Origin of the sequence: Leptospira bandrabouensis (assembly GCF_004770905.1) — a bacterium.
Taxonomy (GTDB): Bacteria; Spirochaetota; Leptospiria; order Leptospirales; family Leptospiraceae; genus Leptospira_A; species Leptospira_A bandrabouensis.
The window spans coordinates 1-42595 of record NZ_RQHT01000011.1 but is presented as its reverse complement, the minus strand read 5'-3'; the positions used below and the strand labels follow the sequence as shown (position 1 = coordinate 42595).

Here is a 42595-nt window from a genome sequence, read left to right as displayed (position 1 = left end):
CTGAATCTCAAGCAAGCTCTACGGAGCAACTTGAGGCTACGGCCCCAACTTCAAACACAAACTACCATACGTTAGGAAGTGCGGAGCCAGTTTCCAAGGAATCTAAGAAGGCAATTCACTCCCTATAAACATAGGAGAGCTATATGGCTTACGAACTAGGTTGCAACAAAGATGCAACTAGAGAGATTTGGACAGCACCAAACGCTGCTAAAACCCCTGGACAGGCTGAAACAGTCGCATCCAAGGTAGGCTTTTGGATCGCAGGTGCTGTCGCAGATACATTGGCCGTTTTTATCTTTAAGGCAAAACGAGTGTTTGCTGATGCAGAAGGTGCGACAACATACGCTGCAGGAGATGCAGTTTACGATTCAGGCGCTTCGCCTACAGGGATTGTAAACAAGACATCTGGAGCAGGTCGAACAATTGTAGGATACGCATTAAAAAGTTATCCTGCTGGAACAACAAGAATCGAAATCGAAGATTTTGATGGAACAAGGGCGGTGGCATAATGGGTTTAGCAAAGGAACTTTGGCTATTCTCTAGCCAAGCACAAGACGCGATGAAGGATCTTTCCTTGAATGGCATTAATACCGAGAAAGGTAGGCGTGCAGGGAAATTCCTTCAAGCTTCCATCCAAGCATTCTTCGATGCTCCGAAAATGTACAAGCCAGGGAACAAAGAAGCTTCCATCCAGGCGTTTACAACTACCAAAGACATTCCGGATCCTCAATTTGCTTTTGATACCTTTCAAAAGATTTCAAATTGGGATAACCGATACGAGAATGCTTTCAAGGTTCGGACATTCGATGCAAACAAGGGAACATTTTCCATTGTTGATATTTCGAATGCATTCACTTTCGATAAACTTCCAGAAGGTGGTTCTGCCACAATCAAGAAGATCAAAGGTGAAAGTATCGATGTAAAGGCAGTGACTTACGCTGATGCAGTCGGTTGGACTTGGGAAATGCTCGAAGACAGAATGTTTTCGGAAATGGCAGATATGCTCCAGATGATGACTCAGGAATTCTATGCGTCAAAGTCTCGAAACTACTACCGTCTTCTCACAGATGCATCCTACGATACCGTAAATGGTAACGCAAGTGTTGCGTGGCAAGGTGCAGGAACTGATACGGTTCTGACTCGTGACAGACTTACTTTGATGAAGACAGTCAACGATATTGCGAAGGCATGTAAGGATCTTGGACTTGTTTCTGATGTTGCAAGCGCAAGATACGATGTTTACGCAGAGCCTACGAATGCACTTCGTCTCAGCAATGCGATGAATGGAGCTTTAGGTGTAGCAAATGGTATTGGTGGAGTTCCTCCCTACAACATCGTTGTGAATCCTACTTTCAATCTTCGCAGAACGAGTGGATCCGTTGGAGCAACTGACTTCATCGTTGTAATGTCCGGTGGTAAGGTTCAAAGGGGAGATAAACTTCCTCCGCAAACAAAACAGTCCGAAGATGCTTTGGCATTTGCGAGTGTTCTTACTGTTCGAGCAAGATATGCCGGTGTTGTAGCGCAGGCTAAACAAACTATCAAGGGCCAACTATCTTAAGTTATGTCTTGGGTTACTCTTACAGAAGCAGTCGAGATTTTGTCCTCCGAGTTGGGTTTCGATAAATTTATCGAACGATCAGTATTCGAAATCAAATCTGATATGAAACTCAGCACTTCGGGATTATCGGCTACTTTAACGAAGAGTGGGACTGGAAATCTCCAAGATGAATTAGAGGTAGATGGATATCTCCTTATCGACTTGGTCAAATATGTGATCAAGTCGGTAACGGAGACTACAGTTGAGATTGATACCGCAATTGATTTACCAGGAGAAACCGGATTTGCATATGTCAAAGCAGCAAATACGGCCGCATGGGATCAGTTTTACAAAAAGAAAGAACAAGCACTGCAATCTGCATACAAGAGCATCTATCGTTATGTTCAGGATTTCGGAAACGATATCCCTGATGTGGTGAAAGAGGCCCAATCAAAGCTTGGTGCATTTTATTATTCAAATTTAAAAAATCTTCCATACGGAAAGGATAAGTCTCGGATTACTTCTGAGAAGATTGGTGATATTTCCACCAATTACGACACATCCAAAGCACAAGAGAAGCTTCCTGGATGGGTTATTGATATCCTCGGAAATTACTACAGGTCTCCATTCGAGCCTATGTTTTTTGACCGATGAGTCCAGTTCAAGCTTCCAATTTTATTCTTAACGCGACCAGAGAAAAGAGAGATCAGCTAGATGCTTTGATTAAGAACTCGGTATCTCTACAAAATTATTCTGATCTCCGATTGAATCAGATCCTTCTCCTTTTGGATGAATTGGCAAAAACGCAATCTGATATTCTCAATGTTCTCGTCATGCAAGCTTACCGGGAAGGATGGAATGAGACCTACAAAGATGTAACAAAGACCTTGGGACCTGCATTTGATTTCGGAGTGGTAAATGTTTTAGTGAAAGACACGTTGAACGATTACCGGTTAGCGATTGATCAATCCAAAACTTTCCTTAAAAGTGTTTTCAAACTTGCAAAACAAGATATTCTTTCCGAAGTCAGAATCTCGGAGATCACACTTGAGCAAATCATGGCTCAAGGAACTTTCAAAGATATCACCAAACAGACAGTATCTGAAATCATGAAAGCAGGATCTACTTCAAACACGGTATTAAAGTCGTTGAATGATAGAGAGATACAGGAAAGATTCAACAGAGCAAAAAGAGCACTCATTAAAGAAAGGAAAATTCCTGCCTACCTTAAGACAAAGGTTTTGGATAAAGTGGAAGCAAAACTTCACGAAGGAAAATTCATTACCATTCTTTCCAACCGATTGGATAAATTCGGGAAACGAATTCCAATGACTTTTTCATTGGATTACTACTCTTCCCTTGTTGCACGTACCAGATTTGCAGATTCTCAAGTCCAGGGCACTTTGGATGCAGGGGAGCGATTGAATGTTCAATTGTATTTGGTGACAGAACACGGTACGACGACTAAGACTTGCAAAATATACGAGGGCAATTATCTTACTAGAGATCCAAAGCTTGTAGGAAAAACATTCGAAGGCAGAAAGATATTCCTTCTTACAGAAGAATCAAAACCTGTTTATCATCCAAACTGCAAACATAGATTGATTCCTGTTCCAATTACTGATGAAGAATATGCGTCTATCGTGAGGCTGAAAAATGCTGCATAGAGTAAGGTATGTTCTCAATCCAGACGGATCCGTAAAAACAAGGGATTCTGTGGCTCTGGAATACATAAGGATCCAACCTTACTTTCGAGCGAGGCAGAATGGTCAGGGCGCACAGTTTTTTTCCAAATGGAAAGTGTTCTTCGATCCAGATACAGATATTGAATTCACAGACCTTTTAGAATTAGAAGGAAAAGAGTATGCAGTTTTAGAAATCTATCGTGTGAGAGATCGCGATGATAATATCAATCATTTGGAGGTTCTCGTATGAGTCTCAAGATCAAACTAAATGATACTGCTTTCAAAAACAGTGTGAAGGTATATGCAAAAGAACTGAATCCCGTTTTGAAGGACGCCTTAGAACTCACAGGAATGCGAGTGGTGAAAGATATTATCACACTTCCTCCGAAAGCTCCTATCTACGATGGATTTCTTACAGGTGCTTTCACAGTTCAGGTGACAGATCGAGATACCGTTTATCCAGAAGTAGGTGGATCAACTCCTCCAAAAGGTGGTGAAACTGGTAAGAATTCAAAGAAAACTTTGGATCCCGATCAAATTGCCGATGTTGATAAATCCGGAATGGAAAAGTATGAACTTCGCATTGGAAACTATATGAAGTATGCAGCAAGACTTCATGAGAATCCTTTCACTCCGGGAGAATGGTCGGAGAGAAGAGGGAATGTAGGCTATAAATTTATCACAGTAAAGCTTTATGGATATGGAGAAAAATATCTCCAACTATTTGCCGAGTTCGTTAAACAAAGATTAAGAGGGAGGATGTTCAAATGATTTTCCTTCACGAATATTTCTGTGAGCATCTAAAAGCGGCAGAGATTTCACTCTCCGTGGAACCAATTCTGTATCCTATCCGAGGGGATGTTACTACTTTTATTATGGTAATGCCAATTCAGGGAAATAGGTCCCGGTATTACCCAACATCACAAGTGAATCTAAGTATCGTGATTCAGGATACTCAAGATCGAAGAGCATTGGAAAATGCAATGCGGATCTATGAGTTTTACCGAGATACTTTCAATGTTTCGGTATCGCTTCCTCATGATTACAAACCGGAAGAAAAAGAACGTTCTATTATTGCTAAGTATATTCAAGCCGTAGATCATCCAGTCCCTCTTGGCGATCAAGGCAATGGTAGATTTCAATATAGTTTGAACTTTTTAGTTCAGCTAAAGGAGACCACATGAAGCTCGTTAAGAGTAAGAATGGATTTTCTATCTATGGTCGTGACGGAGGACTTATCCGTGCGGCGGCCATTTTTATTAATCCAGAACAAAAACCGAATCTTGTTGGAACTGTTTCCGCAGGATCTGCAGGGCCACCTGCAGTTCCTAGCGCAACGCTGTCAGGAACAGGAACGGCTTTCGACACTGCCTTGAAAGTGGGGGACTATCTGGAATTTGATTTGGGAACACCCATCATTGCGATGGTGAAGGCTATTGCGGGTGCAAATAGCTTGACGCTAGGTGATCCTGCAAATCCAGGTGAGAACCTAGAGGTCTACATCCCTGCACTTACTACCTTCCGAAAGTTTGACAGCTTTTGGTTGGGAAAAACTTCCTCTGCAGGTATATCAATTACCACTGAAGAAGGGGTTTTGGAAACAAAGTCATCTGACCGAGGTGAGACAGCAGAGAACGTATTTTCAGGATCCGTAAAGCCTATGCTTAAATTAAACTTGATGGAAGCATCAGTTGAGACTTTGAGCTATGTCTTAAAGGGAATGGTGAACTTTACTCGAGATGTGAACGGGAAGATCGTAGCCTCTAGCTTTGGTCCAAGAACAGGTTTCGACTTCAAGAAGAATGCAGTTCGCATTGCTATCATCGAGTATGATGGTGATGGAGCAGTATCGTCTGATCCTGCTGCTCGGATGGATATCTTTAAGGTTGGTTTTAAAGGAAATCTTAATCTAACGAAGAATTCTTCTGATCAGGTTGGTGCGGATTTGGAAGGTTACATCTTCGAAGATGATACCAAAGTCGTGAACGGTAAACCTCAGTATTGGGCAACCAATGAAGCTGAGATGGTTTACGATTAAGAGAGGAATGTATGGACGAAACTAAAGTACAAACTCCTCCTGCTCCAAAACCAAAAGCAGTTATACCGGATAAAGCGATTCGACAAATCAAAAATGACCAATTTTCCGTCTTCGTTCAAGTCGGGAATTCCTGGTGCTTTTTGGGAAGAGCTCAAACTCGGGATCAAGCAGAAACGTTGTATTGGACTCAGGCAAAGAAATGAATTTCCTAGCAAATCCTTACGAAGTAGAAATTTGGGAGGGTGGGAAAAAAACCCACTCTCTAAAAATCAATGATGCAACTTCTACTTTCAGAGCAATCAAACTGGACAACTTAGAAGAAGAAGTAATAGGGGTCTTCGACCAAATCAAAGACCTAAACAAAAACTTAAAAGAAATCCAGGATAAAAAGAAAGATACGGAGATTTCCGATTTAACAACAGAAGAACAAGATACTCTTATAGAGTTAGAAAAACTCAATAAGAAACTTCGCCGATTAAATGCTAGGTTTATTGAAATTCTGGTCGTAGATTGGGAAAAAAACGAATCGATCATTGATTCAGTTCGTGGCGATTATCTACGTTTCTTTTGCGCTGCAATTAGACGAGCCGCTTTTGGAATTACAGACAATCGTATACTAGAAAAAAAAAAGAAGAAGAGCAAATCGTCCGTTATTACGAAACAAACGAAAAATTCAAAAAGTGGGGTTATGAAGAAAAAGATATAAATTCGTGGAATGAATTTAAGAGAGCATGGAAGTACAATTTGAATATGATCTTTGAACTACAAAAGAAAAGAGATCATATTGAAACCTTAATTCATACAACTCAGTCCACTAACAATTTCGAGATTCTAAAAAATCGCATGAATGATATCGATGAAGAGATCCGCAAACTTCGATGTGAAGAAGAGATGAAAATGGAAGATGTATTGGTTACTGCAGAAAAAGTATCTCCGGTTTCCTATCTTAAAGTATTGCGAGGAGGGAAAACTTAATGGCAGCAGGTGCAAGTGTAGGATCAATCTATGGCCAAATGATTCTCGATACTTCCCAATATGAGGCAGCACTTCGGGAAATCGTCGGGCTTACCTCGAAAGGAGGAAAAAACATAGAAAAATCGATCGATGGAATCAATGAAAGACTCGATACGATGGAAGGGAAAACTGATAAGAACAAAAAATCTATCGGAGCCCTCACTCAATCACTTACTGCGTTAGGTGGTGTTCTCGGTGCTTCTGCAATTGTAGGTGGAATCAAAGGTATTATCGACGAAGGATCCAAATTCGAAACTCTCCGGACTTCATTCAATGTAATGATGGGAGATGTGAAGAAAGGTGAAAAAGTACTTCAAGATTTAAAGAATTATTCAGATATAACTCCTTTCACTCCAGATCAAGTGATGAGAGCCGGGAAGACTCTTCTAGCTTTTAATATTGATGCAAAGAAACTCATGCCTACCTTAGAAATGCTAGGCGATGTTTCGGCAGGAACAGGAAAAGATTTCTCAGAACTCGCAAGAATCTTCGGACAGATTTCCTCTGCAGGAAGACTCCAGGGTGAGGATCTAAATCAGCTTATCGATGGCGGTTTTAATCCACTCACAATCATTGCCGAGAAAACAGGTAAATCAATGGTCCAGCTGAAAAAGGAAATGGAGCAGGGAAAGATTTCCATTAATGATGTTGAGGAAGCATTTAAAATCGCGACTTCCGAAGGTGGCAAATTCTATGAGATGACAAAGAAGCAATCCGAAACCGCTGCAGGAATGTTCTCCACATTACAAGGTGAAATAGCATCTATCAAAGTAAATATGTCAGAAGGACTTTTAGAGGTATTTAAACCTTTGGTTGGTGTTCTGATTGAAGCTGCGAAAGGAATCAATAATTTTGCAAAGGAGTCACCTAATACGTTTAGAGCAATGGTTTTTCTGACTACTGGAACTGCAGCGTTGGTAGCTGTTTTAATAGGAAGTGCAGGCTTAAAAAGTGCTATAGGTTTAGTAATACCAGTTATTCAAAAATTAGGAATAACTCTGAACGCATCACTTGGAACTATTGGACTTGTTGCAGCTGGTATTTCTGGATTAATTCTTCTATATGCTCAACTCAGTGATTCAGTTAACAAAGCCATGAATACTATCAAGACTATGTCTGATGAAGCGGCAAAGAAAAACGGAGCGGTCTCAAAATCGACAAAAGAGCAATTAGTAAAATGGAAAGAAATTTTGGAAAATTCTATGGATGGAGATGAAATAAATAGAATTGTTTCTGAACGAAATGCGATAAGCGCAATTCAGAACATGAAAGACCTCAATGCAGAAATGAAAGGTCTCCTCACTCAACAAGTTGGATCAGTGAGAGGTGGTGGAATAAAAGCACTTGAAGCTTTAGGTGTTATGATAGATTCCCTTACCGTAAAAACTAAAGAGTTAAAGAACGGAGTATCAGGTAAAACTGGCTTAAAGGATACCGTACTCACATTAGAAGAATTTATCGCAGCTTATACAAAGATGGATTCCATATCGAATCGGCCGATTGAATTCACAATTGATTATTCGGACATTGAAGATGCAAAAAAAGCAATCGATGAGCTTTCTAAAAAGGGAGTTCAATCCGAAATGAATTTTGTTGCTGATAAGAATTCTAGTTCTGTTGTAACGAGAGTAAAATTTACCGCTCCTGATGGAAGTAACCTAAATGATAGTACAATTCGAAACATTGCAACAAATGGAAAAAACTACGCTGGACCGATTGATGTAAAGATTGAACCAAAAATTAAAAACATAGACACTGGAATGTTTGAAGGTTTAAAGCAAACCCTTATGGATTCTTTTCCGGATCTGAAAAAATTTCTCGAAAATGAAGTAGTAGGCAAAACCATCCAAGGGGTTCTCGCGACTGCATCCAAAGGAATCGAAATTGTATCTGCTCATATGTCTGCAGCAGCACAACTAGCTGGTGCAAAACTGCAAACAATGACGAATCAATTGAGCTTTTGGACTGCTCTTGGAACCAAACAATTAGAAGACGGGCTCCGCTCGAAACAAGAAGCATGGGATGCAGAGATCAAAGGACTTCAGGCCCAAAAAGAAGAACTCTTACGAATCGAGGAAGAATATCGAAGGAAACGGGATGAGCAGCAAAGCGAAGAAATCCAAAGGATCAAACAAAGAATCCAAGAAGAGTATAATGAGAAGGCCGCCGCACTGCAAGCTGAGACAATGGCTAATATTGCCCACCAAGAGGAGAATCTATCCAATTCTCAAATAGCAGAATTAAATAAGGAGCTTCTTTCAGAAGAACATCTTGCACACCTGCTTGATTTGAAACAGCAATACGCTGACAAAGAGGCTGCCGAAATCGAAGCTATAAATGCAAGAATGTCGGAAGAAGATAAGTTAAAGGCAAAGGAAAAAATTGCTCAGGAAACTTCTCTAGCCGATCAAATTGCCGCAGTAGAAAAACGAAAAGCTGAAGAGCAAAAAGCTACAGAAACAAGGAAGGCAGAACTTGCAAGAGATTCGGCACGATTGCAATGGATGATGGGATTCAATGCCTTTCAACTCCAAAAGCAAGCTTCTATCATGCAGGCTAAAATTCAAACAGCTATGATGGTTATTGATATTATGAGGGCCGCTTTTTCGATGGTTCCTTTTACCTTACCAATTTTAGGCTTTCTTCCTATGGCATATAACGCAGGAACAATGGCGGTAGCTGCAGCTTCTGCTCAACAATACCCTCCTCCTCCTGCGACTGCTTTTGCCCGTGGTGGTATGGCCGAAGGTGGAATTCCTAACAAAGATTCTATTCCGGCAATGTTGATGCCTGGTGAATTGATCGTACCTAATAAAAATTTCGAGGAAGTAGTTGGCGCAGTTAGAACTTCTAGAGAATCGAGGATGGCTTCAAATTATACCTTTCAATTCGAAGCCATGCACTTCTATGGAATCGTGAATGCCGAAGCAGTTGCCGATGAAATAGAGCCTATTTTAGTAAAACGAATGAGATCTGCAGTTGAGGCTATGATATGATAACGTATCAAATTGAGAATAGATTTGGGGAATTCCTTACTTTCAGTCCTGATAGGAATGTTCGTAGAGGGCCACTTCAATTCACTGCAGAAAAACAACTATATTCCAAGCAAAATCAATTCGGTGTTTTATCACGTGGATCTGGAAAGGAAGCATCAAAAAAAATCAAATTGGATTTCGATATCGTAGTTGAGACTGCGGCTGAATACTATTTTGAACTGAACCGAATCGCTGCCTTCCTCACGAATAATTTTTACAAACCTTTCTATCTTCATTCAATCGAGAGAGGAGTAAGGGCAAAGATATCCATTGCCTCGATGAAAGAAAATTTTCCAGAAGGATTGGAAACAAAAATCTCTTTGAAAAACTCGATCGAATTAGATATGGAAGATGCTCTTTGGGAAGCTGTGGATTTTGAAATCGAAGGAAAAGATGGTCTCAACAGTGGAAGTTCAATTTCAATTGAACTAACTCAGGATACAATTGAATCTGCTCCGATAATCGAGATCGTTAATCCGAATGTTGATCCAATTACAGAATTTGCAATCTCGATAAAAAACGGAGATTTTACTGCCAATTTTATCATAGCCAATAACGGATTTACTGAAGGAAGAAAATTCACCATCGACTGTGCCAATGCTATCATCCAACTGGGAGATACATTTTCAAATCCATCTCTCATTGCAGGGAACGTTTTTTCTTTGTATGCTGGCACAAACCAACTAACGTATGAGAGTCCAAATGCTCTCCCTGTAAACATAAAAGTTAAGTACAGGAAAAGGGTGATCTTTTGAGTATATACCAACAAACGTATGGGAATGGATTCGGAAATGCTGTCTTCGGTCAGTTGGTATATTCATCCAAAAAACCAAGGATTGAATTCTCTGGCGGAAGGCAACCAGGTGCAACTGATGATGATCTTGTTTCCTTTGGTTTTTCAAACGGATCATTTTCTGAATATTTTCCAGTAAATATTCAGAATACTCTATTTAGTAATTTTCGTTTCAAATTGAATCGAGGCGGGAATTGTCTTTCCTTTGAGTTTGAATTGAATCAACTTCCCGATTCTCCAATCGTTCGTTATACTACTGTTCAAATCAAATTAGCGAATGAACAAACCTTTTATGGATACATCACAAAAAGACCTATCCCCGGTGAAGACGAAACTCTCAAATTTTCTGGGTACGGATTTGAAAAGAGAATCGAAAAAGTTAGAATCAAAAATCCAAACAAATTCTACATCCAATCGATATCTAAAGATGGTGACTATCTCACTCTCAGTGTTCTCCCGGGTACAATGACCCCGTCAGAATTCGTTGGATTTCAATCCATCATTTCAGATAACATCGAAGACAAAAACAATGGAATCTTCGAAGTATTATCCAATACAAACGATGAAATTACCGTTTTTAATCCTGCAGGAATTGCCAATACTTCAATATCTGGGGGAATCAGGATTCTTCCTATCGAATGGACTGAATCTGTCCGTTTTGATATTCTTTTCAAACAGATTTGCGGAACTTCTCTTCGGCCATCTAACCAAGTAATATATGATCCATTGGAAATTGAAGAAACCACAGGAATCCTAACTGCTGGAATGGTAGATTGGGAAGGAATGGAGTGGAATAAATTCCAAAAGATTGCAAACAACTTTCTTCAAGGTTTGTATTATGTGGGAGTCAATGGTAGCGGTCGAATTTTCCTTAAAAAGAAACCTTTGGAGCTCATCGACAAATACTTTGCTGGCTTCCAATTTCCAAAGGCCGATCTCAATACTGATGAAGAGGTAGCGGGGAACATCATTTCAATTTATCGCGCAGATGGAAAATCAGGATCTCGTAAAGGTGCAAAGGTAGCAGCTATCGCAGAGGATCAGACATCCATCGCAAAGTATGGAGATTCCCCTTATTCCGAAGATATTCCAGCATGGCTCTCCAATGGCTTTGCCCAAAGCTATGCGAATGCGATTCTTACAATGTTAAAAGATCCTAAAGTAAACGGATCCGCCAAGAACATGCCTTTCCGAAGATACCAATTCGGTAGCTATGGATATGTTACACAATCTGGTTATTACCCTTTCATCTTAAATGAATTTGATAACTTCACTGGTTGGACCACTTCCGAAACTATCACGAGAACACTATCCAATACAACTCTAATGAGTGGATCGCATACCCATAGACTCACAGTGAACAGTGGATCTTTGAATGGTATTCATGTGAAAGAGCTTCGATTTAGAATTTCGTCTCCTCAAAACATAATCTTTTTTATGCAGAATACTGAGCCTGTAAAAGTCAAATTCGGAATCGGTATTGATGCTTGGGATGAATATACATGGGAAATTGAATCATTTGGAAATGATCGATTTTTCCCTTACAAATTAAATTGCATCGATAAAGAAATTCCAAATTCAGAAATTCATTTTTTGGGATTTGAAATATTGAGTGAAACGGATTCAGATATTTATCTAGATTTTTTACATTGTTACCAATACGGAGCACTGCACTACGAATTAGATCTTGATGAAGTTGAATATGTTTATGAAAAGCATGCTCGCTATTGTAATTTAAAGTTTGGCGATCAAAGAAGAAACCCAGGACCAGCAGAATTCATAGCAGGAGTAAGAGCACAAGTTGAAATAGCAAAGGAGATGATCAGAGAAACATGAGTATTTCAGAAGGTAGTATTTTTACTGATTTAAGGTACGATCCAATTGATCGGGAACTTATCATCGAAGAAGTGGTTGGTTCCGATGGACCAGGCAATGGAGAAGTTCACACAGTGGAAGCCATTCCTGGTCTTCCAGGGAAATATGGATTTTCCCCGAATGAGATGCCATTTAAAGATTTAGATCTTTCAAATAATGGAATTTCAATAATGGAAGTGGATGATGAAAATATGTCCACAGATGGACCAGCGATGACATTAGTCCAACCACCTGTTGGAAGTGATCCTGGTGAAAATGAGTTCTTTGTGGATTTCAATAACCCTGAACCATATCTAAATACAGGACGATTCCTTTTTAATCCAACTAAAGCCGGAACCAAATACCGTATCAATTATAAATGTATCGGTGGACTCAATAGTGCTAGGAATGTTGAGAGAATTCAAAAAGAAATCATTTCTTCTGCTTTCGAAGAAATGTTCAATCAGGAAATCGTAACAGCATTTGAAACACATGGCGCAATCCAAAACAAATTAAAAAATCTAAACACCAAAGATGTTTCATGGAATGGAGTGACTGTTCATTTAAATGCAGGTGTCTACCAAATCAGAAATTTACTTGTTCAAGGTGCAGTCCAGCTTCGATCTACGGATACAAATTCTGAAGCAATCATCGAAGTCCTTGGAACGACAACATTTGCACCTGGTGCCTCACTCGAAGTCTTTAAGGTAAAATTAATTTTCCTTGGAGCTGTTACTGGTGACCCAACTACCCCCGGTGTCATTAGATCACCCAATGGAGCAAATGGAGGCGCTGGCGGTTCTGGTATTTACTCTGGCGGTGGCGGTGGCGGTGGAGGCGCTGGCGGTGGCGGTGGAGGTGGTAGAGGTAGTCATGAACTTGGATTTGGCACAGGAGGCGCGGGTGGAACTGCTTCGCTAGGTGGCGGTGGCGGCGGTGCTGGCTATGGCAGTGGTTCTAGTGGTAGTGCTGGCGCAGGTGGATCTAATGGCATAACCGAGTTAGGAGGTGGCTTATCCGGTACTAATGGAGGTAATGGTGATGCTGCTACTGGCGGTGGAGGTGGTAACGGAGGAATTGGTGCTGGCGGTGGTGGAGGTGGTTATAGTGGTTCTGGAACATCCTCCCCAGGTGGGACAGGTGGATCTGCTTCTGAGCAATTATGGGTTTCTGCAGGTGGTGCAGGTGGTGCAGGTGGTTTTAATGCGGGAAGTAACTCTGGCGGTGGCGGTGGCGGTGGTGGCGGAATTTGGATTAAAATTTTATTCCTATCTTCTGTATCAAACTTAATTATTCGAACAGGTAAAGGTGGCACTGGTGGGAATGGGGTCGATGATACCAGGAGAGGTGCAGGAGGTCAAACAGGATCTGTAAAAATTTTCCTTCGAAAAGATATGATTACAAATCTCACTGTTGATGTCTCTGCAGGAACTTCAACAGGAAATACCAAAAGAGATGGAACAGCAGGAGATATTCATGTGCATGATATCGTAACCGGCCACAAAACTACTGTATGGCCTGCAACTTGGTCTCTTACACAAGATAGAAGAGCTAACCTTTTAGGATTCCTAAATGAATCAGGCTATCACACCAAACATGCGGTAAATTCGTTATGATTAAAGCAGTCTACTACAATCGATCTTCAAATGAACTTTACTTTGAAGAAAATCCAAACCTTGAAGATCCAAACTATTTAACAATGATGGATGTATCGCAAGATCAAATGGAATTCGGCGAAATTCGATTTTCTCCAACATTGCATATTACTTTGGAAACACAAAAGTTTCTAATCCACAAAGCTACCAATATTGAATACAATAGGAAAAGAGTCCTTGATTTAATAGATAGTATTAGAATTGAAAAACTTGGGGAAAGGAAAGATGTCTTTTTTATTTTTGCAGATCGCCAATTTGACGGGGATCTTAAAGCAAAGGGAAACATTAGAGATTGTTACCAGGCTCTATGTATCATCCAATCGGAATCAGGCGTATTCCCTATCCGCTGGAAAGCTTTCGATAACGAATACTTTTCATTCACGTCCTTTGAGCAATTCGAAAGCTTTTACCACACTTTCTTAGCTTTCAGGTTTCAATTCGAAAACAAAGTAAATCAGGATACTTTTGATCTAAAAGACAATATTAATTTAGCACAATCATTGTCTGAAATATTTGGAATCGAATCTAAATGTTTGAATATTGGTGAAATTCCTGAAGGACCCGAATGAACGCCTGGGAATTCCTTAATGCTAATATTTGGAAAATGATTTTTGTCGCTTTGCCTATGGTGTTCAGTCTTCTGTATCTAACAATCTTGGGGACCTTTCTTCTTATCAAATCTCAAAAGTTATTTGTTTCTACAAAATGGATCCAAGTTAAACCGGAAGATCCTAAACTTCCGCTACTAGATTATATCGTAAGAGACAAACTCGTATATGGACAACTGCATCTACTCAGGGAACATTTTTCTGCACATGTTGCTTGTGTGATTTCCCTTCACAACGGAGGAAAATTTAACAACGGACTATCGGTTCAAAAGTGGACCTTAACTCATGACTGTGCTGCAGATGGCCACATCACCTTTTACAATAAGGGTCTTAAGTTCAAAGAGCAGCTTGTTTCACAATCCGAATGGATAGTTGAGTGTATATCAAAGGATGAGTTCTTTTTCTCCGTTGATACTATGGACGAATCTTCTGCATGGAGAAGGGAATTTGTTAGGAACGCGATACAACACGGATTCCTTCGACTCGTAGAAACAGACGATAATCCTGAGTTAGTCATTGGACTCTTCTTTCGAAACGAAAAGACAGAGAGTGATCTTAGACTCAACAAACACATCATCCGGGAATACTCGGATCGCATTTCTTCAATACTTAAAACAGGAGCAGAACCGTCATGGCAGCTGAACTAAAAGAAAATGAAATTAGACCGGACATACCTTCATATGTTTCGATTACACCTTGGATCACTTATGATTCCCAAATGGACAATGCTAAGTTTGTGGTCGCAAAGAAAAATGTAGTTCCTTCAAATCAGTGCCAAGGAACGACGTATCTAAACGCGGTAAAATGGACAGATTACAAGCTAGGCATAAACAAGTATCTAGATTGGACGGAAGAAAGGTATTACAAGGAACTGGCTCGTTTTGCAAAAACAAAGAGTCATGTAACTGAATACGAATACCACAACAAACTCTTCGATGATTTATTCGCAGGTAAAGCGACAATCAAAAGCAGGAAGTTCACACTGAAGAACATCAAAGATCATATTGAAGATACAAAGGCACCGGTCATTTTTTCGATCGATGTTCGAGAAGCATTCAATCCAAAAGCGAAGGCAGAAATGGGACATGTGGTGATGGCTGTTGGAAAGGATAATAACGGGATTTCAGCCCACGACCCAAGAGGAAAGTTTTTTACCAACTACAAGGATCTGGATGGGAATCAGTCCTTCTTCCCAGACAAGACGATTGATCGAGTCGGCCGGAAGTCCGTTGGAATCTATTGCGTAACCATTTTAAAGGAGAAAAATTAACATGGGAGAATTATTTACAATGCTTCTGGAATACGGAAGAAGTGAGGTGCTCCCACTTTGGGACCCACTTTTCTTTTTTGTCGTGATCCTCGGAGCAACTTTTGTCCTAAAGATCATCGAAAAGAACGGATTCAGTTTAACTGGTAAAGAGAAATTTTGGGTTGTTTTTACATTCGCAACAGTTGCTTCATTCCTTTACCTTTTACTTGGACAATATTCTGGGAAAATAACAGATCCTCAGTATGTTCTATTTAGGAACTTCCTTAATTATGTGGCTGCAATCCTCTTCTACCACGCAATCATTAAAACGTCGCTGAAACTATTGCGTTTTGGATGGGAATGGGGAAGCAATACGCTAGACAAGCAACTTGCCAAAAGCGCAGAAAAGAAAGCTAGGAGAGATCGTCATGGCTGAAGCTATCAAGTCATTTCTCGGAACCTGGAAACTGCAGTTAATCGTAATACTCGTCATTGCTATCTTAGTAGCTGGGTATTTCACCTTCAGAAGCATTAATAAAAAAATTGGAGATCACCAAAATGAAACCATTCCTCTCAATAAAACCAATACTCCTGGTCCTGATGTCTTTGATGACCTCTGCTTGTACCTCACCGATCAACCATGCCCGTAGCATGGTGAATGCGAAGTGTGCTGATTTAGGAATCCCGGATTCTATCCGGGCCACGAAACAAGAACGAATTCTGTTCGAAGGGAAGGACTACATCCCTCTATTTAGATACACGAATTCCATTTCGTATTCAAAGAAGTTGGCCGGATGCATATCAGCCTTTGAATGTTCCCAAAGGCAATCCGACCGGCTCCACGAATGTGATCGGCAGAGGTCGTTTTTTCGGGAATTTTTTCTAGGCCGGGACCACTGCAGAATCCCGGAAGTAGACTGCTGATCAAAAAATAAGTTTATCTTTTGAATTCGGTTAACAACCGTTAGCCGTTTTTATTCTTCTTTACCCAATCTTTTATTCCGCGAATTTCTTGCAGGGCTTTGAATTCGGGACGTTTCGAGTTAATGAAAGTCGCGATGTATTTTTCTGGCCCACCTGCAATCGGGAATCCTTTTGAGTAAGTAGACATTTCTGCAGAAATTTTTTGAATCTTATCTTTGTATCCTTGCTTGACCTCTTCTAGTTCTTCTTCTAATTTCAGGATCTTACTTTTCCTTTCCCACCAACTACGAATTTGGCGGTTCAAATTTGCAATTTTGTCTTCAGATAGTTCGGGATATTTTTCTTCTGACTCCGCTTTCAATAGTTTCCTAAGTATAATCAAATCGTATTTGATAGTCGCCAAAGGCCAGCTTGGAATTGCTTCATGGATGATTTCAAACAGCGGTTTTTTAACTATTATTTCACCTTTTCTGGATCCGCCGGAATTGATTTCAAGAATTGCAGCTGTTCCCCAACGCTCTTTGATGATTCGATATCTATCTTCTGGTCTGTATTTGAATGGAGTATCATTGTCTCCATAGATTGCTTCGTATAGTGAATTTTCATCCGAGAGTAGGTATACCGCAGGGATGGTATAGTTCGAAGGTAATTTTTCTTTTTTAATCCCTTCGCTGATTGCCTTCCATCTACGACGGCCACGGAGAATATAATGCTTTCCAGTTGATGGACTTTTCTCTTTTGAAATTAAGATTGGTTTGTCTGCCCATACACCATCTCTCCAAATTGATTCTTTGAAATTAATCCATTCATCTTTTTCTTCTTTTGTTACTGGTGTTCTTTCAAAGTTCCAAGGGTGGGGTTCTAACTTATCCGGCCTTACCCGGATCATTTCATCAGATATTTTTATTTTGCTTTCCATTTATGGAGAACAGTCCAGACAAAGAGTGGGATTGATTCAAGTAGAAAGGGGATTAATAAAGAGACATAATCAGCTTCCTATAATAGTTATTATGTCAATTTTTTACTAAGACAGCAACACTGGCAGCATAGGAGATGAGGAAATCTGAAACGGATGCGATAAAGATATTAAAAGTTTTAGTCATAGTTTTTACCCCTTTGTTTGTCTTACTTTGTGACATTTTTTTTGCCAAGACCCCGAAAAGAAATACGAACACAACCAATACCAAAAGTCTTACGAACTGTTGCCCCTCTGCTGCCAGTCTAGTTGAAGTATCTGCAATAGACCGTTATGATTATTTATTAGACGAATTAAAATTGAAATAGCTCAGAAGTTTCAAAATAAAGTTGGTTCAGGTTCCTTTTCTGGACCAGCGAGGATTTCTTTGCTTTCGTAAAAGGATGCGATTTTCACCACTTCGGTTTCAGAAATCAAACTTCCATTTAACCAGGCTTCTACATTCTCTGGCCTTACGATGACAGGCTGTCTACCCGGATTGTCTCCACCATTGTGGACTTCCTTCATTGTTTCATTGGCCGCTTGTGTTACCACTGAAAACCAATTGTTTTCACTATCCTTACTGTATATACCACCGAGGAAAAAAATTGGTGCATTTTTCCAGTGAATCTTCCAAGGACTCTTTCCATACTGATCATAATGAAATTCAACGAAGTATTTTACCGGAATGATACATCGGCTAGTTTGTATCATTTTACGCCAAAATGGCTTCTCGAATGCTGTTTCAATTCTTGTGCAAAAAATCAATTCCTTGGACCAATCCGGTTTGTAACCCCACCTAGCAGGAGTCACACCATTCCCCACAAAAATACTTTCAACTTTTCCAAATGGTTTCAATAAATAATCTCGATAGGTAGGTCCTTCACTTGCGTCCACTCTGCTGTCGTTTCTAATGAGCCTTCGCAAACCGTCCCTTCCTTCAACGAAAGTGTAACCCATTTGACCGCACATTTCCCTACTCCTTGAGTTCCTCGACTCTAGCTAAGAATCCTTCTATAAAATGGAACCTTAATATATTCCCATGACATGCGAACTCTACTCTTTGGGAATCCCATTCATGATATGAGACTGTTCGTTTACAGACCAAGCATTGCGGAATCTTAGTAGGATCTTCATAATATATCTCTGCTTTTGAAGTTGAAATAAATTGGTTTTTGCCTGATTGAGGGAAAAGTTCTATCAAATATAGAACATCCCGCATGTATTTTCCAGCGAATTTAAGAGATCAGAAAACGAATAACGACAACTAAGAGTAAACCAATCTATCATTTTCTTGGGATTCTCTCATTTTTATAGCATCGGAAATAGACCGAATATTATCGTTACTAGTCGCACTCTTATCTACTAAAAAAGTAATACGCTCTTTAAAATCAGAACGAACACTAAGATATAAAATTGCAAAAAGTTCGTCTGCATAAGAGGCAGAAATTGATTTAACATTCGTTAAATCAAAAATTATGTCACTTCCTTCCTCAAGATAACTCAACACTACCACTCTTTTGTGAGCTGCATTTTCCCGTGAGGACAAGTATTGATTTTCGAATGTTATTGTTTGAACTTTATTTTTCATAACTCATTCCCCCTTATAACAATAGACTCATGAATTGAGTCCAAAACTTGTCTATTTTGCACTATACTCCTTACGTCGGACAAATTGAAAGAAATACTGACAGAAACACCAGCAATTTTTTCTCCCAAATCAGTGTAGCACTCGAGTCCGTCATTTGCTAATTGATAATAACAGCTGCCGGAAGCGATTTCGAGAATTCCTCCAAATTTTAATGCAAGTTCATGCAATAAAAATAAACCAAAACCTTGGTGGTGATTTCCATCATTTCTCCAGGAATGTTTAACACCTGTCATTGGAGATTGTCCAACAAAATCAACTGGCAAGTATTGATCGAACTCATCCGATCTTTTTGTTGTGTTTCCTTTCTGAAGGCACCATTTAATGGCATCCGAATCCATAGTAATTTGTAGTCCTGGCATATTTTGCTTTAATTCTGCTAGAAACCCTTTGCCGAAATCTGATATAGAAAATTCAAATTTATCGTTACAAATTTGAGCAATTGAATATCCCGATGATCCTGAATGCGATGAAACATTGTCATGTAGTTCTCCAATAGTTTTGAACACTTGCGATCTATAGCCAGATTCTTGGTAAACATTCCCAGAGAAAAAACTTTCGAAACACTCCGCAATATTCCCTGTGGCAGTGTCAGTGAAATCTTTATTTATGATCTCTTGAATCATTGAATAGTTCTTTCCCATTTTTGGTCGTTCTACATTTTGCGGAAGAACGTTGGTACCAATAATCCTGTTGAATCCTATCGTATTTGCAAAACTTTGAACATTTTTGTTTTCTATTTGTACGTAGTTTAGATTCTGTCTTTTCGCTTGAGAGAGAAGATAAACCCAATGGGAAGTTGGGTAAAATGAACATTCCAGTAAATATCCATTTTGTATTCTTTCTTGTTTTGCAATTTGAATTGATTCGTAAAGAGACAAACTTATAACCTAACTTGCATATTGGATTTCTAACTACTAGTTAGCAAGGATTATTATGTATTCGGTCGCTGAATTGCCATTTTTCCCATATTTGGAATGCTTGCCCTTTTAATTCTTCAGGTTTTGTTACTTTTGAAATGAGGTCCCATGTAGTGGGTGTTACTCTTCCATTACTCCATTCCAAAAATTCATCCCAACTCTTTTGTACATTATTCTTTAATTGTACTATATTAATAGGAGGTTGCGAAATTGCAATGGCAGCTTCGGCACTCTCCCCTACTCTGCTTTTGGATGTTACCATCTTCTGCTTTGACTGTAATGCCTGGTTCTTTCCTACTATTTGGGTTTGCTCAAATGCAATATTCAACGGAATCAATACCCGTCTTCGGCCATCAAAACTCTTCTGTTTCAAGTATCCCATTTTTTTGAGTTTGGAAATTATTCTCGAAATGGAATCTGCTCTTACTCCTAGGATTTGTGCAAAATGTGCATTCGAGGCAAAGCACTCCCCTGCCCTATCGAGTGAAACCACTTCTGAAAGTAATACTTTTTCTGTGAGATTTAAAGGCAAAACCTCTATCTCTACAGGTATCCATAGTCCTGTCCGCATCTGATCCTCTTAGGTGGGTATGCCTACGGCCACGTAACATTTGTTTTTTTTGCGGATCATTTTGGTTGATCCAGTAAAGCTAAATCGTGCTGAGACACGAGCCTAGGGCATCTAGACGGGTACACGTTTAAGTAATGAGACATATTTCGTCAAGGACTTAATGTGACATAAACAGGATTGGTTTGGAGGGTTGTGATGCCGGGCTTCTCAGTTCCCGACATCGGGTTCGGTAGCTTTACTGAACATGTACTAAGTAGCACGAATTCGAATTCGGTACAAGAAAAATTTTATGGAATTAGAAATATTTATTCAGATTAGGAATTCATTTTCAAAGAGACGCGATATCTTCTTCAATAGCCATTATTTTTTTCTTAGCTATTTCCAGTATTTTTTGTTTCTCATTCCCGAGAAATTCTTTTAATGCAAATTTGTCTTTTGGGCTTAATCGATCACCGTTCCTAAATTTTTTATAGAGTATCTTTGGGTCCTGGTTTTCTTTCGGATTAATTTCTTTTTCGTCTTGTGATCCTTCTGAAAGAAATTTTATCGCAGATTTCAAATCGGCAACCGGTTGCCGATTTAGCAATTCTTTGTTTTTGTAAATGTTGATATAGTTTCTAGCTGACCTTTCTGAAAACGGAACGTTTTGCTCTATCCAGGGTAACCAATTCCCGTGCCCAAGCTTTTCTTTAATAATTGAAAGCTCTTCTCCAAGCACCATTGCATTTTGTAGAACATTTCGCATTCCGCCAATAATCGATTCATGCAGCTCAATTATTCTTTTTACGGTTTGGTCTGATTTATTAGTAGGTAAATTTTCTTTCTGTGAACCAGGTCTTTTGGCCCCCAGTGAATCAAATCGTCCCATCTATTTTATCTCCTTCGCAAGCTGTTCAAAGAAGATTGAATTCTTTTCTGTTAAAGGCTTACCTTGGTCGACCGCACTTGCTATTGATTCACTTTTCGGAATAAATGTTTTTGCAAAGGTAATTTGGAGTTCTTCAAGTTTGTCAGATTTTTTTTCTGATACCATTGTTCTTACTGGGAGAATTTTGATTTTTCCATTCTCTAGGGATTCGTTTGAATTAATAACAACATCTTCAATCTCTTGGAAGCCTTGTATGTTCCATCTGGAAAATCCAATTGGGCTTAAAACAATATCTGAAGCATGAATTCCTAAATTTAATTCTAAGCAAAGCGCAGGTGGAGTATCTATGATGATGTAATCAAAATTTAGGTTTCTTAAATGCTTTCTGAAGCGCGTAATTAAACCGGCATCCCATGAGAGGCCGACTGCAGTTTTTGAAAGTTTAGGTGTCGCAGGGATAATGAAAATATTTTTGAATGCAGTAGAAGTAATGATTGAATCAATATCTTTTACACCAGTTAGATATTTCGCAATTGAGTTACCTTCGATGAGATCTACTGGTTCGTCTCGTAAGTAATAATCTGTCAGGTTGTTATTATGATCCAAATCTATTTGAAGTATTTTAGATTTTGGGTAGAGTTTTGATAATGCCTGTCCCAAATAAATAGAGAGAGTTGTTTTCCCGACGCCACCCTTAAGAGAAGAGACAGTGATGATTTTCATTTATACTGTAATTTTCTCTTTTGGCTTTTGCCTACAATCAATTTCTTCTTCGCTTCCTCAATTGTTCGACGATAAGGATGTATTTCGCCAGCCACCAAAACATAAGGGAGTTTACCAGTTTTCATTAGGCGGTAGGCATCCTGTCTCGAATTATGAAGAATTTTTGTAACTTCTCTAACATGGACCACTTCGCTAACATGGACTTTGCTTGATTCAATTTCGGCTTTAAGTCTCATGTGCGCTTCCTCAATCTTATTGGCTGAAGTTCGGTTAAAAAAACCGTCTTTGCAGACTTTGCAAAAGTATCCAGTTAATCCGGTAACTTTAATTTTTCCAAGATCCTTAATATTGGATTCGAATGTTTTATTTGTTTCCAATACCATTGATCCTGCAGAACCACAAACCGGGCAATCTACCCATTTCTTGTCCTTTGCCATTTTGAACTCCTACTTTTTTTTGAACGAAATTATGATCGCATCTTTATTAATTTGTAATTTAATATAAGCTTCGATGCCTTTAACTTGCATTCTGTAAACATCCTGCCAAAGACCAGAAGCTTTTTGAGCTTCCATCGTTTTGTAGAAAAACGTTGAATCTAGCTTAGCAACTTCCGAAACGATTTCGCTTTCAAGAAGACCGAAATCATCTTTTGCAGATTGAATTGCAGAAAAAGTGATTCGGTAATCTCCCTTAGCAAGAAGTTCTTTAATTTTTGCTAAGGAGTAAGTCGCGTTCATACATTTATTTTTATTTTAAAATGTTTCCGTGTCAACAAAATAAATAACTTAAAATCACTTTTTTGTAAATGAATAGGGTAGGGGAGTTTCAATTTCGGCCATACATCTACTAGTTGAAAATCCCCCTATTTTTCCATTACAAGATTTTATGTAGTGGAAAAATTCAATTTCTGTAATTTAAGAAAGGCTGAAAATTAAATGTCTGTAATTGAAATATCCAGGGTTTTTCGGAACCATATTAAGAACTATTTAAGAATCATTATAAGAACATTAGAATCTGTGATTGAATAAATGATTTAAATTCGGATACAAGAAAGATTTAAGTTATGTCACATATATACTATATTTATGTATAGTATATTGTCCCACCTCCATGATATGGTGTTTTTTGTGTTGGTTGAGAAACAGATAGAAAAAATACTTTTAGACCTTCTAAGAGAGGTTATCCTACAAGGGGAAGAGCCGGATAAATCGGTTAATGAAAAAATTTACGAAATCCAAATTTTATTTCAAAACAATGCAATAAAAACGGAAGAAGTTCAAAATATGAGTTCAGGAATTTTACATAATTAATATGGAGATCATTTCTTTTTTGTCCAATTTGGAGGTTAGTTGGCGATAATATAACCAGTAACAAGTGGCATCTAATGACAGATTCAATTACCCTGAAGACCAATTATTCAATTAATTACACGACCAAAGGTCCAGTTCCTTTGGATGAAATTTTAGAGTCCTTAAGAGGCCTCAAAGATATTCTAGAAAGAACGCCTTCATTTATAGAGCATCAATATCAAGATATCAAAGTAAACGAAATCAATATTTTTATTCAATCAATTCAGTCCGGGAGCCTGAAAGAAGAAATTTTAATTGAATTGATTTGCGGGGGAAGGGAAAATTATGAAAGTGCAAAAGAAACTTTGCAAAAAATCTTCAAAGATAGTAAACCAGTGAAATCAATAATCGCCATAGGGGTAGGTGCTTTAATTGGTGGAGGGATTGTGTATTCGCTTGTAGGGAAAAACGAACCTACTACGAATGTTCAGGCATATAACAATAATATAGTAAACATAGGTTCGGGAGTAAATTTTACAGGCGATGATATTGCAAAAATTATAGATTCGATTGGAGATCGTGATAAAAAGAAATTAGCTCAAAGTGCGATCAGTGTTGTGAAACCAGCCAAAAATGATGAAAATGCAACAATTGAATTTGAGAATGATCCTAGATTAACTATTTCGAATGAATTCGTAAAAGAAACCCCGGTTGATTACACTGCACCTGTTCCAGATTTAAAAACTGAAACTTTTCTAAACCAACCTATTGAAATATTTGCAAGCGATCGTGATCGAACTGATTCAGTATGGGCAGGTATAGTTCCGGGTATTATCGATAAACGGATTCGCTTTGTTTTGGAAGAAAAAGTTGATGCTAAAAAACTTCATGCAGGGAAGAGAAATTTGAATGCAGACATCACAATTGTTAGCAGGCATAACCGAGCTAAAAAGAAATATGAAGTTTCGAGTGTTCAAATTCAAAAAGTATACTAGAACGTTTGTTCTTATCCTCGGCCAGACTCTCACTCGGTAGTGTGGGTGAGAGGGCTTGTTATTCCTCAAACCATCCTAGTGCTTTGTTCTATTTTTCCTGTCATAATTGTAGAAAATATCACTTTCTCGAGTTAGTTGGCATAAAATAACTGGAAGTTAGGCTAAGGTGTCGATATTTCAATCAAACGGCCATTTGGTTGTTTGGAAGAAAAATGAACAAAGAAAATCTAGGGTTTGAATTAGATGAAATTGGATATTGGTCTGAACTTAAGATCGAAATTCTAAAAAAACAGCTGATAAAATAGTGAGCGATATATTTAATAAATATAGGGATTACCAATGGCAATAAACTCAAAAATTGAATGGACTGAATCAACCTGGAACCCCGTCACGGGGTGCACGAAGATAAGTGCTGGATGTAAACATTGTTATGCGGAAACACTGACAAACCGGTTTGAGAGTATTTGGGGCGCATTCTCTGAAGTGAAGCTACATCCAAACAGACTGGAATTGCCTATTAAAAAGAAAACTCCGACCTTATATTTTGTGAATTCGATGAGTGATATTTTTCATAAGGATATCCCGGATGATTTTATATTAAAAATTTTCAAAGTGATGAATAACAGTCCGAGACATACTTTTCAAGTTCTTACGAAACGACCTGAAAGATTAAAGGAATTAAATAAAAAAATCAACTGGACTTCTAACATCTGGATGGGAGTAACGATTGAAAATAAATTAGCATACAAACGATTACTTCCTCTTATTCAATCAGATGCTAAGACAAAGTTTTTATCAATCGAGCCACTCCTTGAGAGTGTTTCTGATATAAATTTAGATGGAATTGATTGGGTGATTTTGGGTGGAGAATCTGGCCCAAATGCCCGGCCGATGAAAGAGGAATGGGCGATCGAAATTAGAAAACTATGCTCTTTGAAAAAAATACCGTTCTTCTTTAAACAATGGGGTGGCGTTAGGAAAAAGAATACTGGGCGATTACTTCGTGGAAAAGAATATAACCAGATGCCTAAAACTTATAAAAGTTCTGAATTTCGCCAGAACGTGGCATAAGAGAATCCATCATAAATCCGGCAAACAACCACGTGGTTGTTTGGCAGACTTTTTCGGTAGGGTAGGGGTGTGCACTGGACCACCGGAATAAAGTCATAAAATGGTTTATTAAATTCTTCTAATTCGCCAGATTTGTCCCATGAGATATATCACCATACTCGCGCTACTCTTTAACTGTGCTGTTTCCTCTTCCGATATAAAGAAAACCGAGGCCAAAAAAGAAAAAGTTCGAAACTCGGCTGTCTGGGGGACGGAAGAAGATGCGGCTTCATTGTCGCTTGAAGAATCAATTGTTTTCGTTAGTAGCAATTTTAGTACTATTAATCCATATGAAAAAATACAAACTAGTCTAAGTTACTACATTCATAATGGAGAAGTGCATTTAACTACTTTTCTACTTTATAATGCTACAGTTTTTTCCATTAGTTTTGACGACAATTCCAGAAATGAACTTTATAATTGCTTAAACAAATTTGATGAATGGGCAATTAAGGCAAAAAAGAATAATGATGAGTTCCGAAAGGAAGTTTGTCAAATTCCTATGAGTATGGATTTTTCCTTTTGTAAAGGAAATGGAAATATCAAGTTTTCATTCGATAATACAATTAATTCCGATGTAGTTTTAATTTTTGGGATTTCAAAAACTCCGTTAAACGGTGACAAATGTAATAAAGAAGAATTTTCCGGGGAAGATTTCAGATATTCATGGAACACTTGGAAGCCTTTAGTAAAACACTTTTCCGATGAATTAATTAAGAAATCTGTCGGAGCAGTTTACTTAAAGAAAAAGAAAATCAACGCAACTTATAAGTAATTATTTCTTCCCTAGAAACCTTCTAATCGTCGTTACAAGTACATTGTAATCTTCTTCTTTCAGTTTTTTAATATCTGGAAGAAGATCTCTAATTTCAGGAATAGAATCTAAATCTCTTCCCTGTTTTGCGATCCTGGCGACCTCGGCGAGTTGGTTTTTCGAATCTACTTTCTTCGGAAGTTCGCCGTTTAAAATCCAATCTTTCCTGTAACCGTAATTAGCCTCAAATAACATCGCGACAGGAATCGAAACGTCATGCTCGCCTCTAGAATAACTACTCACAGAGGCTTGAGTTATGCCTAAACTTTCTGCAATTTGCGTTTGGCGATGTCCCTCCGCTTTTAATTCAGCTAAGACTTCTTTAATTCTATGGCGAACATTGGTCATAAAAAATATAGCTCACCTGTAAAAAAGTAATTTGACAAAATATAAGCTACCTGTATTCTGATTTCGTTACCTAAATCAATTAGGTTCAGGGTGTAATCACATATGATGAGTGAAACAAAGCAATCGAATTTAGTAGAGATCCTTACTATGTCGCCTGTGAGGCCGTTCCCGGACGATCCGACGGCAATCAATAGGATTCTTGCCTATCTGGGCAAGGACCAGGCTTCAATTGCTTATGAATGCGGTGTGAGCCGTCCGGTTGTTTCTGAATTCATCACAGGAAAATGCCATTCTCCTAAAGTTGCACTCTGGTTTGAGAAGCACGACATCTATTTGGACCGGGATTATCCAGATCCGACTAAAGCCATCAGAACTTTGGAAAGGATGTCTGCATGATCGCAAGAGCAAAATTAATCATTTCTAGATTCGAACAACAATACGGATACAAACTAAAGTTAGGTGAAATCAAAAGTATTCTTAGAAGCGAGGGATTTTATGAGTGTTGAGACAAACGAAGTAGAAGAGAAACAAGTTCTGAATTTTCGAAATGAAATTGGAATCCTTTTGAAGGAATACGCCTTTCAATCGAACACAGGTCACCAATCACTTTGGAACCAACTATACAGTTTAGCAAAACTAACAATGCACCGTGACTACAAGCTTCTATCGAAAATCGAAAAGAAGGCAGCGATTCAAATTGTAGAAGAAGAAGGTCGTTTGGAAGAGCTCTATGACCTAGCGAAAGTTATCTTTGATCCTTCGAACATCACAACGAGGGAAGATTTCTTACAATCTTTGGAGGAAATGAAAAAAGGTGGATGATTCCTTTCATAAAATCCTAACGGAGCAACTCGAAGCAAACAAGAAATCTGAAATATTTCAGAATGGAAAGTCTCGAGAAGAACTTCATCAGGATTTTAAGAAAGTGCGATATTTTATGGATTCGACTTCTAAGAATCGATATGCGAAAACTTCGACCAACATGAATCCGCTAGGAGGACTTTGGTCTTAAAACAACAAACCCCCGATTGACTATGCTTGGCGGCTAACAATCGAGGGCCACATCAGGAGATGATAGGAACACCATAGACCTACCATCTCTTCTTTGCAAGTACTTTAGAAAAGGAGAGAACCAATGAATTCAGAAGATGAGACAATCACAGTAACGATTCCAGATAGATCCGACCACGGTGGATTTCCAGAACACCTTAAGAAATATACTATTTCCAACAAATGTCCGAAATGCGGTGCTAAACGAGCGCTCAAACGCTGGAAAGATTATTCCTACGATGGAAGCCGAAAACTTTTTTGCGACCGTTGGGATAACGCATGTAACCATTTCGATTTATATGAGGATGTTCGGATCGAAGCTGCAAAGGATGATTTTGATAAGCTCACAAAACTAGTAGACCAATCAAGATTTGAACTTTCGAGAGACTTGGGTAGAGAGCCACTTCTAAGCGAAATAACAGAACATCTTGAATCCCAAGGACTAATCCCACCAGTATACTGTGAGGTGAAAACATAATGGAATTCTCACTCGATGTCGATCAGGGAATATTTTCAGTGAGAAATGTTTATCAGATCCTAATTGATCTGAAATACCATCACTCCGAAGCAATCACAATCCTCCAGGGATACGGTTATGATACCTACGAACTGGAAATGGAATTTAACGGAAAAATAGAAAAGGAGCTACAACATGGCTGAATCAACAACACAAGAAAATTCGATCTTGCTTTCGAACGGAGAGATCAATCCCAGTGCGTATGCAAAGGACCCAATCGAGAAACTCAAAAACCTTAAGACATTGTTCCCAACAGAGAAATACAATATCGTAATGTTTTCGCAGTTTCTAATGAACTCCCTCCCGGAAGGAATCTCACTAAAACCACAGTTTGTAACAGTAAATGATGATGATTTGTGGGATGAAAAGAATGCCTCTGAGGTAAATCTAAAACCAGGTCACGTGATGTTGAAATCTGAAAAGGTGATCAATATTGCCCAAGCAATGGGAATCCGACTTGAGAAAGTTACAGAAGATGAAACCAAGCTCAATGGTATACCTCATTTGCGTATCGAGTATGTTGCCTCTCTACGATTGCCAGATGGAACAATTGTTAAATCATCTCCAGTAGGAAAAAGCCTTCCAATTACGACGTCTTCTGGAAAAAACCAAGCTCACATTTATGAGAGTGTTGATCGAAAAGCGAAACGAAATGCGATCAAAGAGATGCTTGCGATCCCTACTCAAATGAAGAGAGAGGAGGCTCAAAAGATGTGGGTTTGTGTCCGGGCCATAGTTGGCGATGGATCTATCGAATCGCTCGAGCAAGGAAAAACCATTGAGGCATCGGCAACTGTAGCAAAAGAAAGCCTTTATGGAGATACTGCACCTGCGATCGAAAAACCATACACAGCTGATGAATTCAAGAATTGGATCAAAGAATGTTCCACTAAGCAACGATGGGAAGAGCTACGGGATACTCTTTCGCAAGATATCATCGAAGACGAGTTAGTTTTCCTTGGTCTGAAAACTTTACTCGGGAACAAATATCGGGAATTGAATCCTAAGGAGGCAAAGCTATGATTAAGATTGGTAACATTGCAGACATCCATCTCCAAGGTGGATTCGAATCCAAGGAAGCAATCGCACTTCTCAAGGCAGGCGAAATCTTTCGGGAACGGAATGTGGACCTCGTATGCGTTGGTGGAGACATCTTTGAGGATGTTTCCACTGAAGAACAAAGGTTAGTTTTCAAACAGTTCATTGATGGATTTGCGGCAAATACTCCGATTCTTGTCATTCGAGGGAACCACGATAAACCGAAAGAACTCCTATGCTATCAGAGTCGAGTTTTTGGGAATGTTTATGTTTCGGAAACTCCTGAAATCTTTGATTTCTATCTAGGTCAGGAAAAAGAGCGTATCCAATTCCTTACGATTCCACATTTCTCTGCAGGTGCCCTGGCTCTCCAATCAAAGAGTGTCGAGCAGTTAGCGGAGAAAGGAACCAATGCATTTATGGATCTTTTGGATTCTTATTACCAAAAAATTCAGAATGCTGATTTTCCTTCTTTTGTTCCCTTTCACGGAACAATCTCGGATGCAAAATTGGATAACGACCGCATCCCTCGGATGAACGGAATTCACTTACCGCTCGGCCTACTCGAATCTTTTGGATGCCCGGTTGTTGGTGGCCACTACCACAAAGTACAAAATGTCGGTGGCAAGGTTTGGTATCCTGGATCGATCACTCGCCAAACATGGGGAGAGGCGAAAGACGATAAAGGAATTTTGATTTGGACTTGGAATGGAGGATTATGGGATGAAATGCCTGAATTCATTTCACTGAATCCAGAGCCGATGATTTCTATTTCTGCAAAGTGGAACGGAACCGAATTTATTGGGGAATCTGGTGAAACGATCGATCTGACAAAGATTTCGGAATCAAATGCAAAACTTCGATTTCGTTACACGGTAGATAAAGAACTCACTCACACAATTCCCACCAATCTGAAAGAGATTCTATCTGCAGTAGATCCAACGGTAAAAATCGAGAAAACTACAGTCACAAAAATTGCAGTTCGAAACGAGGAGATAGCAAAGACAAACGATATCGAAGAATCCCTTCGAATCTATTTCAAAAGCAAAGGGATGGAAGATTTTGATATCGAAATCCATCTCGCAGAACGTCGAGCTATCATTCAAGCTCAGGAAGTAAAAGAAGAGGTTGCGGCATGAAAATCTTGGAAATAAAAAACAAAGGATCTATCCCATTTCCAGACGGGATCACATGGACTCCCGGAGATGATTCAAAGATTGCCATCGTTGGCGATAACGGATCCGGGAAAACAACACTTTTAGACACTCTTTCGATGGCATTCTATGGAGTGACACCAAACAGACGTTCGGAATCAGGAAGAGAAGAGGGTGCGATTTACGGATGTTTCAAAGACAAAACATCCTCCATCGAAGTGAAAGCCGAATTCAATGGAAAGCTGATTCACGTAAAAAGACTCATCGATCCAATTGCGAAAACTCAAAAGCCTTATCTCTATGTCGATGGGAAAGCAGTCACAGAAGGGAAGCTCAAAGAATTCCAAGAAAAGTTTTTGGAACACACTGATCTTCCGGAGGAACTTTTCCTATCGGCTCTGTACCACAGCCAAAAAGGGAAGGGTCACATCGTGTCCCTGGACCAAGCAGGATCCAGAGAGCTTCTCGGAAACCTTTTGGGATTCCAAGAATACGATTCGGAATTCGAGCTTCTTGAAAGTGAAAGAAAGGCTCTTGAGAGTAGCATTGCTGCAGATGATGTATTGTTTAAAAATTTAAACTTTATCATCGAAGGCGAATCGAATGCTCAGAATAGTTTGAGTGATGATCTGAAAGAAAAAACCAAAGTGGAAGGCGAACTTCTATCTTTGGAAAAAGTTCTATCAGAAATCCAACAAAGGTTAGCGGATTACAAAGCAGGATCTACAGAAGTTCGAGAATTGATTGAATCTAAAAAAACTCTTTCAGCTGACAAAGAGGTTTTGGAAAAGGAAATCGAGGATCTATCCGAGAGACTCAGAAACAACGAGGCTTTAAAAGAAAAAGAACCTGAGATCAGAACTGCAGTCGAAAAGAAAAATTGTTTGGAAAAAGAGATTTCGGAATTGGATAAATCAATCCTAGAAATCAAAACCAAAATCGATATCGAAACGAAGGCAATTGAAAATTCAAATAAAGAGGTGACTCTTGAACTTGAAAAACTCGAAAACCAGAAGACATCGACTCGCAATGAATTTGATACTGCGAACACACTCCTTTCCGAGTATCGATCGAAGCTCGCAAAGTTGACTTCGGAAGTGACCGAATGCCAAAAGAAAGCAAGCCTTCTCGAAAGAGTTCCCTGCAATGGAGTTGAAGTATCAGGCAAGCAACTAACAGAAGCCTGCGAACTCCTGGCCGATGCTGTAAAATCGAAAGGTCGAATCGAAGAGCTACAGAAAGAATTTGATTCGATTACTCTACAAGTGGAATCGCAGGTTAAAAAAATTGATTCTTCTAAGTTGGAAATGCAAAGAATCGATTCCGAAAAATTGCTCACATCCGAAAAACTGAAAACTTTCGATTCAGTTAAGGAGCTAAGAAACAAAGAAGATGAAATCAGAAAACAAATTTCAGAAAAGAAAACTGAAATCTCTACTTTCGATGAAACTCTAAAACATCTTGCTCATTTAGATTTAATAGATGAACGGATCCGTGATTATCAGGCTAAAATCGATATCTCAACGAACAAGAAAAAGGATTTGGAATCGAAGCTTTCCGAAATCGAATCTTTGATCACCGCAAAACAATCCGATGTTGATGGACAACTTTTAATTGAGAAGGAACTGAGCGAAGCCCGATCCAAAAAGACAATTTTGAATCAGAGAAGAGATGAGCTTGTATCTAATATTTCCAAATTTGAATCAAAACTTTTACAGGTAAAAGAAGCAAAAGAGAAACTGGAATCACTTGGTACCAAGACTAAATTGGAAAGGCTTGGACGGATCAAAAATCTTTGCGAGGCCCTTTCTCCAAAAGGTGTTCGGGCCCTAAAGCTGGATGCGAGTGGTCCAGAGATTTCAGCAACCATCAATGATGTTCTTTCGGAATGCTACGGATCCCGATTTCAAGTATCCTTTAAAACAACAAAGGAAACTGGGAAAGGAACGATCAAAGAGGACTTCTCCATTGCAGTATACGATGAAGAGACCGGTGAGGAAACCTTCGTAGATAATAAATCCGGGGGACAGGAGGCCATCATCAAAGAAGGAATCTCATTAGGTGTGGCCGTATACAAGATTCAAAAAACAGGAAAGGCCATTGAAACTCTGATCCGAGATGAAGCGGATGGAGGACTTACACAAAAAAACGCCTACCTTTACCAAAAGATGTTGGATAAGGCGATGACGTTAGGTGGATTCAAACAGGTCATTTTCGTTTCACATAAACCGGAAATTCAGGATCTCGCTGACTGTGTTTTTCGAGTCGCGGATGGAAAAATAGAAAAAACACAACGTGAGGTAATTTCTCTATGAACGAAGCAATGTTTGAACTAGGTATCACGCTGATGTATCATTCGATTGTGTTAGGAAGTGTTGCTTGGGGGAGGCCATTCCTCCGAGCAATGAGTCAGCAGGTATTGAGGATCAATTTGAAACCAAAGCGTTCAGTTGAAGTAGTTCGTTACCTTCCATTAGGCGGTAAACTATGAATGATTTTTGGTCTAAAATGCCACTTGATGCACCATTGCGAATTCGTAGTGGTAGGAGACTTTTCATTCTCGGGCTGATCTACTTTCGAATAGGATCGAAAGAGTCATGGCAGGGTAGGATTAAACATATCGTTGATCTAGCGAACGAGAACACCCCTTTGGGAATGCCTCGGTGGACTTACGCAATGGTAGACTACGATTTAAGATGGCTTCGAAAGGAAGGTTGGGTTCACGCTTCTCGGCCGGCTCGGAACAAGGCCCTCGTTTATTCTAGAACACGGCCAACAGATATTCTTCCTTTCCCTGATATACAGGAGCCAAAAGTTGAAGTTGTAAAAGTTCAACCGATGGAATTGGTTTCAGATGTTTCATTCGATGAATGGATGAAGGAGATCAAAGTATATGAGTGCACCTAATTCTCTTAACCCAAGCGTTTCCTTTCGGGAACACCCGGAGAAGTTCATTCTCGAACATTGCGAGAACAAACAAGGTGATTTAGAACAGAACATTCTAGAGTTCCTTCGCAGGCTAACAACTGTATACAAGGTTAAAATGCCAACGTTGAAACTGGAAAACTTTCCTGTTTCATTACATACGGTTCAAATGAAGAGAGCGATGGAATATTTCGAGAAAAACAAAAACAAGGCAGCTTAATAATTATGACTCAGGCAACACTTACACAAAAAACAGAAGATCAAATCGATCGTGAAGTTGCAGAAAAAACATATACTGTAGTTTCAGCCGATATCAAAACATCTCTCAAATTAAAAGCACAAGTTCTTCAAAACTATGAAATTACTGTGGATACCGGAGAGAAAACCAATACAAACATCTGGAAAATCGTTGGATCTATGAAAAAGTTGATCAACGAAATCCAAGGGTGGGATTTGCCAACATCGAAAGATCTCGAAAGGGATCTAAATTCCCATCTTGCAAATCTCGCTCTTCAATTTGAAGCAACAGAATTGTCCCTTAGAGAAAATCGAATTAAAGATAAATACAGCCGGTTACCTTCTATCGAGAAAATTCAAATAAATTTTATAAAACAAAAGGATTTCAAATTAGCAGGTAGAGCTAGGCCAATATTCGAATTACAATTCCAATCTAATGATCCAGAAACGCTTTTGCCAATATCTCATAACATGATCATAACTCGTGCATGCTTAGATGAAATATTGCAATCAGTAGAGTCGAAGGAATTTAAAAAATTACGTTCGCTTTGTGAAAAGTTTTTCTCCGAAGCGGATCTACATCTAAGTAATTTCAATAAGGAAGTTGAAAAGAAGCAAAAAGAAATCAAGGAATCTACTCGAAAGGAAAATTCACAACTAAACCTTTCAATCGTTTCAGATACAGAAGATAACTCCGACGGAGAATTTGAAGATGAAGACTAGAACAAGATCAAGAACCAAGAAATCAATTCTTGGTGTCCCTTCTGAAGCACAAGAGCAAGCATCCCTCATTCACTTACTTGGCGTAACGTATCCAACGCTTAAGTTTAGGACTGGGATGGAAGCAGGTAAAAGGAATCCTCTTTTTGCAAAGAAACAAGGTGTTACTTCTGGTTGGTCCGACTTACATTTTCCGTACGCAAGAAAAGGGAAAATCGGTCTTTGGATTGAGATGAAAAAGAAGGATGAAAAACTATTCAAGAAGGATGGTAAAACACCAAAGGACGAACGAGTAAAAAACCAGATTGAGACTGGCCGTTTCCTAGTAGCACAAAATCACGAATTCCATTTTGCATTTAGCGCCTTACAAGCGTTCGAGATCATAAAAAACTATTTTTCGGAGGAAAAACCGTGAAGTCAGAACAGGAAGTCAGACAAAAAATATTCCTTTGGTTTTTGGAGAAAACGGCCTCAAAGGAAATAGCTGAAGGTGAAAGAGATTCACTAGATGATGGTGAATTGCTAGATTCCTTATGTTGTAATACCTGGGCTGATGTAACGGATCAAGATATAGAAGATCATTGTAGTGAGGCACTATCCTACTATGCAGAATAGCATTGTGATTAATATCACCCCTCTATCGATCGTTGAAAATTACAATGAGTATGCGAGATTAATGGGCCTTCCTGAATCCCTTTTCCTTTATCCAAATGGGAAACGTTTCTTTGGTGAATGGGATTACGGCCAGAACTTCAAAAACATTTCTGGATACAAAGGAGCCTACGCAGTTCAGGATATGGTCAGGTTAAATGCGGCCATTCCAGATATGGGGAACCTCCTTCACCTCTTTTCCGGTTCGATACCAGCTGGACCATATTGTCGTTTAGACAGTAATTTTGCAGTGATCGGAACCCAAGTTCCCGTCCGTGATGTAGTAGGGGATGCAACTGAAGTTCACCTTCGCTTTCCAAAGGAATATTTTGACGTTGTGATGGCAGATCCTCCTTGGAGTAAGTATCATAGTGAAGAAATATATAACTGTAGTTTGGTGGATAAAGCAAAGGTATTGAAATCAGTCCACAAAGTCCTGAAACCAGGTGGAATCCTGATTTGGAAGGACTATTCAAAACCTGTTTGGTCTGGAAATGAATATGACTACCTCGGAAGGATCTCTATTGATCCTTCTTCCGGCCATGATGATCGAAGTTTCAAGTTTTACAAGAAGAAGGGGGTTTTATGATTATAGGCTTCAATGAACGTTTCGTACCCAAGATTCTCTCAGGAGAAAAAATCCACACTATCAGAGAAGATGCACATAATCGTTGGAGTCCTGGACGAATTATGAACATGGCCACTGGCGTCAGAACAAAAAAATATCATGAGTTTGCTACTTCAATATGCACCCTTACAGTTCCAATAATCATCAATCCAGAAAAGGAAAGAGTTCTTATCGAAAACGGGAGTGGTCTGGTTTATCGATATGATGGTGTCTTAGCCTTTGCCAAGAACGATGGCTTTGATACTTTGGAAGATTTTTGGAAATGGTTTCATGAATACCAAGAAAGGAAGCTGATTTACTGGGCTCCACTTTCAACGATCGGGAGGGCTAAATTATGACACTTGATCCTCGCTCAACTCAAAGAGAATATGAAGCCTACTTCTACAGAGAAAAGAATAAAGGCAAAACACCGATGCCAAAGGAAGACTATGACCAGGAAAGGCTGGAAAGGGGTAAGTTCAGAAGTGATGGAACTTATGTCGGAATCGAATGGACCCAACGTCTCGGCCTTCCAAAATATCTGAAGGAATTTTATAACCCGGAAACAGGTAGGCTTGATCTGGAAGCGATTCAAATACGGATCTCAACAGTTCAAAAGATCATTGATACGTTCCCGATGAAGAGGAACAAGCGATTTAGTCTTAGGAAAAGAATTCGCGAGATTAAAAACTATATTGAGAACGAAGTAGATCACATTGGTAGATTGAAAACGTTCATTGGATGAGGATTGTATGAGTGAGAAAAATCACGAATTCGAAAAAGGTTATCTTTGCGCAACTGCCGAAATTATAAGAACGCATGGTGAAGATACAATTGCCTTAGACGTTTTCAAGGGGTGTCCGATGACAATAAACGAGATGAGAAAAGCTGGGATAGAAGAGTTCGATATAGAGGCGTTGAAACCAATAGTTAAAGAATGGCGAAGAAAGGAAAAATTGAAGAAATGAACCAACTAAATAAACTCATAGAGCAATATCACGGCGATAAAGTTATGTTATCATTAGTCTTAGAGGAAATTTTACAATCTAAATCCCCGAAGTTAATGATTGTATCTGATTGGATTAAGCAGCTCGCTTCCCGTCCTACTTGCGGAGTAGAACAAAGGAAGTTTTTGGATGAGGTGGAGAAGATACAGCTAAGATCCACCTCATATAACGATCCAGGCAATCCAGTTCAATACCGTGATTTAATAGATTTATGTAAATCCTTTGGTGTAAGCACACAAAAAGTAATTAAAGGAATGTGATATGTTTAGCACAAAAGAAAAACAATTAACTATAGCGAAGTTTCGTTTGAATTTTTGCACTATGATTTTAAAAAATCCATTTTTTGCATTATGGTATTTAGGAAGTGGAAAATATGAAGAGGATCTATATGTAATAAGGTCATCTATATTTCCTCCACCACCTGAATATTTCGAGAAAGGTGGAGTTGGGAAAAATTAAAATGCTATACACTACACAAAGGTTTAGCATCTCTGACAATGTGAATGTTCAACTTTATAACGACGACTGCTTTAATGTTTTCCCAAAGATCAAAGACCATTCCATTGATTTGATCCTTACCGACCTTCCGTACGGAACAACAGACTGTGAGTGGGATAAGGTTTTACCATTCAGTGAACTTTGGAATCAATATCACCGAGTAATAAAACCGAATGGCGCCATTGTTCTTACAGCCTCACAACCATTTACAACAGATTTGATAAACAGCAACCGGAAAGAGTTCCGATACGAGTTGATTTGGTATAAAACAAAGTCCAGTGGATTCCTTAACGCAAGGAAGATGCCAAACAAATCGCATGAAAACATTTGTATTTTTTACCAAAAGCTTCCTACTTACAATCCTCAGAAGTATGAAGTATCAAAGAACTTCGCTAAGAAAGGAAAACTTGTAGGAAACGCTGGGAGCCAACTCTTCAAAATCCGCGGCCCAAAATCTCAGGACTATCAATACATCGATGATGGATCTCGTTTCCCGGATTCCGTATTGTGTTTCCCATCGGAAAGCGAGAAGGGGATGCACCCAACACAGAAACCTCTTTCCCTTATGCGGTTCCTTCTCCTGTCTTATTCCAATGAAGGAGACTTAGTCTTGGACAACTGTATGGGCTCCGGGACCACCGGTGTTGCATGTGCTGAACTAAACAGATCCTTTATCGGCATTGAAAAGGACAAAGAAATTTTTCTAAAAGCGAGAAGAAGGATTCTTATGCCGGAAAACAATCATTGGAATTAAAAACAACCAGGAGTATCTCAGATGCAAATAACTAAACGGCCGACAATCTCTATCGAAGTTTCACTCAATGATCGACTATTTCGCGGAGTCATGCGAATGAACTCAGGGAACCCTTCCCGAATTCTATTCATCGTTTGGGGAAAAGAATGTGATGCACCTATGGCACGTGTTTGGATAAAAAAATCAGGTGCTTTTGTTTATCATGCGGCTACTCCATATTTAAATTATGAAGAATCGCAGGCCCTTCTTTATAAATTGTATAGATTCGCAGAAAAGCACATGGAAATTCTTTAGTTAGAAGAAATACACGCACTGACTACTAACGTTCCCGATCAAAAGATAAATTTATCTTTTGATCCAGTTCTAATTATATCCAAAACTGGAAAAAGCTTGAAAGCAATGCTATATGTATTTTTAAGCTGTATTGATGAGTAAGACACCTGCTAACAGGAAAAAAACAGGAGGAACAGCAAAGAATTCCAAGACGACTTTTAGGAAAGGTCAATCAGGGAATCCATCAGGCAGGCCTCCATTGCCAAAAGATATTCTAGAAATGAGAACAGCTTCCAAAGAGAATTTGATTCGAGCCTACTATAAATACTCTACAGCAGATCCAGATAACCTCCCTCTTCCTGAAAACCTACTAGAACAAGGTGTAATGTCTGCTTTCAAGGAATTTGGGAAAAAGAAAGGAGGAGGCCGAAACAAAAATATGGATTTGTTGTGGGATCGAATCATGGGAAAACCAGAAGCTAAATTGGAGTTGAATGGGAGTCTACCGTTGCCAACTGTCACACCAATCCTCGTCGTTCCAGACAGAATGGATTTTGATGAATGGAACAAACGATTCAACCAACAATCCTAAAACCTCAATTCAAACAGGCCCAGCTGATTGCTTGTCCTGCGAATGAAATACTTTTCGGAGGAGCACGAGGAGGAGGCAAGACAGCTGCTTTACTTTTAGATTTCCTTTCCCAATACAAAATTCTCAAAGGAAAAACTAGGGGTGTTATTTTCCGAAGAACTTATGCTGAACTAGATGATATCGTTTCAAAATGCCGTGAATTTTTGGAACCGTGGGGTTTCGTACGAAATAAAGGGGACAATGTATATACACATCCAAGTGGAGCATTCCTAAAACTTCGCTATTTAGAATCACCGGACGACGCAGATAACTATCAGGGCCATGAATACAGCTGGCTGGGCTTTGATGAAGTTGGGAATTTCAAATCTTTTCTTGGAATTGATAAGCTCAAGTCTACCATTCGTGGATCTGGACTTCCTCCTCGAATTGTCGTTACTGCCAATCCAGGTGGAAGAGGACACACATTAATTAAAGAAAGGTATTCAGTAAACAATCCTTATAAGATCGATACGTCTCCAATGGGTTGGTCCCGATGTTATATTCCTTCTTTGTTTTCCGACAATCTCATTTTAATGGAAAAAGATCCTGCCTATTTAGCTCGAGCAACAGAAGACCTTCCTGAATATTTGAGAAGAGCTTGGGAGTATGGAGATTGGAATATCTCATCGGAAGCAGGAATGTTTTTTTCCAGAGAAGATTTCGAAATCATCGAACCACACCAGGTTCCTGGTATCATCCAATCTGTACGATGTTGGGATAGAGCAGCATCGGAACCATCCGAATCATATCCAGATCCAGACTGGACAGTTGGTGTAAAAATAGGTGTGGATCATGCAAAAAATTTTTATATTCTCGATGTAATTCGTTTTCGAAAAAGAGCATCTGATGTGAAATCCAAAATCCTCCAAACTGCGCAGCTTGATGGTATGGGAAATAGAATATTACTTTTCCAAGATCCAGGCCAAGCAGGGAAGGACCAATCAGAAGATATGGCAAGATCTCTCTCTGGATTCTATGTGACAATTCAATCTGAGACAGGAGCAAAGCATGTTCGTTGGTCACCGTTCTCCGCTTCGGTACAAAACAAAATCACTAAACTTGTTCGTGCTCCTTGGAACGCTGCTTTCATCGATGAGTTAGTTATGTTAACAGATAATGATAAAGACTATGCTCATGATGACCAAGCAGACGGCGCAGCCGGCGCGTATAACTTACTAAACAAAAATTTGCTTGATGTTAGTCCCCTAGTATTCGCTAAATCGTAAAAGTGTCAATATTACGTCGCATTACAGCTTCGATCCAGGCATGGAGATACCCGAAGGAACCGGACTCCACCTCTGCTGCAGTCTTTTCGAAAGAGAAAGAGGAAAGGGAGCAATCGCTTAAATATGAGAAAGCTGTAAAAGCTATTCGTGAGAAGTATCATTTCATAGATGAATTAGGTGCTCTCGCAGTAAGGGCAATTGTGGACTTCCGAGCATCAGCCATTGCAGGTGGAGAAATTTCTCTATCAGGAGAGAAGAAGACAACTGATATTCTGAAGGATTGGTTCCAAAGAGCGAACGTTTACAAAAAGACTGTGGAATTCGCAAAACTTGCAGAACGCGAGGGCCGTCTTGCAGTTTGCTTGTATGTTATGGAAACTGGAGACATCGGTCTCAAAGCGCTTCCTTACTCTCAATACAAATACCGTCTCAAATACGATAAATATGGAAAAGTAGAAGGGATCGGTTACGACACAAAAGATGGTGAATACGAAATCTTTTCGCCTTACTTGGTTTATCTCACGTACTCAAACAATGACGAAATGACTGGAGAGCAACAGATCCCTCCCAAAGTTGCCTACTGCCTCAATGATATCGAAGAGATAGATAGGCAGATGAAACATTGGTCAAAAGTAAATGAGTATTTTGCGGATCCAACTCCTCATCTCGATACGGAAGAACAAAATTTCTTTGAGCCGTTGAGAAATATAGTATCAGGAAAGCCTCCCAATGGTGGCCCAAAAGATGAAGGTAGCAGAAAATGGAAGTTAGGTCAGGGCCTTGTAACCTGGAAGACTACTCTAAAATATGTACAGGCAGATCTTTCCGGTGTTGAATCCTTGGACCGAAACATCCAAGTTAGAGCACAAAGGATCTCCGTTATGTCGGGATATCCTATCTATCTTTGGTATCCAGAGCTAATGTCGAATCGAGCGACTGCAGTTGAGATAGCTTCTGATACAAACAGCGCAACTGTGATGGAAAGAATCGGACATCAGGAGCTTTGGACTCAGATTTGCATCAATGTTTGTGCAATCTCAAATCAGTTTTTTGGATCTGCTTTGAATCCAATTGGTCTTTATGCAACACTTCCACAAATCTCTGCTGCACAAATTAAACTTTTGATTGATACGTTCCAACCTCTCGTAAATGCAAAGCAAATCTCAGTTAGAACTTTCTTAGAAATGCTACCAAATATCGATTCAGAGGAAGAAATCAAGCGCCTATCAGATGAAAGAAGTGGAGAGATCGCAGGTATTTCAAATGCGCTTTTGAATACTCAAACAAATGAAGAAGAGGTGATTCAATGATCGTTCATGGCTATATTCAAGCAAACATCGATTGGAGATCCATAGTAAAGGATCCAGGTTCTCTTTCCGGAAAGGTGGTAAAAGTCTATCTTCTGGCAAAAGAAGGTTTTTCGAATCCAAGAATCCTCGGTGGACTATCTAAACCTTTGGAATGGACAGCGAATGCAATCAAGTCTTTGTACAGCACAGTTCATACTTCGATCCAAGCTTATGCGGGTCATGGTGAAACTAGAATCGATGAATCACGTCCAAAAGTAGGTAACATCGTAGGAAGCACACTCAGAGATATTGGAGGAAAGCTTCATCATTATGTGGCAGTTGCTTCGGAAAAAGATCACAGTTATGATGTGATATCGATGGAAGCGGATATTTCCTACGAAGATCTTCCTGACAAAGGCATTGTAAATTCCATCAAACAGCTAACTGGAGTCGCTCTCGGGAAAAAGGGAAAAGATGTTCCTGGAGTCGAGGGTGCTGAGCTCGTAGCTTCAATGCAATTTTTTGAACCAGAACCAGAACCGGATCTGGAACCCGGAAAACCAGACAACAAGGAGAATAAGAAGCCAATGACAATCGAAGAAGCGATCAAGATGATCAAAGACAATGGAATTCCTGCTACACGAATCTGGACTGTTCCAGAGTTAGTTGGAAAAATTTCCTTCAAAGAAGGGAAAATCGAATACGAACCAGGGCAAGATCATAGACTTGCTGATGCAATTGGACGGCATTTTGTCCATACGGCCCAATCGCAGATTGATACATTTGCACAGAAGGCAAAAGACGCAGATTCAATCAAAGAATCTTATCAGAAAGTGAAATCGGATTTATTTCAAACGCAATCTTCAAAACACATTGAGACGATCGTTAAAGAAAGATCTCTCACTCCAGAACACAAAACCTATTTGGAGAAAGTTTCCATTGGTTTTCAACCGAAAGAAAAACCAGAGGAAGAATTCAAACAGTTCGTTGATTCAAAATTAGATGAGTTCAAAGGACTCGTTGATGCAGGACTCGTAAAACTTTCTGCAAAACCACAAGGAGCTAATCCTCCAGAGCCAGGTTCCGAAGGAAAATCGTCTTCTTATGAAGAATTACTTGACGGAGAAAACGATGGCAAAGAATAATCAACCTCAGACAAATCCTGAATCTCAAGCAAGCTCTACGGAGCAACCAACAGTTACGACTGCGGAAGGGATTCAGGAACAACCAAAGAACGAGAACGCAGACGCAAAACCACCGGAGGAAACCCCTACCACAGGCGATGCGACACCATCTACGGATGGACCCACTGAATCTCAAGCAAGCTCTACGGAGCAACTTGAGGCTACGGCCCCAACTTCAAACACAAACTACCATACGTT

General features: G+C 39.4%; 57 protein-coding genes and 1 pseudogene. 48 read left to right on the top strand and 10 right to left on the bottom strand.

The features are described 5' to 3' along the window. Window positions 1-143 precede the first annotated feature (143 nt). The 20 genes from EHR07_RS03685 to EHR07_RS03590 all read left to right on the top strand — a co-directional run bounded on the left by EHR07_RS03685 (window position 144) and on the right by EHR07_RS03590 (window position 16121). A complete protein-coding gene (locus tag EHR07_RS03685) occupies window positions 144-509 on the top strand; it encodes a hypothetical protein (protein ID WP_135743843.1) in 366 nt (121 codons plus the stop codon). After that, entirely contained in the window at window positions 509-1561 is a 1053-nt protein-coding gene (locus tag EHR07_RS03680) for a phage major capsid protein (RefSeq protein ID WP_135743842.1), read from the top strand. The genes EHR07_RS03685 and EHR07_RS03680 overlap by 1 nt, the downstream gene beginning before the upstream one ends. A 3-nt stretch (window positions 1562-1564) precedes the next feature. Beyond that, complete coding sequence (locus tag EHR07_RS03675) at window positions 1565-2194, top strand: hypothetical protein (protein WP_135743841.1); 630 nt, start codon at window positions 1565-1567, stop codon at window positions 2192-2194. Between the two features lie 65 nt (window positions 2195-2259). Further along, entirely contained in the window at window positions 2260-3207 is a 948-nt protein-coding gene (locus tag EHR07_RS03670; protein WP_125172480.1) for a phage minor capsid protein, read from the top strand. Further along, window positions 3197-3475, top strand: coding sequence for a hypothetical protein (locus EHR07_RS03665; protein WP_100728831.1), 279 nt, complete (start codon window positions 3197-3199; stop codon window positions 3473-3475). The genes EHR07_RS03670 and EHR07_RS03665 overlap by 11 nt, the downstream gene beginning before the upstream one ends. Beyond that, entirely contained in the window at window positions 3472-3996 is a 525-nt protein-coding gene (locus EHR07_RS03660) for a hypothetical protein (RefSeq protein WP_135743840.1), read from the top strand. The genes EHR07_RS03665 and EHR07_RS03660 overlap by 4 nt, the downstream gene beginning before the upstream one ends. Continuing rightward, window positions 3993-4409 carry a hypothetical protein gene (locus EHR07_RS03655; RefSeq protein ID WP_135743839.1) on the top strand — a complete coding sequence of 139 codons (417 nt, stop codon included), beginning with the start codon at window positions 3993-3995 and terminating at the stop codon, window positions 4407-4409. The genes EHR07_RS03660 and EHR07_RS03655 overlap by 4 nt, the downstream gene beginning before the upstream one ends. Further along, the gene (locus EHR07_RS03650) at window positions 4406-5263 is read left to right on the top strand and encodes a hypothetical protein (RefSeq protein WP_135743838.1); all 858 of its coding nucleotides are present in this window, start codon (window positions 4406-4408) and stop codon (window positions 5261-5263) included. Before EHR07_RS03655 ends, EHR07_RS03650 begins: the two co-directional genes overlap by 4 nt. Before the next feature lie 11 nt (window positions 5264-5274). Next, window positions 5275-5466 (top strand): hypothetical protein, encoded by a 192-nt coding sequence (locus tag EHR07_RS03645; RefSeq protein ID WP_135743837.1) that lies wholly within the window; start codon window positions 5275-5277, stop codon window positions 5464-5466. Next, entirely contained in the window at window positions 5463-5969 is a 507-nt protein-coding gene (locus EHR07_RS03640; protein WP_135743836.1) for a hypothetical protein, read from the top strand. Before EHR07_RS03645 ends, EHR07_RS03640 begins: the two co-directional genes overlap by 4 nt. A gap of 44 nt (window positions 5970-6013) precedes the next feature. Beyond that, window positions 6014-6238, top strand: a complete 225-nt coding sequence (locus EHR07_RS03635) for a hypothetical protein (protein WP_135743835.1) — start codon at window positions 6014-6016, stop codon at window positions 6236-6238. 155 nt (window positions 6239-6393) lie between these two features. Beyond that, window positions 6394-9273 carry a tape measure protein gene (locus tag EHR07_RS03630; RefSeq protein WP_167483345.1) on the top strand — a complete coding sequence of 960 codons (2880 nt, stop codon included), beginning with the start codon at window positions 6394-6396 and terminating at the stop codon, window positions 9271-9273. Further along, complete coding sequence (locus EHR07_RS03625) at window positions 9270-10067, top strand: phage distal tail protein (protein WP_135743833.1); 798 nt, start codon at window positions 9270-9272, stop codon at window positions 10065-10067. Before EHR07_RS03630 ends, EHR07_RS03625 begins: the two co-directional genes overlap by 4 nt. Further along, on the top strand, window positions 10064-11941 hold the full coding sequence (locus EHR07_RS03620) for a hypothetical protein (protein ID WP_135743832.1): 1878 nt from the start codon (window positions 10064-10066) through the stop codon (window positions 11939-11941). Before EHR07_RS03625 ends, EHR07_RS03620 begins: the two co-directional genes overlap by 4 nt. Further along, window positions 11938-13575 (top strand): hypothetical protein, encoded by a 1638-nt coding sequence (locus EHR07_RS19050; RefSeq protein ID WP_167483344.1) that lies wholly within the window; start codon window positions 11938-11940, stop codon window positions 13573-13575. Before EHR07_RS03620 ends, EHR07_RS19050 begins: the two co-directional genes overlap by 4 nt. Beyond that, window positions 13572-14183 (top strand): hypothetical protein, encoded by a 612-nt coding sequence (locus tag EHR07_RS03610; protein ID WP_100728953.1) that lies wholly within the window; start codon window positions 13572-13574, stop codon window positions 14181-14183. Before EHR07_RS19050 ends, EHR07_RS03610 begins: the two co-directional genes overlap by 4 nt. Further along, entirely contained in the window at window positions 14180-14869 is a 690-nt protein-coding gene (locus tag EHR07_RS03605; protein WP_135743831.1) for a hypothetical protein, read from the top strand. The genes EHR07_RS03610 and EHR07_RS03605 overlap by 4 nt, the downstream gene beginning before the upstream one ends. Beyond that, window positions 14854-15492, top strand: a complete 639-nt coding sequence (locus EHR07_RS03600) for a C39 family peptidase (RefSeq protein WP_100728951.1) — start codon at window positions 14854-14856, stop codon at window positions 15490-15492. Before EHR07_RS03605 ends, EHR07_RS03600 begins: the two co-directional genes overlap by 16 nt. A gap of 1 nt (window position 15493) precedes the next feature. After that, the gene (locus tag EHR07_RS03595; protein WP_100728950.1) at window positions 15494-15907 is read left to right on the top strand and encodes a hypothetical protein; all 414 of its coding nucleotides are present in this window, start codon (window positions 15494-15496) and stop codon (window positions 15905-15907) included. Continuing rightward, window positions 15900-16121, top strand: a complete 222-nt coding sequence (locus EHR07_RS03590; protein ID WP_100728949.1) for a hypothetical protein — start codon at window positions 15900-15902, stop codon at window positions 16119-16121. The genes EHR07_RS03595 and EHR07_RS03590 overlap by 8 nt, the downstream gene beginning before the upstream one ends. A 314-nt stretch (window positions 16122-16435) precedes the next feature. On the opposite strand, the gene EHR07_RS03585 is transcribed toward EHR07_RS03590, so the two are convergent. The 9 genes from EHR07_RS03585 to EHR07_RS03545 all read right to left on the bottom strand — a co-directional run bounded on the left by EHR07_RS03585 (window position 16436) and on the right by EHR07_RS03545 (window position 22817). Continuing rightward, window positions 16436-17314 carry a hypothetical protein gene (locus EHR07_RS03585; protein WP_100728948.1) on the bottom strand — a complete coding sequence of 293 codons (879 nt, stop codon included), beginning with the start codon at window positions 17312-17314 and terminating at the stop codon, window positions 16436-16438. A 375-nt stretch (window positions 17315-17689) separates the two neighbouring features. Further along, window positions 17690-18310: an SOS response-associated peptidase gene (locus EHR07_RS03580; RefSeq protein WP_167483343.1), complete on the bottom strand. Its 621-nt coding sequence runs from the start codon at window positions 18308-18310 to the stop codon at window positions 17690-17692. A 307-nt stretch (window positions 18311-18617) separates the two neighbouring features. Continuing rightward, window positions 18618-18941, bottom strand: coding sequence for an STAS-like domain-containing protein (locus EHR07_RS03575; protein WP_135743829.1), 324 nt, complete (start codon window positions 18939-18941; stop codon window positions 18618-18620). Continuing rightward, window positions 18938-19624: a hypothetical protein gene (locus EHR07_RS03570; protein ID WP_135743828.1), complete on the bottom strand. Its 687-nt coding sequence runs from the start codon at window positions 19622-19624 to the stop codon at window positions 18938-18940. The genes EHR07_RS03575 and EHR07_RS03570 overlap by 4 nt, the downstream gene beginning before the upstream one ends. A 295-nt stretch (window positions 19625-19919) precedes the next feature. Next, window positions 19920-20489 carry a helix-turn-helix domain-containing protein gene (locus EHR07_RS03565; protein WP_135743827.1) on the bottom strand — a complete coding sequence of 190 codons (570 nt, stop codon included), beginning with the start codon at window positions 20487-20489 and terminating at the stop codon, window positions 19920-19922. A gap of 328 nt (window positions 20490-20817) precedes the next feature. Next, entirely contained in the window at window positions 20818-21357 is a 540-nt protein-coding gene (locus EHR07_RS03560; protein WP_135743826.1) for a DUF3102 domain-containing protein, read from the bottom strand. After that, window positions 21358-22080, bottom strand: coding sequence for a ParA family protein (locus EHR07_RS03555; protein WP_135743825.1), 723 nt, complete (start codon window positions 22078-22080; stop codon window positions 21358-21360). Next, window positions 22077-22517 (bottom strand): YgiT-type zinc finger protein, encoded by a 441-nt coding sequence (locus tag EHR07_RS03550; protein WP_135743824.1) that lies wholly within the window; start codon window positions 22515-22517, stop codon window positions 22077-22079. Before EHR07_RS03550 ends, EHR07_RS03555 begins: the two co-directional genes overlap by 4 nt. A 9-nt stretch (window positions 22518-22526) precedes the next feature. Next, window positions 22527-22817, bottom strand: a complete 291-nt coding sequence (locus EHR07_RS03545) for a type II toxin-antitoxin system MqsR family toxin (protein ID WP_135743823.1) — start codon at window positions 22815-22817, stop codon at window positions 22527-22529. Window positions 22818-23207: 390 nt separating this feature from the next. Between EHR07_RS03545 and EHR07_RS03540 the strand changes: the two genes are divergently transcribed. The 4 genes from EHR07_RS03540 (at window position 23208) to EHR07_RS03525 (ending at window position 26249) form a co-directional block, all read left to right on the top strand. Next, window positions 23208-23390 (top strand): hypothetical protein, encoded by a 183-nt coding sequence (locus EHR07_RS03540; protein ID WP_135743822.1) that lies wholly within the window; start codon window positions 23208-23210, stop codon window positions 23388-23390. A gap of 74 nt (window positions 23391-23464) precedes the next feature. After that, window positions 23465-24364, top strand: a complete 900-nt coding sequence (locus EHR07_RS03535; protein WP_135743821.1) for a hypothetical protein — start codon at window positions 23465-23467, stop codon at window positions 24362-24364. Window positions 24365-24703: 339 nt separating this feature from the next. Continuing rightward, entirely contained in the window at window positions 24704-25435 is a 732-nt protein-coding gene (locus EHR07_RS03530; protein WP_135743820.1) for a DUF5131 family protein, read from the top strand. Window positions 25436-25574: 139 nt separating this feature from the next. Next, the gene (locus EHR07_RS03525; RefSeq protein WP_135743819.1) at window positions 25575-26249 is read left to right on the top strand and encodes a hypothetical protein; all 675 of its coding nucleotides are present in this window, start codon (window positions 25575-25577) and stop codon (window positions 26247-26249) included. On the opposite strand, the gene EHR07_RS03520 is transcribed toward EHR07_RS03525, so the two are convergent. Further along, complete coding sequence (locus EHR07_RS03520) at window positions 26250-26636, bottom strand: helix-turn-helix domain-containing protein (RefSeq protein WP_135743818.1); 387 nt, start codon at window positions 26634-26636, stop codon at window positions 26250-26252. 102 nt (window positions 26637-26738) lie between these two features. Here EHR07_RS03520 and EHR07_RS03515 point away from each other — a divergent pair, with 102 nt between their 5' ends. From EHR07_RS03515 to EHR07_RS03405, 24 genes and pseudogenes are all read left to right on the top strand, one after another. Beyond that, on the top strand, window positions 26739-27032 hold the full coding sequence (locus EHR07_RS03515) for a hypothetical protein (RefSeq protein ID WP_135743817.1): 294 nt from the start codon (window positions 26739-26741) through the stop codon (window positions 27030-27032). A gap of 99 nt (window positions 27033-27131) precedes the next feature. Next, window positions 27132-27458, top strand: a complete 327-nt coding sequence (locus tag EHR07_RS03510) for a hypothetical protein (RefSeq protein ID WP_135743816.1) — start codon at window positions 27132-27134, stop codon at window positions 27456-27458. A 313-nt stretch (window positions 27459-27771) separates the two neighbouring features. Further along, the gene (locus EHR07_RS03505; protein WP_135743815.1) at window positions 27772-28164 is read left to right on the top strand and encodes a hypothetical protein; all 393 of its coding nucleotides are present in this window, start codon (window positions 27772-27774) and stop codon (window positions 28162-28164) included. Between the two features lie 174 nt (window positions 28165-28338). Further along, window positions 28339-29226, top strand: a complete 888-nt coding sequence (locus EHR07_RS03500) for a hypothetical protein (protein ID WP_135743814.1) — start codon at window positions 28339-28341, stop codon at window positions 29224-29226. Then, window positions 29223-30380, top strand: a complete 1158-nt coding sequence (locus EHR07_RS03495; protein ID WP_135743813.1) for a metallophosphoesterase family protein — start codon at window positions 29223-29225, stop codon at window positions 30378-30380. Before EHR07_RS03500 ends, EHR07_RS03495 begins: the two co-directional genes overlap by 4 nt. Next, window positions 30377-32710 (top strand): AAA family ATPase, encoded by a 2334-nt coding sequence (locus tag EHR07_RS03490; protein ID WP_135743812.1) that lies wholly within the window; start codon window positions 30377-30379, stop codon window positions 32708-32710. The genes EHR07_RS03495 and EHR07_RS03490 overlap by 4 nt, the downstream gene beginning before the upstream one ends. A gap of 578 nt (window positions 32711-33288) precedes the next feature. Next, window positions 33289-33540, top strand: a complete 252-nt coding sequence (locus tag EHR07_RS03485; RefSeq protein ID WP_135743811.1) for a hypothetical protein — start codon at window positions 33289-33291, stop codon at window positions 33538-33540. Window positions 33541-33545: 5 nt separating this feature from the next. Continuing rightward, window positions 33546-34280, top strand: coding sequence for a hypothetical protein (locus EHR07_RS03480; RefSeq protein ID WP_135743810.1), 735 nt, complete (start codon window positions 33546-33548; stop codon window positions 34278-34280). Beyond that, the gene (locus EHR07_RS03475; protein ID WP_135743809.1) at window positions 34270-34692 is read left to right on the top strand and encodes a hypothetical protein; all 423 of its coding nucleotides are present in this window, start codon (window positions 34270-34272) and stop codon (window positions 34690-34692) included. Before EHR07_RS03480 ends, EHR07_RS03475 begins: the two co-directional genes overlap by 11 nt. Continuing rightward, a complete protein-coding gene (locus EHR07_RS03470; protein ID WP_135743808.1) occupies window positions 34689-34892 on the top strand; it encodes a hypothetical protein in 204 nt (67 codons plus the stop codon). The genes EHR07_RS03475 and EHR07_RS03470 overlap by 4 nt, the downstream gene beginning before the upstream one ends. Next, complete coding sequence (locus EHR07_RS03465; RefSeq protein ID WP_244288910.1) at window positions 34882-35517, top strand: methyltransferase domain-containing protein; 636 nt, start codon at window positions 34882-34884, stop codon at window positions 35515-35517. The genes EHR07_RS03470 and EHR07_RS03465 overlap by 11 nt, the downstream gene beginning before the upstream one ends. Continuing rightward, entirely contained in the window at window positions 35514-35894 is a 381-nt protein-coding gene (locus tag EHR07_RS03460) for an ASCH domain-containing protein (protein ID WP_135743807.1), read from the top strand. The genes EHR07_RS03465 and EHR07_RS03460 overlap by 4 nt, the downstream gene beginning before the upstream one ends. After that, entirely contained in the window at window positions 35891-36280 is a 390-nt protein-coding gene (locus tag EHR07_RS03455; protein WP_135743806.1) for a hypothetical protein, read from the top strand. The genes EHR07_RS03460 and EHR07_RS03455 overlap by 4 nt, the downstream gene beginning before the upstream one ends. 7 nt (window positions 36281-36287) lie before the next feature. Beyond that, window positions 36288-36503, top strand: a complete 216-nt coding sequence (locus EHR07_RS03450; protein WP_135743805.1) for a hypothetical protein — start codon at window positions 36288-36290, stop codon at window positions 36501-36503. Continuing rightward, complete coding sequence (locus tag EHR07_RS03445) at window positions 36500-36802, top strand: hypothetical protein (RefSeq protein WP_135743804.1); 303 nt, start codon at window positions 36500-36502, stop codon at window positions 36800-36802. Before EHR07_RS03450 ends, EHR07_RS03445 begins: the two co-directional genes overlap by 4 nt. A 1-nt stretch (window position 36803) precedes the next feature. Next, a complete protein-coding gene (locus EHR07_RS03440) occupies window positions 36804-37001 on the top strand; it encodes a hypothetical protein (protein WP_135743803.1) in 198 nt (65 codons plus the stop codon). Between the two features lies 1 nt (window position 37002). Then, on the top strand, window positions 37003-37794 hold the full coding sequence (locus tag EHR07_RS03435) for a DNA-methyltransferase (RefSeq protein ID WP_135743802.1): 792 nt from the start codon (window positions 37003-37005) through the stop codon (window positions 37792-37794). A 21-nt stretch (window positions 37795-37815) separates the two neighbouring features. Then, complete coding sequence (locus EHR07_RS03430) at window positions 37816-38088, top strand: hypothetical protein (protein WP_135743801.1); 273 nt, start codon at window positions 37816-37818, stop codon at window positions 38086-38088. Between the two features lie 133 nt (window positions 38089-38221). Continuing rightward, a pseudogene (locus tag EHR07_RS19320) lies at window positions 38222-38341 on the top strand (DUF5681 domain-containing protein); the annotation flags it as partial. A 6-nt stretch (window positions 38342-38347) separates the two neighbouring features. After that, on the top strand, window positions 38348-38659 hold the full coding sequence (locus EHR07_RS03425; RefSeq protein WP_125172479.1) for a hypothetical protein: 312 nt from the start codon (window positions 38348-38350) through the stop codon (window positions 38657-38659). After that, window positions 38629-39924, top strand: a complete 1296-nt coding sequence (gene terL / locus EHR07_RS03420) for a phage terminase large subunit (protein WP_100728824.1) — start codon at window positions 38629-38631, stop codon at window positions 39922-39924. Before EHR07_RS03425 ends, terL begins: the two co-directional genes overlap by 31 nt. 2 nt (window positions 39925-39926) lie before the next feature. Further along, window positions 39927-41234: a hypothetical protein gene (locus EHR07_RS03415; RefSeq protein ID WP_135743800.1), complete on the top strand. Its 1308-nt coding sequence runs from the start codon at window positions 39927-39929 to the stop codon at window positions 41232-41234. After that, window positions 41231-42358 (top strand): hypothetical protein, encoded by a 1128-nt coding sequence (locus EHR07_RS03410; protein ID WP_135743799.1) that lies wholly within the window; start codon window positions 41231-41233, stop codon window positions 42356-42358. The genes EHR07_RS03415 and EHR07_RS03410 overlap by 4 nt, the downstream gene beginning before the upstream one ends. Next, on the top strand, window positions 42345-42595 hold a 251-nt coding region (locus EHR07_RS03405), incomplete at its 3' end, for a hypothetical protein (RefSeq protein WP_208739690.1). The genes EHR07_RS03410 and EHR07_RS03405, both read left to right, overlap by 14 nt.

Excerpts from the sequence above, each read along its gene's own strand:
- EHR07_RS03685 (WP_135743843.1), top strand. The coding sequence starts at position 144 with ATGGCTTACGAACTAGGTTGCAACAAAGATGCAACTAGAGAGATTTGG.
- EHR07_RS03680 (WP_135743842.1), top strand. The coding sequence starts at position 509 with ATGGGTTTAGCAAAGGAACTTTGGCTATTCTCTAGCCAAGCACAAGAC.
- EHR07_RS03675 (WP_135743841.1), top strand. The coding sequence starts at position 1,565 with ATGTCTTGGGTTACTCTTACAGAAGCAGTCGAGATTTTGTCCTCCGAG.
- EHR07_RS03665 (WP_100728831.1), top strand. The coding sequence starts at position 3,197 with ATGCTGCATAGAGTAAGGTATGTTCTCAATCCAGACGGATCCGTAAAA.
- EHR07_RS03660 (WP_135743840.1), top strand. The coding sequence starts at position 3,472 with ATGAGTCTCAAGATCAAACTAAATGATACTGCTTTCAAAAACAGTGTG.
- EHR07_RS03655 (WP_135743839.1), top strand. The coding sequence starts at position 3,993 with ATGATTTTCCTTCACGAATATTTCTGTGAGCATCTAAAAGCGGCAGAG.
- EHR07_RS03650 (WP_135743838.1), top strand. The coding sequence starts at position 4,406 with ATGAAGCTCGTTAAGAGTAAGAATGGATTTTCTATCTATGGTCGTGAC.
- EHR07_RS03645 (WP_135743837.1), top strand. The coding sequence starts at position 5,275 with ATGGACGAAACTAAAGTACAAACTCCTCCTGCTCCAAAACCAAAAGCA.
- EHR07_RS03640 (WP_135743836.1), top strand. The coding sequence starts at position 5,463 with ATGAATTTCCTAGCAAATCCTTACGAAGTAGAAATTTGGGAGGGTGGG.
- EHR07_RS03635 (WP_135743835.1), top strand. The coding sequence starts at position 6,014 with ATGATCTTTGAACTACAAAAGAAAAGAGATCATATTGAAACCTTAATT.
- EHR07_RS03630 (WP_167483345.1), top strand. The coding sequence starts at position 6,394 with ATGGAAGGGAAAACTGATAAGAACAAAAAATCTATCGGAGCCCTCACT.
- EHR07_RS03625 (WP_135743833.1), top strand. The coding sequence starts at position 9,270 with ATGATAACGTATCAAATTGAGAATAGATTTGGGGAATTCCTTACTTTC.
- EHR07_RS19050 (WP_167483344.1), top strand. The coding sequence starts at position 11,938 with ATGAGTATTTCAGAAGGTAGTATTTTTACTGATTTAAGGTACGATCCA.
- EHR07_RS03610 (WP_100728953.1), top strand. The coding sequence starts at position 13,572 with ATGATTAAAGCAGTCTACTACAATCGATCTTCAAATGAACTTTACTTT.
- EHR07_RS03605 (WP_135743831.1), top strand. The coding sequence starts at position 14,180 with ATGAACGCCTGGGAATTCCTTAATGCTAATATTTGGAAAATGATTTTT.
- EHR07_RS03600 (WP_100728951.1), top strand. The coding sequence starts at position 14,854 with ATGGCAGCTGAACTAAAAGAAAATGAAATTAGACCGGACATACCTTCA.
- EHR07_RS03595 (WP_100728950.1), top strand. The coding sequence starts at position 15,494 with ATGGGAGAATTATTTACAATGCTTCTGGAATACGGAAGAAGTGAGGTG.
- EHR07_RS03590 (WP_100728949.1), top strand. The coding sequence starts at position 15,900 with ATGGCTGAAGCTATCAAGTCATTTCTCGGAACCTGGAAACTGCAGTTA.
- EHR07_RS03585 (WP_100728948.1), bottom strand. The coding sequence starts at position 17,314 with ATGGAAAGCAAAATAAAAATATCTGATGAAATGATCCGGGTAAGGCCG.
- EHR07_RS03580 (WP_167483343.1), bottom strand. The coding sequence starts at position 18,310 with ATGGGTTACACTTTCGTTGAAGGAAGGGACGGTTTGCGAAGGCTCATT.
- EHR07_RS03575 (WP_135743829.1), bottom strand. The coding sequence starts at position 18,941 with ATGAAAAATAAAGTTCAAACAATAACATTCGAAAATCAATACTTGTCC.
- EHR07_RS03570 (WP_135743828.1), bottom strand. The coding sequence starts at position 19,624 with ATGATTCAAGAGATCATAAATAAAGATTTCACTGACACTGCCACAGGG.
- EHR07_RS03565 (WP_135743827.1), bottom strand. The coding sequence starts at position 20,489 with ATGCGGACAGGACTATGGATACCTGTAGAGATAGAGGTTTTGCCTTTA.
- EHR07_RS03560 (WP_135743826.1), bottom strand. The coding sequence starts at position 21,357 with ATGGGACGATTTGATTCACTGGGGGCCAAAAGACCTGGTTCACAGAAA.
- EHR07_RS03555 (WP_135743825.1), bottom strand. The coding sequence starts at position 22,080 with ATGAAAATCATCACTGTCTCTTCTCTTAAGGGTGGCGTCGGGAAAACA.
- EHR07_RS03550 (WP_135743824.1), bottom strand. The coding sequence starts at position 22,517 with ATGGCAAAGGACAAGAAATGGGTAGATTGCCCGGTTTGTGGTTCTGCA.
- EHR07_RS03545 (WP_135743823.1), bottom strand. The coding sequence starts at position 22,817 with ATGAACGCGACTTACTCCTTAGCAAAAATTAAAGAACTTCTTGCTAAG.
- EHR07_RS03535 (WP_135743821.1), top strand. The coding sequence starts at position 23,465 with ATGACAGATTCAATTACCCTGAAGACCAATTATTCAATTAATTACACG.
- EHR07_RS03530 (WP_135743820.1), top strand. The coding sequence starts at position 24,704 with ATGGCAATAAACTCAAAAATTGAATGGACTGAATCAACCTGGAACCCC.
- EHR07_RS03525 (WP_135743819.1), top strand. The coding sequence starts at position 25,575 with ATGAGATATATCACCATACTCGCGCTACTCTTTAACTGTGCTGTTTCC.
- EHR07_RS03520 (WP_135743818.1), bottom strand. The coding sequence starts at position 26,636 with ATGACCAATGTTCGCCATAGAATTAAAGAAGTCTTAGCTGAATTAAAA.
- EHR07_RS03515 (WP_135743817.1), top strand. The coding sequence starts at position 26,739 with ATGATGAGTGAAACAAAGCAATCGAATTTAGTAGAGATCCTTACTATG.
- EHR07_RS03510 (WP_135743816.1), top strand. The coding sequence starts at position 27,132 with ATGAGTGTTGAGACAAACGAAGTAGAAGAGAAACAAGTTCTGAATTTT.
- EHR07_RS03505 (WP_135743815.1), top strand. The coding sequence starts at position 27,772 with ATGAATTCAGAAGATGAGACAATCACAGTAACGATTCCAGATAGATCC.
- EHR07_RS03500 (WP_135743814.1), top strand. The coding sequence starts at position 28,339 with ATGGCTGAATCAACAACACAAGAAAATTCGATCTTGCTTTCGAACGGA.
- EHR07_RS03495 (WP_135743813.1), top strand. The coding sequence starts at position 29,223 with ATGATTAAGATTGGTAACATTGCAGACATCCATCTCCAAGGTGGATTC.
- EHR07_RS03490 (WP_135743812.1), top strand. The coding sequence starts at position 30,377 with ATGAAAATCTTGGAAATAAAAAACAAAGGATCTATCCCATTTCCAGAC.
- EHR07_RS03485 (WP_135743811.1), top strand. The coding sequence starts at position 33,289 with ATGAGTGCACCTAATTCTCTTAACCCAAGCGTTTCCTTTCGGGAACAC.
- EHR07_RS03480 (WP_135743810.1), top strand. The coding sequence starts at position 33,546 with ATGACTCAGGCAACACTTACACAAAAAACAGAAGATCAAATCGATCGT.
- EHR07_RS03475 (WP_135743809.1), top strand. The coding sequence starts at position 34,270 with ATGAAGACTAGAACAAGATCAAGAACCAAGAAATCAATTCTTGGTGTC.
- EHR07_RS03465 (WP_244288910.1), top strand. The coding sequence starts at position 34,882 with ATGCAGAATAGCATTGTGATTAATATCACCCCTCTATCGATCGTTGAA.
- EHR07_RS03460 (WP_135743807.1), top strand. The coding sequence starts at position 35,514 with ATGATTATAGGCTTCAATGAACGTTTCGTACCCAAGATTCTCTCAGGA.
- EHR07_RS03455 (WP_135743806.1), top strand. The coding sequence starts at position 35,891 with ATGACACTTGATCCTCGCTCAACTCAAAGAGAATATGAAGCCTACTTC.
- EHR07_RS03450 (WP_135743805.1), top strand. The coding sequence starts at position 36,288 with ATGAGTGAGAAAAATCACGAATTCGAAAAAGGTTATCTTTGCGCAACT.
- EHR07_RS03445 (WP_135743804.1), top strand. The coding sequence starts at position 36,500 with ATGAACCAACTAAATAAACTCATAGAGCAATATCACGGCGATAAAGTT.
- EHR07_RS03440 (WP_135743803.1), top strand. The coding sequence starts at position 36,804 with ATGTTTAGCACAAAAGAAAAACAATTAACTATAGCGAAGTTTCGTTTG.
- EHR07_RS03435 (WP_135743802.1), top strand. The coding sequence starts at position 37,003 with ATGCTATACACTACACAAAGGTTTAGCATCTCTGACAATGTGAATGTT.
- EHR07_RS03430 (WP_135743801.1), top strand. The coding sequence starts at position 37,816 with ATGCAAATAACTAAACGGCCGACAATCTCTATCGAAGTTTCACTCAAT.
- EHR07_RS03425 (WP_125172479.1), top strand. The coding sequence starts at position 38,348 with ATGAGAACAGCTTCCAAAGAGAATTTGATTCGAGCCTACTATAAATAC.
- terL (WP_100728824.1), top strand. The coding sequence starts at position 38,629 with ATGGAACAAACGATTCAACCAACAATCCTAAAACCTCAATTCAAACAG.
- EHR07_RS03410 (WP_135743799.1), top strand. The coding sequence starts at position 41,231 with ATGATCGTTCATGGCTATATTCAAGCAAACATCGATTGGAGATCCATA.